Origin of the sequence: Corynebacterium sp. MSK073 (genome assembly GCF_030232085.1) — a bacterium.
GTDB lineage: Bacteria > Actinomycetota > Actinomycetes > Mycobacteriales > Mycobacteriaceae > Corynebacterium.
In genome coordinates this window covers 1-57,671 of the sequence record NZ_JASPIY010000002.1, presented here as the reverse complement: position 1 = coordinate 57,671, position 57,671 = coordinate 1, and the positions used below count along the sequence as shown (strand labels likewise).

The 57,671-nt window shown below is 58.7% G+C and carries 43 protein-coding genes, 1 tRNA gene and 4 pseudogenes (1 of these 48 running past the window's edge); 30 read left to right on the top strand and 18 right to left on the bottom strand.

The window, feature by feature from the left end:
• Nucleotides 1-329, bottom strand: the 5' portion of a protein-coding gene (locus tag QP970_RS01540; RefSeq protein ID WP_200288567.1) for a DUF6230 family protein. Its footprint begins 250 nt before the window's first position; 329 of the gene's 579 nt are visible here — the first part of the coding sequence; it begins with the start codon at nt 327-329; its stop codon lies off the left edge, out of view.
• A gap of 410 nt (nt 330-739) precedes the next feature.
• Here QP970_RS01540 and QP970_RS01535 point away from each other — a divergent pair, with 410 nt between their 5' ends.
• The 9 genes from QP970_RS01535 to QP970_RS01495 all read left to right on the top strand — a co-directional run bounded on the left by QP970_RS01535 (nt 740) and on the right by QP970_RS01495 (nt 13,068).
• Nucleotides 740-1,816, top strand: a complete 1,077-nt coding sequence (locus QP970_RS01535) for an oxygenase MpaB family protein (protein WP_239269260.1) — start codon at nt 740-742, stop codon at nt 1,814-1,816.
• A 78-nt stretch (nt 1,817-1,894) separates the two neighbouring features.
• Nucleotides 1,895-3,481 carry a succinic semialdehyde dehydrogenase gene (locus QP970_RS01530; RefSeq protein WP_239269261.1) on the top strand — a complete coding sequence of 529 codons (1,587 nt, stop codon included), beginning with the start codon at nt 1,895-1,897 and terminating at the stop codon, nt 3,479-3,481.
• Nucleotides 3,482-3,648: 167 nt separating this feature from the next.
• Nucleotides 3,649-4,455: an NAD(P)-binding protein gene (locus QP970_RS01525; RefSeq protein WP_239269262.1), complete on the top strand. Its 807-nt coding sequence runs from the start codon at nt 3,649-3,651 to the stop codon at nt 4,453-4,455.
• Nucleotides 4,455-5,354 (top strand): oxygenase MpaB family protein, encoded by a 900-nt coding sequence (locus QP970_RS01520; protein ID WP_239269263.1) that lies wholly within the window; start codon nt 4,455-4,457, stop codon nt 5,352-5,354. The genes QP970_RS01525 and QP970_RS01520 overlap by 1 nt, the downstream gene beginning before the upstream one ends.
• A 106-nt stretch (nt 5,355-5,460) precedes the next feature.
• Nucleotides 5,461-8,331: a (Fe-S)-binding protein gene (locus QP970_RS01515; RefSeq protein ID WP_284771652.1), complete on the top strand. Its 2,871-nt coding sequence runs from the start codon at nt 5,461-5,463 to the stop codon at nt 8,329-8,331.
• Nucleotides 8,332-8,365: 34 nt separating this feature from the next.
• Nucleotides 8,366-9,673 (top strand): cation:proton antiporter, encoded by a 1,308-nt coding sequence (locus QP970_RS01510; RefSeq protein WP_284771651.1) that lies wholly within the window; start codon nt 8,366-8,368, stop codon nt 9,671-9,673.
• A gap of 75 nt (nt 9,674-9,748) precedes the next feature.
• Complete coding sequence (locus QP970_RS01505) at nt 9,749-10,399, top strand: DUF1707 SHOCT-like domain-containing protein (protein ID WP_239275409.1); 651 nt, start codon at nt 9,749-9,751, stop codon at nt 10,397-10,399.
• 55 nt (nt 10,400-10,454) lie between these two features.
• A complete protein-coding gene (locus tag QP970_RS01500) occupies nt 10,455-11,684 on the top strand; it encodes a pyridoxal phosphate-dependent aminotransferase (RefSeq protein WP_239275407.1) in 1,230 nt (409 codons plus the stop codon).
• Between the two features lie 256 nt (nt 11,685-11,940).
• Nucleotides 11,941-13,068: a YibE/F family protein gene (locus tag QP970_RS01495; RefSeq protein ID WP_239269341.1), complete on the top strand. Its 1,128-nt coding sequence runs from the start codon at nt 11,941-11,943 to the stop codon at nt 13,066-13,068.
• Here the strand turns inward: QP970_RS01495 and QP970_RS01490 are convergent.
• The gene (locus tag QP970_RS01490; protein WP_239269268.1) at nt 13,065-14,381 is read right to left on the bottom strand and encodes a UDP-glucose dehydrogenase family protein; all 1,317 of its coding nucleotides are present in this window, start codon (nt 14,379-14,381) and stop codon (nt 13,065-13,067) included. The two genes, QP970_RS01495 and QP970_RS01490, sit on opposite strands and share 4 nt — an antisense overlap.
• Before the next feature lie 42 nt (nt 14,382-14,423).
• Nucleotides 14,424-14,993, bottom strand: a complete 570-nt coding sequence (gene dcd / locus QP970_RS01485; protein WP_023018083.1) for a dCTP deaminase — start codon at nt 14,991-14,993, stop codon at nt 14,424-14,426.
• 63 nt (nt 14,994-15,056) lie between these two features.
• Between dcd and QP970_RS01480 the strand changes: the two genes are divergently transcribed.
• Nucleotides 15,057-15,130 (top strand) — tRNA-Gly (locus QP970_RS01480).
• Nucleotides 15,131-15,226: 96 nt separating this feature from the next.
• Here the strand turns inward: QP970_RS01480 and QP970_RS01475 are convergent.
• Nucleotides 15,227-15,900 (bottom strand): annotated as a pseudogene (locus tag QP970_RS01475) (integrase core domain-containing protein); the annotation flags it as partial.
• A gap of 19 nt (nt 15,901-15,919) precedes the next feature.
• On the opposite strand from QP970_RS01475, the pseudogene QP970_RS11685 reads away from it, so the two are divergent.
• From QP970_RS11685 to QP970_RS01460, 5 genes and pseudogenes are all read left to right on the top strand, one after another.
• Nucleotides 15,920-16,277: pseudogene (locus QP970_RS11685) on the top strand (transposase).
• Between the two features lie 77 nt (nt 16,278-16,354).
• Complete coding sequence (locus QP970_RS01470) at nt 16,355-17,179, top strand: IS3 family transposase (RefSeq protein WP_349883461.1); 825 nt, start codon at nt 16,355-16,357, stop codon at nt 17,177-17,179.
• Nucleotides 17,180-17,351: 172 nt separating this feature from the next.
• Nucleotides 17,352-17,714 (top strand): primase C-terminal domain-containing protein, encoded by a 363-nt coding sequence (locus QP970_RS01465; RefSeq protein WP_023024206.1) that lies wholly within the window; start codon nt 17,352-17,354, stop codon nt 17,712-17,714.
• A 70-nt stretch (nt 17,715-17,784) separates the two neighbouring features.
• Nucleotides 17,785-17,928 (top strand): helix-turn-helix domain-containing protein, encoded by a 144-nt coding sequence (locus QP970_RS11680; RefSeq protein ID WP_156904645.1) that lies wholly within the window; start codon nt 17,785-17,787, stop codon nt 17,926-17,928.
• 250 nt (nt 17,929-18,178) lie between these two features.
• On the top strand, nt 18,179-18,859 hold the full coding sequence (locus QP970_RS01460; RefSeq protein WP_023024208.1) for a hypothetical protein: 681 nt from the start codon (nt 18,179-18,181) through the stop codon (nt 18,857-18,859).
• 590 nt (nt 18,860-19,449) lie between these two features.
• On the opposite strand, the gene QP970_RS01455 is transcribed toward QP970_RS01460, so the two are convergent.
• From QP970_RS01455 to QP970_RS01440, 4 genes are all read right to left on the bottom strand, one after another.
• The gene (locus QP970_RS01455) at nt 19,450-19,899 is read right to left on the bottom strand and encodes a hypothetical protein (protein WP_023024210.1); all 450 of its coding nucleotides are present in this window, start codon (nt 19,897-19,899) and stop codon (nt 19,450-19,452) included.
• Nucleotides 19,900-20,262: 363 nt separating this feature from the next.
• Nucleotides 20,263-20,706 (bottom strand): alpha-amylase inhibitor, encoded by a 444-nt coding sequence (locus tag QP970_RS01450; protein ID WP_239269270.1) that lies wholly within the window; start codon nt 20,704-20,706, stop codon nt 20,263-20,265.
• Between the two features lie 1,104 nt (nt 20,707-21,810).
• Complete coding sequence (locus tag QP970_RS01445; protein WP_239269271.1) at nt 21,811-23,499, bottom strand: VanW family protein; 1,689 nt, start codon at nt 23,497-23,499, stop codon at nt 21,811-21,813.
• 34 nt (nt 23,500-23,533) lie between these two features.
• Entirely contained in the window at nt 23,534-24,661 is a 1,128-nt protein-coding gene (locus QP970_RS01440) for a glycoside hydrolase family 3 N-terminal domain-containing protein (RefSeq protein ID WP_284849690.1), read from the bottom strand.
• Nucleotides 24,662-24,719: 58 nt separating this feature from the next.
• Here QP970_RS01440 and QP970_RS01435 point away from each other — a divergent pair, with 58 nt between their 5' ends.
• The 3 genes from QP970_RS01435 to QP970_RS01425 are packed head-to-tail and all read left to right on the top strand — an operon-like array spanning nt 24,720 to nt 28,637.
• On the top strand, nt 24,720-25,226 hold the full coding sequence (locus QP970_RS01435) for a universal stress protein (RefSeq protein WP_239269273.1): 507 nt from the start codon (nt 24,720-24,722) through the stop codon (nt 25,224-25,226).
• Between the two features lie 22 nt (nt 25,227-25,248).
• Nucleotides 25,249-25,446 (top strand): DUF2613 domain-containing protein, encoded by a 198-nt coding sequence (locus QP970_RS01430; protein WP_023024221.1) that lies wholly within the window; start codon nt 25,249-25,251, stop codon nt 25,444-25,446.
• A gap of 14 nt (nt 25,447-25,460) precedes the next feature.
• Nucleotides 25,461-28,637, top strand: coding sequence for an alpha-(1->3)-arabinofuranosyltransferase domain-containing protein (locus tag QP970_RS01425; RefSeq protein ID WP_284772127.1), 3,177 nt, complete (start codon nt 25,461-25,463; stop codon nt 28,635-28,637).
• Here QP970_RS01425 and QP970_RS01420 read toward each other — a convergent pair.
• On the bottom strand, nt 28,531-29,676 hold the full coding sequence (locus QP970_RS01420; RefSeq protein ID WP_023024225.1) for an acyltransferase family protein: 1,146 nt from the start codon (nt 29,674-29,676) through the stop codon (nt 28,531-28,533). The genes QP970_RS01425 and QP970_RS01420 overlap by 107 nt on opposite strands.
• Before the next feature lie 50 nt (nt 29,677-29,726).
• On the opposite strand from QP970_RS01420, the gene QP970_RS01415 reads away from it, so the two are divergent.
• Entirely contained in the window at nt 29,727-30,917 is a 1,191-nt protein-coding gene (locus tag QP970_RS01415) for a PorA family protein (protein WP_239269275.1), read from the top strand.
• Nucleotides 30,898-32,379, top strand: coding sequence for an MmpA family trehalose lipid delivery protein (locus QP970_RS01410; RefSeq protein ID WP_239269276.1), 1,482 nt, complete (start codon nt 30,898-30,900; stop codon nt 32,377-32,379). Before QP970_RS01415 ends, QP970_RS01410 begins: the two co-directional genes overlap by 20 nt.
• Here the strand turns inward: QP970_RS01410 and QP970_RS01405 are convergent.
• Entirely contained in the window at nt 32,273-33,382 is a 1,110-nt protein-coding gene (locus QP970_RS01405) for a glycosyltransferase family 4 protein (RefSeq protein WP_239269277.1), read from the bottom strand. The genes QP970_RS01410 and QP970_RS01405 overlap by 107 nt on opposite strands.
• Before the next feature lie 24 nt (nt 33,383-33,406).
• On the opposite strand from QP970_RS01405, the gene QP970_RS01400 reads away from it, so the two are divergent.
• The 3 genes and pseudogenes from QP970_RS01400 to QP970_RS01390 all read left to right on the top strand — a co-directional run.
• Entirely contained in the window at nt 33,407-34,153 is a 747-nt protein-coding gene (locus QP970_RS01400) for a class I SAM-dependent methyltransferase (RefSeq protein WP_239269278.1), read from the top strand.
• 46 nt (nt 34,154-34,199) lie between these two features.
• On the top strand, nt 34,200-34,901 hold the full coding sequence (locus QP970_RS01395) for a CPBP family intramembrane glutamic endopeptidase (RefSeq protein ID WP_239275401.1): 702 nt from the start codon (nt 34,200-34,202) through the stop codon (nt 34,899-34,901).
• Nucleotides 34,902-35,011: 110 nt separating this feature from the next.
• A pseudogene (locus QP970_RS01390) lies at nt 35,012-35,254 on the top strand (ribbon-helix-helix domain-containing protein); the annotation flags it as partial.
• A gap of 456 nt (nt 35,255-35,710) precedes the next feature.
• On the opposite strand, the gene QP970_RS01380 reads toward QP970_RS01390, so the two are convergent.
• Entirely contained in the window at nt 35,711-37,537 is a 1,827-nt protein-coding gene (locus tag QP970_RS01380; protein ID WP_239269280.1) for a phosphoenolpyruvate carboxykinase (GTP), read from the bottom strand.
• Nucleotides 37,538-37,899: 362 nt separating this feature from the next.
• Between QP970_RS01380 and trmB the strand changes: the two genes are divergently transcribed.
• The 6 genes from trmB to lipS1 all read left to right on the top strand — a co-directional run bounded on the left by trmB (nt 37,900) and on the right by lipS1 (nt 44,434).
• Entirely contained in the window at nt 37,900-38,676 is a 777-nt protein-coding gene (gene trmB / locus QP970_RS01375; RefSeq protein ID WP_284869399.1) for a tRNA (guanosine(46)-N7)-methyltransferase TrmB, read from the top strand.
• A complete protein-coding gene (locus tag QP970_RS01370; RefSeq protein WP_005285198.1) occupies nt 38,677-39,270 on the top strand; it encodes an NYN domain-containing protein in 594 nt (197 codons plus the stop codon).
• A gap of 14 nt (nt 39,271-39,284) precedes the next feature.
• Entirely contained in the window at nt 39,285-41,438 is a 2,154-nt protein-coding gene (locus QP970_RS01365) for an MMPL family transporter (protein ID WP_284772121.1), read from the top strand.
• Nucleotides 41,439-42,467, top strand: a complete 1,029-nt coding sequence (locus tag QP970_RS01360) for a lysylphosphatidylglycerol synthase transmembrane domain-containing protein (protein ID WP_284772120.1) — start codon at nt 41,439-41,441, stop codon at nt 42,465-42,467.
• A complete protein-coding gene (locus QP970_RS01355) occupies nt 42,464-42,802 on the top strand; it encodes a DUF3054 domain-containing protein (protein ID WP_284772119.1) in 339 nt (112 codons plus the stop codon). Before QP970_RS01360 ends, QP970_RS01355 begins: the two co-directional genes overlap by 4 nt.
• Before the next feature lie 237 nt (nt 42,803-43,039).
• On the top strand, nt 43,040-44,434 hold the full coding sequence (lipS1, locus tag QP970_RS01350) for a triacylglycerol lipase LipS1 (RefSeq protein ID WP_239269286.1): 1,395 nt from the start codon (nt 43,040-43,042) through the stop codon (nt 44,432-44,434).
• A gap of 254 nt (nt 44,435-44,688) precedes the next feature.
• Here lipS1 and QP970_RS01345 read toward each other — a convergent pair whose 3' ends face one another.
• The 6 genes from QP970_RS01345 to QP970_RS01320 form a co-directional block, all read right to left on the bottom strand.
• A complete protein-coding gene (locus QP970_RS01345; protein WP_239269287.1) occupies nt 44,689-46,245 on the bottom strand; it encodes an acyl-CoA carboxylase subunit beta in 1,557 nt (518 codons plus the stop codon).
• Nucleotides 46,220-50,980, bottom strand: a complete 4,761-nt coding sequence (locus tag QP970_RS01340) for a type I polyketide synthase (protein ID WP_284869398.1) — start codon at nt 50,978-50,980, stop codon at nt 46,220-46,222. Before QP970_RS01340 ends, QP970_RS01345 begins: the two co-directional genes overlap by 26 nt.
• A 90-nt stretch (nt 50,981-51,070) precedes the next feature.
• Nucleotides 51,071-52,816: a FadD32-like long-chain-fatty-acid--AMP ligase gene (locus QP970_RS01335; RefSeq protein WP_239269289.1), complete on the bottom strand. Its 1,746-nt coding sequence runs from the start codon at nt 52,814-52,816 to the stop codon at nt 51,071-51,073.
• Nucleotides 52,817-52,875: 59 nt separating this feature from the next.
• Nucleotides 52,876-53,796, bottom strand: coding sequence for a cutinase family protein (locus QP970_RS01330; RefSeq protein WP_239269290.1), 921 nt, complete (start codon nt 53,794-53,796; stop codon nt 52,876-52,878).
• 33 nt (nt 53,797-53,829) lie between these two features.
• The gene (locus QP970_RS01325; RefSeq protein WP_239269291.1) at nt 53,830-54,345 is read right to left on the bottom strand and encodes a DUF732 domain-containing protein; all 516 of its coding nucleotides are present in this window, start codon (nt 54,343-54,345) and stop codon (nt 53,830-53,832) included.
• 2 nt (nt 54,346-54,347) lie between these two features.
• Nucleotides 54,348-56,297 (bottom strand): alpha/beta hydrolase-fold protein, encoded by a 1,950-nt coding sequence (locus QP970_RS01320; protein ID WP_239269292.1) that lies wholly within the window; start codon nt 56,295-56,297, stop codon nt 54,348-54,350.
• A 307-nt stretch (nt 56,298-56,604) separates the two neighbouring features.
• On the opposite strand from QP970_RS01320, the gene QP970_RS01315 reads away from it, so the two are divergent.
• Nucleotides 56,605-57,384, top strand: coding sequence for a GDSL-type esterase/lipase family protein (locus tag QP970_RS01315; protein WP_284869397.1), 780 nt, complete (start codon nt 56,605-56,607; stop codon nt 57,382-57,384).
• 41 nt (nt 57,385-57,425) lie between these two features.
• Here the strand turns inward: QP970_RS01315 and QP970_RS01310 are convergent.
• Nucleotides 57,426-57,671, bottom strand: a pseudogene (locus tag QP970_RS01310) (integrase core domain-containing protein); the annotation flags it as partial.

Sequence of the window (57,671 nt, the reverse complement as noted above, 5' to 3'; positions counted from 1 at the left end):
CTGTCATCACCATTCGCACGGAGGGCGAAGGTGGTCTCGCCAATCCCTGGGACATCAGGAAGATTGGCAGACAGGCACAAGTTGGAAGCCACGGCGTGCTCAAACTTCAAGCGCGCGGCCGGGATGGTTTCCTCTCCCATCTTGTCCCTATCAACGAAGATCGACAATCCTTCGCCCTCTAGGTGGCTCATGTTCACCTTAAAGAAGGTTCCTGAAAGTGCGATATTAGCGGTCAAGCCACCTTGGGCTACCGCAAAACCTGTTACACCAAAAGCCGCAAGCCCGGCAGCCAGTGCGGTTGCAAACTTTGGAATACTAATCCTGCCCATGAAGGAACCTTTCTGTGGAATTGAAAAGGCGGGGTAGCAGCCTGTTTTAGCGGCATCCCCCGTCTACGGTGAATTTTCAGCCCACTCTTTACCGCGGCCAGAGGTACACAAGCCGACGATGAGTATTGGACCTACGCAATCCACTGATTAAATGAGCTTGAACACACGTTAACACTACCTGAGACACGTCACACAAATAGGGGTGCAATTAAATACGCCCGCAACAGTGTAGCCCAGGTCATATGTTTAATGAAGATTATCGCACCCCCTGCCGTTGTCAACTTCCGATCCCCCACTAAACCCGCAGCGCACATCGTTGCACCCCCAAATTTGTGCGCCATGTAATAGGTGCGCACCGGTGTGTGTTACGCTACACAACCATCAGATTTTATCGACTAAGGAGGGTCGAATTGTCCAACTCACTGAAACCCGAAAATGCACAGGCAAACGAAGAAAATACCCACATTGATTCCTCTCAGTCCGGAGCAGAAGAAGTAAACGCTCAGGACAAGAAGGAAGAAAAGCGCGAACTGCGCCGCGCTCCTTTGGGCCCGGATTCCCTGTTGTGGAAGTGGGGCTCGGATAACCGCCTGCAGCTGCTGCGCGGTTACACCGGCATTTTGCAGAATATGCACCCTGCGATTGGTCAGTCCCTTTTGGACCACTCGAAGTTCTTCGACGAACCTTTCGCCCGTCTGCAGCGCTCTACGCCGCAGATTATTCAGTCCATCTACGATGATGGGGACATCGGTGAGCGTATCCGCGACTACCACGTCACCATTAAGGGCACGCTGCAAAATGGCGAGCGTTACCACTCCCTGAACCCAGAGACCTACTACTGGGCACACGCTACCTTCGTCTACCGCGTTATCTACGCCCAAGATCTCTTCGGTACTCCGTTCACCAAGGAAGAGCGCGACCAGATCGTTCGCGAGGGCGTGACTTGGTGGGACAAGTACGGCATGTCTGAGCGTCCGGTCATTGATAACTACGATGACTTGATCAAGTACATGGATGACATGGCAGACACCGTGCTCGAGCGCAACCAGACCGTTGACTTCGCACTGCGCACCGCACGCGTAGAGCCGGTCAAGGCTCCGGAAGGCGTTCCAGAGGCCGTATGGAAGGTTATCTGGAAGCCCATTATGCGCAGCGCCATCTGGTTGACTGTGGCTACCCTGCCGCAGAAGTACCGCGACATCTTGGATCTGAAGTGGACCAAGCGCGACCAAAAGCGCTTCGACCGCATCGCCAAGTCCGTTCGCTTCATCATGGACCACCTCCCAGAGGACAAGCGCTACATGGAGCCTGGTCGTTCCTTGATGATCAAGAACGGCATGATTGAGGGCAAGTACAAGGAGCCGAAGAAGATCCAAGGCTACAACGCCGCCCAGGCTAAGGACTCTGCTGCCACCGCGGAATCTACCGACAAGCCGGATTCCGATGATGCAGTAGCCGCACGCCGTGCTGCCGGCTGCCCGTTCTAAAACACACCGGCTTCCCAATTGTTCGTGAGCTTTTTAGCTCACGAACCTTTTCATTGATCTTTCTGGAGCGTGCATTACATGTCTTTACCACGCCGTCTACAAGAACGGCCCTTGCCACAGCATTTACTGACTGAGCTACAACATCTCACCACTAACTACTCCACTGGTTCGCTGGATAAAGGCGAGCACCAAGCGGTCCATTCCCCCCTATTCGAAGAAAAATTAGGATGGGTTGGAGTAGGTTCCGAAGAAGACGTAGATGAGGCTTTCCGCCGTTCGCGTCAGGCCCAAAAGGCCTGGGCCGACACCGACGTTAAGCAGCGCGTAAAGGTAATGAAGCGCTTCCACCACCTCGTGGCTAAACACCGCGAGCTGCTGGCGGATTTCATCCAACTGGAAACCGGCAAGGACCGCACGGCCGCTTTTGATGAGGTACTCGATGTACTAAATAACGCGCGTTATTACTCAAATAATGCGCCAAAGCTACTGGCCACTCAGAAGCAGCCGGGCGCATTTCCGCTCATCACCAAAACTCACTTGCAGCGAGTTCCTAAGGGCGTTGTGGGGCAAATCAGCCCGTGGAACTACCCATTAGCATTGGGCATTTCCGATGCCGTTGCGGCACTACTTGCCGGCAATGGCGTTGTGGCCAAGCCCGACGGATCCACCCCATTTTCTAACCTGATTTCCCTCTACCTCTTGAAGGAAGCAGGACTGCCGAAGGATCTGCTGCAGATCGTCACCGGCTCCGGCCGAGTTGTCGGCTCCGCCATCTCCGAACGCTGCGATTACCTGATGTTTACCGGTTCCACCAAGACCGGCAAGATTTTGGGCACCACCGTAGGCGAGCGCCTCGTTGGATACTCCGCAGAACTGGGCGGCAAGAACCCAATGATCATCGCGCCGGATGCGGACATCGACAAGCATATTGACACCATCGCTACCGCCTGCTTTTCCAATTCAGGCCAGCTGTGCGTGTCGATTGAACGCATCTACGTGCCCGATGCCATCTTCGATCAATTCATTACCGCATTCCGCCGGGCAACCGAATCCATCAAACTTGGTTCCGGTTTGAACTGGGACTACACGATGGGTTCACTCATCGGCCAAAACCAATTGGATGTGGTGCAGCACTTCGTCGATGATGCGGTAGAAAAGGGTGCCACCGTTATTACCGGCGGCAAGCCCCGCCCGGATATCGGCCCCTACCACTTTGAGCCCACGGTTCTCACTGATTTGGGTGAAGGCACCGAGCTTGCAGAGCAAGAGGTCTTTGGCCCCGTGGTGTACGTGCAACGCGTGCGCGATGTTGAAGAGGCCATCGAGCAGGCAAATAAATTGCCCTACGGCCTGAACTCCTCTGTATTCGGCCAACCCGAAACCGCGCAGGGCATCGCCGAGAAAATCGATGCTGGCAGCGTGACCATCAATGATGGCTACGCCTCCACGTGGGCCTCGATTTCCACCCCGCTGGGTGGCGTCAAGGAGTCCGGCGTTGGCCGCCGCCATGGCCACGAGGGGCTGACCAAATATACGGAAGCGAAGAATATTTCCTCGCAAAGGATCATGCCGATGCGCGGGCCAAGTTGGCTTCCCAATAAGTATTACGGCACCCTGCTGAGCTCCGCGTTGCGCTTAGGAAAGGCCTTGCGCTTCCTCCCCTAAGCACTGCGCAGCATAACCAGCCAGCTTTTAAATCCAGTAATCCACTTCACAATTGTTGGGGATATGTGTACTATCACAACATATCCACAAATTGTGTTCTCTCTGAGTACATAAATTGCCAATACACAGCGGCCGGTAAGTGCCCTGTGAAACTCGAAAGGAACAGTATGTTCAAGCCATATCGCCGACCGACCGTCGCAGTCGTCGGTGCCGGAGTAGCCGGATGCGCCGCGGCTTCTGAATGCGCATTCTCTGGATTCGACACCGTTCTTTTTGAACAAGAACCACACATCGGCGGTCACTTCAATTCCGCTGATGCCACCGAGGTCTCCCGGAAGTACCACTTCCGCACCCCGTACCTCCGCCTCACGAAAACTGACGGCTCGCCAGCTTCTGTAGTACGCCACCTTGAAGAGGCTGTTGCTGCCAGTGGCGCCGAGTTCCGCGGTTCCACCGCCGTTACTGGTGCCGAATTCGACCGCGCAGAAGGCAAATGGGAAATCTCCTACCTCGGTGATTCCGGTCAGGAAACCCAAGCTTTCGATGTGTTGATTCGCGCCACCGGCGAGGAATCCCCGTGGATTTCCGTTCCGGGACGGTCAAAGGCCAGCGTCGATGACATGTACCTGCACCACGGTGTAGAGGTATTTGGGCTGCCTAATGCCCTCTTTGTTGACGGCCCTACCCCGCGCGACTCTTACCTCAAGCGTCGCCCACTGGCTGTCATCGAAGCCCGCGCCGATCACTGCCGCCGTTACGTCCGCCAGCTAGAGATTCGTGGACCAGGAGAACTAACCGTCAAGCACGATAAGTGGTTGGTTCAGCCCGGTACCGTACGCGGAATCCGCGAAGTGCTCGCAGGGTTCGATGCACCGGCCCACGATTTCAAGCGAGCATCCAACTACGCCCCTGAGTCCGCCTCGTCCGAACGCCAGAATCAACAAAAGTCCGCTACTGCCCTTAAGGAGGCATAATGACTACTCTGAGCAATCCTGAAAGCACTGTAAACGACAAGCACGCCCAACCTGCAGATAACAACACCGATAACCTGCCTGAGCTGGGTCCAGATTCCATCCTGTGGCAACGCTTTGGTGACTGGCGCTCCGCATTCGTCGCACTGTCTGCTGGTCTTTTGCAGATTGCCCAGCGTGACGTCAGCCGGTCCTTGGTGCAGCACTCGAACGTTTTCGATAACGAGGTTGCACGCTTGGTTCGCTCCGCCTTCCCGATCATCCGCACGATCTATGAAGGCCCTGAAGTTGGCGTCATGATTCGTGACTTCCACAAGGACATCAAGGGCACCCACCCAGATGGAAGCCGCTACCACCCGCTGAACCCGGATGTGTACTACTGGGCACACGCCACCTTCGCTGCAATGCCGTACCAGCTGGCCGGCAACTTCATGGATCCTCTGACCCCAGAGGAGCGCGAGCAGCTCTTCCAGGAGACCCGTACCTGGTACACCTTCTACGAGGTTGCAGAGCCCGACGATGCGCCAAAGACGTACGCTGAGTTTGAAGAGTACGTAGACAACATGATCGATACCCTCGATATCAGCGAAACCATCGAGCGCTCCCGCATCATCAACGGCCTTACCCTCGACACCCCAGATCCCAAGGTGCCCAACTGGCTGTGGAAGCCCATTGCACCTTACGCATCTCGTCTGCTGTTGTGGGTTGCTATCGGCATGATTCCGGACAAGCTGCGCAACAAGCTTGGCTGGGAGTGGACCAAGAAGGATGAGCGCAAGCTCAAGATCTTCTCCCGTGCCGTCCGTGGAGTCTTCTCCGTCCTCCCGCGTAAGGCACGTATGGTTCCTATCGCTACCCGCGCCTTTGAGAAGGCGGAAGCTGAAGGCGGCTTCCACTACTAAGGCCAATATCCCTTCACTCATAGTTACTGAATACTGACTCCCACGATGACGCCTTGAGGCTTTAAGGTAGATAACAACGTGGAGCATCAGTAGTGAAGGAGCACGAATGACAACCGTGTCCGGTTGGATTGCTATAGCCACATCGATTCCGGTGTGGCTATACTTTTTCGCCCGCATAGGCGCGCTCATTAAGTTCATCCGCTCGGGCGGACCAACCCAACTAGAGCGCACCAATAGCCCTCTAAAACGCCTCGGGCGCGTGCTGGTAGAGGTCTTCGGCCACACCCACTTCAAGGGAAAGCCATTGGTCAATGCCGCTCACTGGGCGGTCATGGTGGGCTTTTTATTCGGCATCCTGGTGTGGTTTGAGGCCTATATCCAAACCTTCGCCCCGGATAAAGGGTGGCCTGGCTTAAGCACCTGGCCGGTGTATCACTTTGTAGAAGAAATACTCGGCATCGGCACGTTGCTGGGCATCTGCTTCCTCATCGGAGTGCGCCTGAAACTAGGCGATACCGAGCGCGGCAGCCGCTTTTTCAACTCCCAAACGGCGGCGGCCCGGTGGGTAGAGGCCATTGTATTCATCGAGGGCCTCAGCATGCTCTTGGTCAAAGCTTCCAAGATCGCGGCCTTTGGTGGCGGTTCCGCAGTCGCGGATTTCTTGACCGTTCACTTAGCTAAGGCACTGCCTGAGTCCCCGGCACTGGTCAGCTTCTTCGCCTTGGTCAAGCTGCTATCCGGGCTCCTCTTCATCTTCTTTATTGCCCGCAATTTCCAGTGGGGTGTCATGTGGCACCGCTTCATGGCGTTTTTCAATATCTTTTTCCAGCGCAATACCTCTGGGGATAAGGCGCTTAAATCCCTGCCCACCCCGGACTTGGAAGAAGACATCACCCCTGGCAGCTGGAAGTTGCTGCTGGATTCAACCGCGTGCACTGAATGCGGCCGCTGCCAAGAGCTGTGCCCGGCTTGGAATACCGATAAGCCGCTCAGCCCCAAAAAGGTCATGATGGACTTGCGCCAAGGTGCGCTAGATAATTACAGCCCGCACGAGGGCCTCGATGTGCTCTCGATGGCTGGTGTCATCGACGATGACGTCCTGTGGTCCTGCACCAACTGCGGGGCCTGCGTGGATCAATGCCCCACTGATATCGAGCACATCGACCATATTGCAGACCTGCGCCGCTTCAAGGTCTTGGCGGAATCCGATTTCCCCTCAGAGCTCACCGGCCTATTTAAGAACATGGAAACCAAGGGCAACCCCTGGGGCCGCAATAATTCCGAGCGCCGCGCTTGGATTGATGAGGCGCGTGCCGATGGCATCGAGGTACCCATCATTGGCGAGGACGCCGCGGATTTCTCCGATATGGAATACCTCCTCTGGGTCGGCTGCGCCGGTGCCTATGATGACAATGGTCGCCGCACCACCCGCGCCGTCGTGGATCTTCTCCACACCGCCGGCGTGAAATTCGGTGTGCTTTCTACCGGCGAGACCTGCACCGGCGATCCCGCTCGCCGCGCCGGCAATGAGTTCTTGTTCCAAATGATGGCGCAACAAAACGTGGAAACCCTCAACAACGCTTTTGAGGGCGTGCCGGAAGGCCAGCGGAAAATCATCACGACCTGCCCGCACTGCTTTAATACCATCCGCAATGAGTACCCGGACTTCGACGGGCATTTCGATGTCTTCCACCACACGCAGCTACTCAACCGACTAGTACGCGAGAAGCTGCTGCAGCCGGTTCCGCGCACCCCAGAAAACCGCAAGCCCATCACCTATCACGATCCGTGCTTCTTGGGCCGGCACAATAAGGTCTTCGATCCCCCGCGCGAGCTTCTCGAGGCCACCGGCGTAGAACTGCGCGAGATGGACAAGTCCCGCAATGAGGCCTTTTGCTGCGGCGCCGGCGGCGCGCGCATGTTCATGGAAGAAAAGTTGGGTTCTCGCATCAATGAGTTCCGCACGGAGCAGGCACTAGAGACCGGCGCCGAGGAAATCGCCACTGGCTGCCCATTCTGCAATGTCATGATGACCGGCGGCGTGAAGTCTTTGGCCGCCGAGTCCACCCCCACCACCCAGGTCAACGACGTGGCCACCATGCTGCGCAATTCCATTTCCCTGGATGACAAGGGCACCCTTCCAGAGCCTCTCCCCAAGGCGTTCTTGGCCACCCCAGTGCGCCACCGTGCGGCCTCAGCTACCACCACCGCTGAATCCCCCAAGGCACCCACGCCTGCCGATGCCCCCTCCTCCAGCAATACCCCCACCGCTGCCACTCCACCTGCTACACCCTCCGCGCCTTCTGCTCCTTCGGCATCGGCAGCTCCAGCCGCGCCTTCGGCACCGGCGGCCCCCAAGGCTCCTTCGGCACCCAACGCACCCAGCTCACCGAGCGCGCCGCAATCCACTAATGCACCGTCGGCGCCTACTCCACCTTCTGCACCGAGTGCCCCCTCCGCGCCCAGCGCGCCAGCCCCACCGGGTGCTCCCACGCCGCCAAAGGCTCCTAAGGCCCCTGCGGCTCCGGGTTCTTCTTCGGCACCTAGCGTCCCGGCGGCGCCGAAGGCTCCGGCAGCACCAAGTGCCCCGGCAGCTCCAGGTGCCCCGACTCCGCCGGCTGCTCCAAATGCGAAAGCACCCGCGGCACCCCAACCGCCTAGGGCCCCGCAGCCACCCGCTGCATCGCAAGCACCAGCTGTGCCGGAACCACCTGCAGCTCCACAGCCGCCAAAGGCTCCACAAGCTGCCCAGGCACCACAGACTCCAGCAGCGCCAAAGCCACCGCAGGCTGACAAGAAACCCGAGGCAGCTGCGCCGCCAGCCCCGCCGGCTCCGCCGGCATCGTCCGCGCCATCCGCGCCATCCACTCCGCCTGCACCACCGGCGCCATCGGCAAGCGCGGAGGCTCCCAAGGCCCCCAAGCCACCGGAACCGCCGAAGCCACCCACACCGCCGAAGGACACGAATACCGAGTAGGCATGTGCAGGGGTGAGTGCGTACGCTGTGATCCATGCATTTAGATGTGGGATGGGCTGCGGATACTGTTGTTCTCGCAGCGGGTGCGACGGAAAACACCACTAGCCTCGTTTCCTTTGCCTGGATCATGCTCGCGGCGCTACTGGCGCCCATAGTGTCGTTCATGTTGGGCAACCGGCTGCCGGCCGTTGCCCTTCTGATCATCTTTGGCATGGTCATCGGCCCATCGCTTTTGGATGTAGCGCATGAGGATGCCGGCATCAGCATGCTGAAAGAGCTGGGCGTTGGTGCGCTGTTCTTGCTCGCAGGTTTTGAGATCGAGATTTCTACGCTCAAGACCAAAGAGGCGGGAACCGCGCTGTCCACCTGGCTTATCTGCCTCGTGGCTTGTGGCGTCGGTGCGTACTTCTTGGTCGATAATGTCCCAGGTGCCATCGTGGTGGCGCTGGCGCTAACGTCCACGGCGCTGGGCACGCTCCAGCCCATGCTGAAACAGGACCGTGTGCTCGAGACCAAAGTGGGCAAATCGGTCATGATTCACGGCGCTATTGGTGAGGTCGCACCCATTACCGCGATGGCGCTGCTGCTGAGCACGCGCTCCACGTGGACCACGCTGCTGATTATGCTCGCGTTCATCGGCATCGCCGTGGCCGTCGCCATCATGCCGGCTGCCATTGCCACGACGATTCCGTGGGTTAAAGCGGCGTTTATCTCCGGTGCGGGGTCTACCAACCAGACCATTCTGCGCCTTATCATCCTGATCCTTGCCACCCTCATGGCCGTCACGGCGGTCTTTGAGCTCGACATCGTGCTGGGCGCCTTCGCCGCCGGCATCATCTTGAACCGCATCATTCCGGATGAATTCCATCGACGGCTAGAACACCGCCTCGATGTGGTCTTTCACTCCATGCTCATCCCGGTCTTCTTCGTGGTCTCCGGCATGACGATTAACTGGGATACCATCGCTAATAACCCGGGGAAGGTACTGGGCATCCCGGCGCTTATTCTCGTCACCCGCGGCCTGCCGGTATTCCTGCGCGAAAATGTGGGCCACACCGGCTCCGAAATTGAAACGGTGCGCGAACGCCTCCAGGTCAGCCTGTACACGGCGACCGGCCTGCCGATCATCGTAGCCGTGACGTCGCTGGCCGTTAATTCGGAATTGATGAAGCAAGAAACCGCATCCATCTTCGTCGCCGGTGGCGCATTGACCGTTGCCATCTTCCCGTTCTTGGCCAACCTGGTGGGAAGGAAGAACTCCAAGACGGTTGATGAATCCGATCCAAAGAAAAAATCGGATTCTAACGAGGACGACAAAGAAGATGAGTCGCAAGAGCTCTAGCCTGTGTACCCCGCACTAGAAGCTATGCCCTGCCACCGTGGCAGGGCATATTCTTTTTGAATCAGGTTGTCTATTATGGTGGCTGTGACTAATAGCTACGGATCCTCCCCCTATGACCGGACACTGCGTCTATCTGATTCAGAGCGCAACGATGCCCTGACGGATCTAGCCCGCGCAGTGGGCGAAGGCCGCTTATCTATGACCGAGTTTGAGGAGCGCTCCGATAGCGTCATGCAGGCCGTCACCCACAAGGACTTGGCGCCAATTTTCAGTGATATCCCTGCGACCGGATCGCAAGAGGCAAAAATCTACTCCCAGGGCGATGTGGAGCGCGCCTTTAATGCCGCGAAAAAGCCCCGCATCGCTACCGCGCTGACCAGCTCGGTGGTTCTGCTCGCGGCATCGCCTACTCTTGTCATGCTCAGCGCCACCATGAATAGCCCCTGGTTGCTAGCGGGCGGTGCCGTAGCCGCAGCGCTCATTCCCATCGTGTGGATCCTCTTGTACGTGGCCAAGGTGGGCCCGCAATCGTGGCATGCCCCCTCGGTGCGGCAGATTGAGCGCCAACAACAGCGCGAAATCCGTGCACTGACGGCACACGAGCGGGCGCACCAAAAAGAATTAGAGAAGAAAATGTGGGCCGAGCGCCGCCAGCAGGCCGGTGAAATTACTGGTCAAGCTATGGAAATGGCGAAGAAGCAAATCAGCAAGTGGAATAAAAAATAGCACTGAGTTGCGCTGCAATCCTTCTTAGCGCTGTGAAAGATGGCACAATATGGCCATGACTTCTCCCACACCCCGCATCTTTGACCAGTCCGAAAAATTAAAGGGCATCGCTTACGATATTCGCGGTGAGGTCTCAGCGGAAGCGGAGAGAATGGAGCTGGACGGCCACACCATCCTCAAGCTCAATACCGGCAACCCCGCCGTCTTTGGCTTCGATGCACCCGATGTCATCATGCGCGATATGATCAGCGCCTTGCCCACCTCCCAGGGCTATTCCACCTCTAAAGGCATTACCTCGGCCCGGAGGTCCATCGTCACGCGCTATGAGCTCGAGGACTTCCCGCATTTTGATATCAACGATGTCTTCTTGGGCAATGGCGTATCAGAACTTATCACCATGACCACCCAGGCGCTGCTCAATAATGGCGATGAGATCCTTATCCCGGCGCCCGATTACCCACTGTGGACGGCGGCAACCTCGCTGGCCGGTGGCACCCCGGTGCACTACCTGTGCGATGAGGAAGACGAGTGGAACCCGTCCATCGAGGATATTAGGTCCAAGGTCACCGAAAAGACCAAGGCCATTGTGGTCATCAACCCCAATAACCCAACGGGTGCGGTGTATTCGCGCGAGGTCCTGCAGCAGATCGTGGACATCGCCAGGGAGCACAACCTGCTGATTTTGGCCGATGAGATTTATGACCGCATCCTTTATGACGATGCGAAGCATATCTCCATCGCCTCGCTGGCCCCCGATCTTTTGACCTTTACCTTTAATGGCCTATCCAAGGCCTACCGCGTCTGTGGTTACCGCGCAGGCTGGATGGTTATTACGGGCCCGAAGCATAATGCGCACGGGCTTATCGAGGGCCTCGAATTGCTGGCAGGTACCCGCCTGTGCCCGAATGTCCCCGCCCAACACGCCATCCAGGTGGCGCTGGGCGGGCGCCAATCCATCTACGAGCTCACCGGGGCTGGGGGACGATTGCTGCGCCAGCGCGATATCGCCTACGACAAGATCAATGAGATTCCGGGTGTTTCCGCGGTAAAGCCCAAGGGCGCGCTGTACCTCTTCCCGCGCCTGGATCCCAATGTCTATGAGATTCACGATGATTCCAAACTCATGTTGGACATCCTCAAGGCGGAAAAGATCCTCATGGTCCAAGGCACCGGCTTCAACTGGCCGCACCCGGATCACTTCCGCGTGGTCACGCTGCCTTGGGCCTCCCAATTAGAAAACGCCATCGAACGCTTGGGCAATTTCTTAGTAAGCTACCGCCAATAGCACCCCAGCAGACGATTGGTAATTGCAGTAATAATCGTTGACAATACATCGTATGGGACGACATTCCTCGGTTTCTAATTCGACGACGGGCGCCGCTTCGCGGCATCGGCAAGCGCAGGGTCGATCGGAGTCCAGCGGGCACGCGCAGGGCCGGTCGAGGTTACAACGCCTAAAGCCACGTCAGTTGGCGCACTCGGTATCCGGTCACCCGTGGCGCATTGGGCTAGTAACCGCCATCGGTGCGGCCCTTATCGCCATGCTGGTCGGCCTCGTCCTGCTCTGGCCCACTAGTGCTGCCTCTGAGCATACCTCGGAGGAGTTCGAGTCCACCTACGCGTTGAACCACCCGCAGGTGGAAGGCACCGTGGAGAAGACCGATCATTCGGCGTGCCAATCGGAGCAGACCGGCTTGGCCTTTGATACCCCGCCGCTTATTCCGGAAAAGGAAGAAGTGGACTGTGACCGGGCGCTGGTGAAGATCACCTCCGGCGAGGACGAGGGAAAGATGACCCAATTGGTCACCTACGGCAACGCGGGCGACCCAGAATTGCAGCCGGGCGATGACATCGTGCTATCCAAGGCCACCGATCCTGCCGGGGCAGTATCGTATGCCTTTGCCGATTATCAGCGCAGCCATAGCCTCCTGCTCTGGGGAGTGGTCATCGCGATCGTCATCATTGCTTTCGCGGCGTGGCATGGGGTGCGCGCGATCATCGGCTTGGGGTTGAGCCTTGGTATCGTCTTCAGCTTCCTCATCCCAGCGCTCATTGCGGGCACCAATCCCCTGTGGGTGGCCCTCGCCGCCTGTACCGCCATCATTCTCCTTGCCGTGCCGCTTGTCCACGGCGTGAATTGGAAATCCGCTTCTGCGGTCGGCGGTTCACTGACGGCGCTCGCCATCGCCGCGTTTTTGGCTTGGGCGGCCATCGATAGTTCGCAGCTGCAAGGCTTTAGCTCCGAAGATAACCTCAAGCTGCTGCTATATATGCCCAATGTCTCCATCCTGGGCGTGCTGCTGTGCGGTTTCGTCGTGGGTGCGTTGGGCAGCCTTGCCGATGTCGCCATCGCCCAAGCCTCCACCATCACCGAGCTGCATGAATCCGACCCCGCTGCCACACCGCTAGAGCTTTTCTTATCCGCCATGAGGGTCGGCCGCGACCACATTGCCTCGATGGTCTATACCCTCATTTTGACCTATACCGGCGCCGCATTACCCCTGCTCCTGCTCATCACCGCCGCTGAACGCCCCGCGGGGCAAATACTTAGCAGCGATCTCGTCGCCACCGAACTCCTGCGCTCCGGCGTCGGCGCCATGGCACTGACCCTCGCAGTCCCAATTACCACGCTGATTGCCGCGTTTACGGTCCCGTCACGCCGCCGTTAAAGCGTGCGCCCCAGCGCCTGTATCTTCCAGCCGGCGTTGGACCAGGCCGCAACGTCCAGCACATTGCGGCCATCGATAATGCGCTTATTATCTACCAGCTCGCCGGCCTCGTTCGGGTCCAGTTCCTTAAACTGCTCCCACTCGGTAGCCAGGATGACAAGTTCCGCCTCCCGCAAGGCGGTTTCCGTGTCGGCGGCATAGTCCAAGGTGGGAAAAACCTTCTTGGCGTTTTCCATGCCCTCTGGGTCATAGACGGTGACCGCCGCACCCGCCAAGGACAAGGATCCAGCCACCGAGAGCGCCGGCGAATCCCGCACATCATCCGAGTTCGGCTTAAAGGCACAGCCCAGCACGGTGACGCGGTGGCCCAATAGCGAGCCATTGAAGGCTTCTTTAGACATATCCACCATGCGGTCGCGCCGGCGCATATTAATCGCATCCACCTCGCGCAGGAAGGTCAGCGCTTGATCAGCGCCGAGCTCACCGGCGCGCGCCATAAAGGCGCGGATATCCTTGGGCAGGCATCCACCGCCAAAGCCCAGGCCCGCGCCGAGAAACTTGCGACCAATGCGCTTGTCTATGCCAATGGCATCCGCCAACGCCACCACGTCCGCCCCCGCGATCTCACAAATCTCGGAAACTGCATTGATGAAAGAAATCTTGGTCGCCAAAAAAGCGTTGGCGGATACTTTTACCAGCTCCGCGGTCTGCAGATCGGTCGCGATGAAGGGCGTGTCCTGCGCTAGCGGCTGCGCGTAGATCTCGCGGGCAAGCTCTTCCGCGCGGGATTCTGATTCGCGGGTGCCAATGACAATGCGGTCCGGGGTAATGGTGTCGTGCACCGCATAACCTTCGCGCAAAAATTCTGGATTCCACGCGATTTCCATGCGAGTTCCCTCGGGCGCTAAACCGTCCGCAAGTTCTTGGAGTTCCGCCGCCGTACCTACCGGAACGGTGGATTTGCCAAAGATGACGTGCTCCCCGCGCAGCTTGGGCACCAAGTCCGTGATAACGGCCTTAACGTAGGTCATATCCGCTGCATAAGAACCGCGGCGCTGCGGGGTTCCCACGCCGAGAAAGTGCACGTTGGCAAACTGCGCGGCCTCGTCATAATCCGTGCTAAACCCTAAGCGCCCAGCATCAATATTGCGCTCGAGCACCTCCGGCAGCCCCGGCTCAAAAAAGGGAACCTTGCCCGATTGCAAGACGGAGATTTTATCCTCGTCTACATCGACGCCTAATACTTCATGCCCCAATTCCGCCATGCAGGCGGCGTGGGTAGCACCCAGGTAACCGGTGCCAATAACAGTCATCCGCATAAAACCTCATCCTAGAGATTTTATGTAAATACCAGATTAATCCCTGCGGAAGTTCAGGTAAGACTTTGATGGCGTTGGGCCGCGCTGACCTTGATATTTCGATCCCAAGGCACCCGTGCCATAGGGGCTTTCCGCCGGCGAGGTCATCTTAAAGATGGCCAGCTGGCCCACTTTCATCCCCGGCCATAGCGCAATGGGCAGGTTCGCGGTATTGGAAAGCTCCAGGGTGATATGCCCGGAAAAGCCGGGATCGATAAAGCCCGCGGTGGAGTGGGTTAAAAGGCCCAGCCGTCCCAGCGAGGATTTACCCTCCAAACGCCCGGCAAGGTCAGCCGGGAGGGTGAATTTCTCCAACGTGGCACCAAGAACAAACTCGCCGGGGTGAAGAATAAAGGATTGATCCTCTTCTACTTCCACCAAGGTGGTAAGCTCCGGCATCTCCTCTTTGGGGTCAATGTGCGTATAGCGGGAGTTATTGAATACGCGGAAGTACTTATCCAAGCGCACGTCAACGGAAGAAGGCTGGATAAGCTCACTATCAAAGGGCTCGATGCCCAGCTCTCCGGAATCAATGGCGGAACGAATATCACGATCTGAAAGAAGCACGGACCCGATTCTACTCAATCGCCTACCCAAGGTGTATAGTAGGGAAAGCGCATTTAGCGCAGCGCCGACGTAGTTTAATGGTAGAACTGCAGCTTCCCAAGCTGCTGGCGCGGGTTCGATTCCCGTCGTCGGCTCCACTGTCATGAGTCGCGACATGCTTGACGGGTGAGTCGCGACATCGTTGACAAACCGGCATCTCAGTTTCTTTTTGTTCTGGGATGCCGGTTTTGTTGTTATTTGGGGTCTAGGGGTGGGTCTCCTTGTTTCCAGTAGGGCTTTTGGTAGTTGCGGCTGGTGTCGATGTAGTGTTCGGTGATGACTTCGCCGGTTTCGGCTAGTGATGTGATGACGTGGTTGTCGGCGATGACCATGAGGATTTTCTTTCTCTTCCATTTGCGGCCGATGCCTAGGTGGAAGAGTTTGCCGGCGTAGCGCACGGTGGTTTTGCCGTTGTCCCAGACGACGTCGTTTCTTGTGCGCCATTCTTGTGTCGGGTTGTGGGCTGGGTTGGCTTTGGTGCCGGTGGTGTAGGCCTGGTGTGGGGTGCGTCGGCCTAGGGCTTTGTGGGGGCGTGTGGTGTTGTAGTAGTCGCGGAATTCATTGAGGAGTGTCTGCAGTTCAGCGACGGCTTTAGCGGGTGGTCGGGCGTTGATCGATTTTTGAGTGTTTGGTGGAAGCGCTCGATTTTTCCTTGAGTTTGGGGATGGCCTGGACGACCATTTTTCTGTTGGATGCGGTGGTGGTTGAGGGTTTTCTCGAATGCGTTGCGGCCTCCTTTTCGACCTGTGAGTCGTGCCGTAAAGACCAGTCCGTTGTCGGTGAGTGTGGATGCGGGTGGCCCGTAGGTGTCGATGAGGTGTTGGAGCGTTTCTGCGACTGCAGTGCCTGTAAACGCGTGCTGTGAAGTGTCCCAGGTTTTGTTCCGTTTGAGTAGATGGGAAAATCTGGAACATGCCAAGAAAATTTGACCAGGATGCCAAGGACCGCGTCGTTCGCTTGGTGGAGGATCGCATCCTGGCAGAAAACATGTCGAAGCAGGCTGCGTGCCAGGCAGTAGCTCCAAAGTTGGGGGTTTCATGGCACACGGCTCGTCAATGGACCCAGCAAGCCCGCCGTTCGGGAAACATCCCAGAACCTGTGTGTGAAGATTTGGCCGCCGAAAACGCGAGGCTGCGCCGTGAAAATCACCAGCTACGCGACACTAATGAGCTGCTGAAGGCTGCCTCAGCTTTTTCGCCTCATGACTCGACCCGAAACGTCGGAAATGATCCGGTTCATCGATGAATACCGGAATTATTTCTCTGTCGAGTTCATTTGTAAGACGTTGAAAAATAACCGGGCTGGTGGGTTTATCACCCCGCGTGGTTATCGCCAGTCCAAAGCCCGAGGGGTTAAGTGCTCGTCGCCTTCGTGATGCTGTTCTAGTTGAACGCATTAGTGCTGTTCATCGGGATAATTACGGTGCTTACGGTGTGCGGAAAATGTGGCATGCGCTTCGCCGTGAAGGAATCGATATCGGGCGTGAACAAACCGCCCGACTGATGCGCCTGGCCGGTGTTTCTGGCAAAGGCACAGGCGGATCACCAATCACAACCCGAAAAGCTAACGTGCCTGATCTGCGCCCGGACTTGGTTGAGCGTGAGTTCAAAGCTCAGGGCCCGAATAAGCTGTGGGTGGCCGACATTACGTATGTGCGCACGAAGAAAGGCTTTGTCTACGCCGCGTTTGTCACCGACGTCTACTCCCGACGGATCGTCGGGTGGGCGTTATCAGATTCGATGCGGACCGAAGCACTGCCACTGCAAGCTCTTAACCAGGCGATCGTGTGTGCTGAGGAAACAACAGGTCTCATTCACCATTCGGATCACGGCTCACAGTATGTCAGCGTGGTCTACAACGAGCGACTTGCCCAGCACGGCATTATCGCTTCCACCGGGACTGTTGGTGATTCCTATGACAATGCTCTGGCTGAAAACGTTAATGGTTCCTACAAGAACGAGTTGATTCATACCCGCAGGTGGGATGATGTTGTCGAGGTAGAAATCGCGACGTTCGAGTGGGTGTCATGGTGGAACGAGACAAGGCTCCACCAAAGCTTGGGATACCGAACCCCGGTCGAGGTCGAAACCGAGTTTTGGAAGCAGAACCCGCCACAGGCAATAATAGAAATCAAGGCAAATGCCTAGGAACAAAACCCGGGGCACTTCAGGCCGCTCAGAACGACCACGGCACCTTATGGGGAGAACACGACCTCACCTACAGCCTCCATTAACTAGCGCAAGCCCCTTGATAGCCTGGGAGCACTGCCCCCTCTAGAACGACCCTCGACCACGGGAAAGCTCCGGTTTTGGACGCAATGTGGATATCTTCGACCGTACTCGCCGCTGGGCCTTTAGGGCGAACAAACGCAATTGGACAGACGGCATCAACGTCTGGGTTGAAGTTGTCCACGCACACGCCATCGCCGCCAACCTCAACCTAGAAAAAGAACACCGCGACCCCCTCCCCGAAAAAGAAATCCACCGCCTCGCCCCCAGCATCGCCCACTGGGTATGGACACGATTCAATCCCGAACAATTGTCCGCCATCCGAGCAGCACGCGGAAAATCAGGCGAAAAAAGGTCCCAACAACGCAACGAAACAGCAAGTGAGGTACCGAATGGTCAAGCCAGATGCACCCCGAAGGCTAGGCGTACGATCTCCAAGGCTCACCGCACGTGAAGCTGCCCTAAAAATCGGTCGTCCTCCCCACACCATTCGCCGCTAGACATCGGAACTTCGTAAGGCGTTTATCGGACGTGCGCACGAAAAACGCGATAAAATCCGGGTGCTCCACAACCAAGGGCTATCTATGCGTGCGATCGCTAAAGGAGTCGGCTGCTCTGTCGGGACCGTGCATCGTTATGTGCACATGAAAGACCAGGCGCGTGCATGATCCACATCCTGGCCTCCGTCTATGCAATAGGCACGTGCAGCTCACCTTGCTAAGCAAGCATGACTCACTACCTAAGCACCTAGGTTTTCAGTAGAGACACCCTCCGCGCATGTCACGCCCGCAGAAATGTAACAAATTAGAAACAATCCTATGAAAACTATTGAACTTAATGTAAAATGTAAAGACATTTTACTTTCTAAATATACGAAGGACATTTCATGAAAAAAGTTGTTCATTAATTCTCTCTAGCATGCTTGCAATTTCCTCAATTATCTCTCCCCCTGCAATTACAGAAGAGCAAGAGGTGGAAAGCTTGGATAACCCTATCGATGGGTCTATCGAGCGGGAGTATAGGAACGTGTTTCTTCAGAATGGAATCACCGACAAGTCAATTCAAGATCGCCTAATTGGGAAAATTGAGAATGGTGAATTAATTGACGCAGATAATCCAGAATCGGAACCTATACGCAGTGAAGAAACTGAGGAGTACGGTCGAGTAACGAAGAAGAATATATACCAGGATGGTTCCGTTAGTACGGTAGAAATGGGACCTAGTAGGTACGCTACTAGAGGAACCGGGATTTCCAATTGCCGAAGCTACGATCATTTGAACTGGGTTCGACACGATAACTGCCGAGTTGTGTACAACGGCATCGCTTTCTCGTACTCATTCTATGCAGATTATTCAACGGCAAAGAGTGGGAAAGTAAACGCTACGATTAGGAATATGCATAGCCCGATAATTCATAGAGCCATTGGCCACACTACAAGTTCGCCCTCCCTTGAAATAACCCAACAATGGCAGAACCGAAATATATCTCCAGCCTCAGCTAGAATGTCTTTCCAGGCAACTGCAGTGAAGGTTTTATGGACAACGACGCTATCTCTAACCCTTGAGGTTTCCGGAGGCCGCGCTCAAGCGTTATCTTGATGCAACTATGATGGTATATGATATTATATTTTCTATATTTGCCGTAGCATTACTAGTGGCCTTGACACTATTCCTGATAAAAGCGGTGTCCTTTATAAAAGGGGTACGGCAAGACATAAAAGACATAAAAGGAGAAGTTACTGGCAAGGGGAATTCTTCCAATAAATTCCAGGATTTAGATATTGAGTGATAACTGTATTTCACAGGTAATATAGTTACCGCTCCTAGTGGTGAACGTTCAAGACCTGCACCACTGTTGAGTCGGAGTTTTAGGTGTTGAACTTTACTGTCTGCGTGCTAGTGCTCGCGTCACCTTTTCTCCTGCCCTCATGCATACCGGGAATCAGCCGACGATTAAAGGCAGGAGTCTCCGATGTGCTGACTCCAGACGGTGTGGTGCTTCACGCTTCGTTGTCTTTCGCCCAATTTACTAGCTCTCTGGTGCGATTTTAGCCCCCTCCGGCCACCAACCGCTGCCCACACAGTGTCGAGCAGTCCTTTAGCTTCGTAGATCGCATCCAAGTGCCCACCAAACAGGGGTCAAGCACGATAGAGAGTTATAATGATACTTCTCCACCCGGTGACAGGTTCTATTGAATAATGCAGTTTGACGATTCTTTTCCGCTTTCACTCATCCAGATTAATCGAGTACGACTAGGAAAAGTTGAGGGAAAATCATCTTCGGCATCTAGCTCTAGCTTTGCAGCAATTTGCATTACTGGGTCTTTTTTATCATCTTCCTCTTTTTCTGGTACCTCAACGATGGTCGTGAAAATGAAAACGGAGTAATTTTCTTTCTCTGAGTCCGACAACTCTTCTCCAAATCCGACAATTTCATCAATAAGGAGACTAAATATCGGCTCGGTCTGGCCTAAGAGGTAAGCTTGTTCGGATGCTAAAAGAACCTTATGAGACTGTCTTACACGTTCTACTGCTTCCTGATATTTCTCTTTCGCTTTGGGCAGAGATTCGAATGGACAGACGAATTTCGTTATATAGCACCAAATGTGGACGCTTGGATTTAAACTTTTATTTAGCATATATTTCTATATTATCTTGGAGTCCAGTTAGTGCTATAAGCACCGTTTTGCCTGTATTGGCCAATTGTCTTACAGTGTCTCTTAGCATGATTGTCACCGAATCTGGAAACGAAGTTATTTGCTTCTTTTTCAGCCTTTTCTGGATCATTTTTATGGTTTCCGATGACGAAACCAACAACTGGGTTACCTGTTGTATTCTGATGGACTTGGCACTTCACCGTATACATCCCTCTATTATTCTTAGTCCGTGGGTCGTCTGGACCCAGCCCATATGCTAGGGGAGCTAAACAACTCAGTGCGACTAGAATGGATAAGATTCCAGCGTGATTTTTACAACTCTTTTCATAGTTCAGCAGCCCTCAGTTAGCAAAGGAAAACGCCATCGATTCGGCCTGTGGCAACGCCAATATTAGTACGTGTCCCTGGTTGAATTGATTTGCATTGAGTGTCGAGCCCGAAGGCTAGCACTACTTTTACTCGTTGTGGGTCGCTTCCTCCACAATTGTTATAAACTTGGACGAATCCCTTTTCTGCTCGCGCTACAATGCAATTTGGTGCTGGAACAGCAGCCATAGTTGTTAGGGTAGCTTCGGTACTGCGAACTTCGGACCCTGCGAAGAGAACTTCGGCAACTTCACCTTTGGCAAATCTTGCGCTTTGACCCGGTTCTAGTTCGGCAACTTTTAATTGGTTGGTTGATAGATTGAAAGTGGGCGTTTCGGTAGCAGTTGCAGTCGCAGTGGTAGCTGTAGAAGTAGCAATGAAGCCCGCGGTGATTATCGCTACTTTCCTAAGAAATAAAGACATTATTCTCCAACCCTGATAGCTTACTTTTCCAGAAACTTATTCGATCGCCTGAGAGCCGTCAAGAGGTTGTTCAGATTTAAATCTTAGCCAACCATTATTAGGGGCGTGCGCATTCCAAGAGTGCTGATGCATTACTGAGGTTGAGTCGTTGCTGCCATTCTGCATAAGACCAGGTTGCTGAAGCGTAAACGGACCGCCTCAGCGTAAAGTTTCTCAGGTATCGTTCCGTTTCAGTAGATGGGGAAATCTGGAACATGCCAAGGAAATTTGATCAGGATGCCAAGGAACGTCCGGTCCGTCTCGTGGAAGATCGCATCTCGGCGGAAAATACGTCGATGCACCCCGCGTGCCAGGCAGCAGCCCCAAAGTTGGGGTTTCATGGCATACGGCCCGTCTTTGGACTTAACCCTGCCCGCAGTGCCGGGGACATACCAGAGTCCAAACCTGAAGATTTGGCTGCCGAAAACGCAATGCTAGACCGTGTAAATCACCAGCTACACGAAACTAATGAACTTCTGAAGGCTGCCCGAGTTTTTCGCGTCATAACTCGACCCAAAATGTGGGAAATGATCCGATTCATCGATAACTATCGAGATCTTTTCCTAGTCGAATGCATGTGCACCGGCGTTATAAAATAACCGGGCTGGTCAATCGTTTTTATTGTCTCGCATGATTATCGCCAATCCACAGGCCACAACCCGAGGACTTTAGCGATCCTTACCGTCGCGACTGCGTGCAAGTTGAACACAGGAGTACTCTTCACCGTGATAACGACGGCCTCTTTGGCGCCGGCTAACATCCTAATCAAACCCCGAACTTCATACCGAGCCGGAGGCATAAACGTCTACACCACTACACGGGACTTGACCGTCCATATTAACGCAGTGCCCACGGTGGCACCGGTGAAAGATGAGCATGATGTGGTTGTCCCCCACGAAAAACATGACCTTCAACCCCCTGCGAGGCAAGACGGATGACTAACGAGTCTGGCTCCCGCAGCATGGCACTACACCCGCTGCGGGAGCCTTTGTCGTACTCACGCTGGGTTGTGCGCGCTGCATGGCCGCCGAGATTGGGCCAGCGGCAACGCACTTTGCTTACTGGCTAACCACACCGCACGATGGGTTGTGGATCGTAGACCGTGGTCTTGGTCTCGCGGGAAAGCTCCTTGCCGCTGAGATCCTTGATGATGCGGGTATCGGACGTCGTAAAGCCCGGGGCACCGGATGATGGCGAACAGTCGCTGCCTGGCACGGACCTCGGTTGTGGCTCGGTCTTGGCCCAACGGCCGTTATTGATGGATTCCACCTCTACCGTCTTGGTGCCTTTCAAGCGGACGGTGATCTCACCGCCGCCAAAATTAGTCTCGATCTGCACTGGGGTATTGAAAGTATTGGTAAATTGCAGGTCAATGGCGCCCTCGTACACGGTAGCCTCGCGGCCGGCCGGGTAGCGGGAAATGTAGTACGAGTGCGGGGTGTGCGCGGTATCCTGCATGCCCGCGAAGTACGCGGCGTTATACAGCGTGGTGGCGAACTGGGAGATGCCACCGCCCACGGCGGTACCGGAATGGCCGTCGATGATGATGCCGGATTCCACATAGCCCTGCGCGGTGCCGCGGGGGCCGGTATAGCCGTTGAGGGAGAAGGTCTCACCTGGGTTCACCACGGCACCGTTGACCTCTTGGGCCACCAGCTGAATATTGCGCCCGGAGGCAGAAGAGAATCCACCGGTGGAGAACTCGCCCACGGTATCGTTAAACGTCGCGTTTTCGGCGTCCTCGGTGGTGAACTCGGCTGGGTCTGGCTTGTAGGTTGCGTCCCACTCGCGGTCATCGCCAGTCACACGCTTATCAAAGCCCTCCATGGTCGGCTTCCAGTCAATAATCTCGCCGTCCTGGGAGGGCGTGACCTGCTTGGAGCCACCAGCGAATTTCACTTTGGCGTTCACGCCAGGCACATCGGCGCCATCGGTGCGCTCTTGCAGCAATTGCTGCGCGCGGTTGCTATCAACCACTAGGTGCAGCCGACCATCCTTTTTCTCAATGCTGGTGAACTGGGAAATCTCCGGCTTATTCAGCGTTGCGGTGACGTTATTTTTCGCCTTCAAGGTCAGCGGATTATCCAGGGCCTTGGCGGCGTCACCGGTACGCATCTTTTCAATGGCCTCGTCATTAATGGCCGGCTCAATTTCTTCCGGCTCCACCTGCACGCCAGCCTTATCGAGCCAATTCGCTGCCACCGCATCGTGCAATTCGGTGCCTTCTACGGTCTGCCCCAACGTGGGATCGGTGACCTTGAGCTGACCATCATTAAGCTCCAGCATGCCATCGACCGGATCGGTAGAAAGCTCGTCTTTGACGCGGTCAAGGGTGGGCTGCAGCTTGCCATCATCCACATCGGTTTCAACCGGGATGTCTTCTGTAGAGCGAAAGAAACTAACCAACCGGGTAATGGGGTTGAGGGAAGGCTCCTCGATGCCATCGACGGCGGCCTGGTTATCCAGCGCCAGGCCGGATTCGGCAGGGGTAAATTCGGACTGCAGATCTCCTGCGGTCACGGTCACGGGCTGGGTCTCAACGCCCTTGAGCTCGTCCTCGAGCTTGGCCACGGCGGCGGTGCGCTCCATGGCGGAGATATCCACGCCGCCGACGGAGACGCTGCGCGGGATCTTGTCCTGGTTTGCTATGACATCCCAGGCATAAGCGATGCCCGCAATGAGGACGAAGCCAACGATCACGCCAAGCGTGATAAGCCAGCCCTTTGCACCGTTTTTTCCTTCTGCCTTCTTCACGCCTTAAAGGTTAACGGGTAAAGGGGCGTTTTTCCTAGTCGCTGTCCCCATCGTGTACGTGGCGGGCGGCATCGCCGAGGCGCTCAGGGGCCAGCCTGCCCTCATCCACGGCGCCCACGACGGCATCGATCACCGCATTAATATCGGCCTCGGTGGACCACAGGGGCATGTCGGCGCCGGCGGCGAGGGAGGTAATCACGGCATCGGCAAGCGGCAGCGAATCCGAAATCGCCGCCATGCCGCCAATGTCATCGGTATAGATGGTGCCGTCATACTGTAAGGTCTCGCGGGCAAGGCCGTAAGCTTCCGGCAGGATGGAGGCAGGAGTCTGGCCATCGCCCAGGCCCGGGACCGCGAGGTGGCCCATCATCAGCGCCGCATTCGGTGCTGCGGACATGGCATTCCGAAAGGGAATGAACTCATGGTTCTCAAGCTCTTCTAGCGGCGGGGTAATGGCCTCCGCCAGGTGGGTATCGCCCGAGGCACGGCCGTGGCCCGGGAAGTGCTTGAATACGGCCTTAACCCCGGCGGCATCCAGCCCGCGGGCGAAGGCGGCGCCGTATTCGCCGGCCTGCGCGGGGTCGGTGGAAAAGGCGCGGTCGCCCACAACCTCGAGGCCATCGCCATCGACATCGAGCACCGGCGCGAAGTCCACGTTGATGCCGTAGTCCATGAGCCGCTTGCCGATGTCCCCCGCCAGCTGTTCCACCTGCTCCGGCGAGTTGTCCGCCGCCATCTGCTGCGCGGAGGGGTATTCGCCCAAGATTTCAGAAAAACGCTGCACGCGCCCGCCCTCAAAATCGATGGCGACCTCGAAATCGCGGCCTAGTTCCGCGCGCAGGGCGTTAATATTGCGGCCCTCTTCTTCTAGCAAACCAGGATCCGCCCAGCTGGGGATGAAGATGCCTCCCACCCCGGCCTCCAGCTTGGCCTTGGCGTCCTCATAGCTGGTTGCCGGCGGCATGAGCACCGAAGCTGCGGTGGCGCGAATATCCTCCGGCGCCGGCGCTGGTGCCGCCTCGGTGGCGGGCGCGAAGGTATCGGGTGATGAGGACGCGGGAGCGGCAGATTCGTGCGACTTGTCCTCGTCCGAGGCGGAATTAGAGCAGGCGCTCAGCACCGCCACGAGGCCCAAACTGACAATGATGCGGGAATATGTCATGCCTTCCAGTGTGCAGGATTCCTCGCGAACTGTCCTAGGCGGTGGGTAGACTAGTGACATGAGTAACGGCAAAACAATGTTAATTGCCTATGATGGCACCGAACGCGCCGACCGCGCCCTGGAGTACGCCGCCCAGCTTTTGCGCCCCTCCACGGTGGAAATCCTCACCGCGTGGGAGCCGGTGGCCCGCCAAACCGCGCGCGCCGTCAGCCGCACAGGCATGCACCAGTCCACCGTGTCCCCCGATAGCGTGGAAGACGATCCGGCTTACGAAGAAGCGCTGAAGATCTGCCGCCAGGGCACCCAATTGGCCGAAAGCCTTGGTTTGGCCGGCCGCGCGCATCTCGTGGAATCCGCCACCACCATCTCTTCGGCCATCGTGGATGCCGCGCACGAGCTCGACGTGGATGTCATCGTCACCGGCACCCGCGCGCTCACCGGCTTTCGCGCCTGGTGGACCAACTCCACGGCGGACCAGATCGTGCGCAACGCGGGCCTGCCCGTCTTTATCGTCCCGCAAGAAAACGACGAAGACGCGGATGACGACGATCCGGAATACTTCTAAGTAGCTGCTAATATCTTTAGCCATGGCTCTGGAATCCGATTCTTTAAACAAGCGCACCCTCGGCCCCGCCGTGGGTAGCGCTGTTGTGGGCATCGCCCTGGGCATTATCACCATCATCGGCATCGCCCAGTTCTCCGGCAGCGATACCGTGCCGGAAGGCAATGCGGTCTCCGCCGATGATGCGGTGCTGGGCGGGCCTGAATACGGTTCCCGCAATTAGATGGGCGCACCGGCGTGCATGACCGGACCGATCAGCTCCCCCGCGGCCCACATAGCGGTTCCTATGTACACCGCTACCGCGCACTAGCCCGCGCCCTGCGCCACCGCTGCGCGCGCCTTGCCCGGCCCTACCCGCTCGGCATTATTGCCTTGGCGCTCATCCTCGCGGTACAACCGTGGGGGCTGACCGCCGCCGATACCAAACACGATCTGGCCGCGAACCCGCGCCACTTCCTGCGCGGCGCGCTCGATGCCTATACCGATATCTTTACCCTGGGGCAGCTGCAGAACCAGGCCTACGGTTACCTCTTCCCGCAAGGCCCCTTTTTTGTTTTAACCGAGCCCCTGCCGGATTGGATAGCCCAACGCCTGTGGTGGCTGCTGGTCTTAAGCGTGGGCTTTAGTGGCTTTTACAAGCTGGCCACCCGGATAGGCCTGCGCGGCCGGTGGATCTGGGTAGCGGCGATGCTCTATGCGCTCTCCCCGCGCTCGCTGTCCACGCTAACGGCCATTTCTTCTGAAACCTGGCCCGTCATGCTCGCCCCGTGGGTCATCCTGCCCTTCCTGCGGGAAAAACTCACCTGGCGCGATGCTACCGCCGCCACGATTCCCGTGGCGCTGATGGGCGCGGTCAATGCCACCGCCACGCTCGCGGCGTGCACCCCGGCGCTTGTCATCGTGGTCTACCGCCGCGCCTTCAAGCCCGGCGCGGCCTGGCTGCTTGGCTGCCTGTGCGTATCCGCGTGGTGGATTGGCCCGCTTTTAATCTTGGGCCGCTACGCCCCACCGTTTACGGAATTTATCGAATCCTCCCACGTGACCACCCGGTGGCTGAACCTGCCGGAAATCCTGCGCGGAACAACGAGCTGGTCACCCTTTGCGGATGCCGAGCGCGTCGCCGGCAACGAGCTCGCGACCTCTGCCTTCTTTGTCCTTATCACCATGGCCGTGGCCGCGATAGGCATTTATGGACTGTGCCGGCTGCCCCGCGTGTGGTCCATCATGCTGATTACTGGCGTGGCGATTTTGGGCTGCCAGGCGGCGTGGTACCTCGATGCGCTCGATGGGGTGCTAGCACCCCTGCGCAACCTGCACAAATTCGATCCGTTGGTGCGCATCCCGCTGCTGTTGGGCTTTGCCCGCGCCTGCCAGCGCCTGCCGCTGCCCACTGGCCTGCGCCCCACCAAGAAGCAGACCGTGGGCGCGCTGGTGCTGCTCGTGTGCATCAGCGCCCTCTCCCCAGCCTGGTCGCAGCGGCTGCTGCCCCTAGGCGCCTACGACGAGGTGCCGGACTATTGGCACGAGGCCACGGATTATATCAACGAGCACGCGGAAAATACTCGTACTTTGATCTATCCCGAGGCCTCCTTTGCCCGCCAAGAGTGGGGTTGGACCCGCGATGAGCCGGCGCAGCCGCTTCTTAATGTTCCCTGGGCCGTCCGCGATGCCATCCCCCTTGTTCCCCCGGAGGCCATCCGTGGCCTCGACGGGGTGATGGCAGCGCTGAAGGAGGATCCGGCCAGCGGCGTGCGCGCCTTGCAGCGCTTGGGCATCGGCGCGGTGATGGTGCGCCACGATCTCTTTGCCGCCGATAATGACACCTTGAGCAGTAAATTTGGCGGTGACGTGCATACTTTTGACGAGGTCGATGTGATCATGCTCGAGCAGCATTCCATGGCTTTGACCTCAGCCGATCCCGTCCGCGTGGCCGGTGGCGGCGAGGCGCTGGCCTTCCTCGATGCCCACAATGGCCCCGCCGCCCGCGAGCTGGTGGACGATGATGCCGATATCGTCACCGATACCCCCACTCTTGTGGATCGCAATTACGGCACGCTCCACGGCGCCGCCTCGGCGCCGCTATCCACAGACGATCCCAGCCACGTTTATAACCGCCTGCGTGATTATCCCTCCGCCGGCCCGCTGACCACGGTGGAGACCCACGGCGGCGATGTGGAGGTCTCTTCTTCTGCCGCCGACGCCACCGCCTTTGGCGGCGCCCAACCGGAAAAGTCCGCCACCGCCGCCGTCGATGGGGAAAATTCCACCGCCTGGTGGCCCGCGCCCGGCGACGATGAAGGCTGGATCGAGCTGCGCGGTGACTTCAGCCAACCGCGCCTCAAACTCATGGCCACCAGCTCCACCACGGTCACGGTGCGCTCGGGTGGTGCTGCAGTAGAGGTGGATCTCCAGCCCTTCCGCTCCAAGACGGTGCGCGTGCCCGGCGGGGATTCCCAGGCAATCCGCGTGGAACTATCCCACCGCACCGGCATCGCGGAACTGGAGGTAGAAGGCCACCCCATCGAGCGCGTGGTCACCGTGCCAGATACCTCGCCGGATGTGCACCAATTCTTCTTCCAGCAGATGGTGCACGATACCGGGGTGCTCATCCGCGATGTCACCGTGCCGCGCCGCATGGAGGTCACCGTGGATTCCACCAAGCCGGTACTCATCGATTCCCACCGGTACTCCCCCGGCAGCACCCTAACCCTCGAGCCCGGCGTCCACCGCGTACGTACCACCGGCGCATGGGTGTCCATGACGGAAAAGGGCTGGTCCCCGCCAGACGATTATCGCCTCACCGATTTTTCCATCGCTGCTGCAGAAGAGGAGCGCCTGCTCATTACCGGGCGCGCCTTCAATAAGGGCCTGCGCGGATTTATCGGCGATACCGAGCTCACCCCATACGAGATCGATGCCGCCACCCAGGCGTTTATCGTCCCCGCGGGCACCACTGGGGAATTCCGCATGACCTTTAAGGCGCAGCCTGCCTACCGCGCCGCCCTGCTCTTTGGCGGCGCACTCGGCCTGGCCACGCTGGGGTTCTGCCTGCTTTTCGCCGCGCGCCGCAGCCCGCAGCCCACCTGGCACCCGGATCCTGGCGGCATGGCCTCTGCGATGTACTCGCTAGCCTGCCTGGCACTGGTGGGCTGGCCGGCAGTACTTGCGGGCATGGCCGCCTGGCTCATCGTGCGCTGGACCACCATTCCGCGGGCTTATTTTGCCAGCGGCGTGGTAGCGGCGGCCGGGACCATCCTTGCCCGAGCTCCATGGACCTCAGGGGCCTATGCCGGCGATTCCGTGCTGCTTATGTGCTTATGTGCCGCGGGGCTGGCCTGCCTTTTCGCCGTCGACGGCCCCGGCCCCGGACCCGGCCACGGCCCATCAGAAGGTCGCGGCCCGGGCGCTCGATAAGCGTATAGCTCGCCGCAGAAACCACAACGGTCCCCACCACCGTGACGGCAAGGATCACCCAAAAATCCAGCGGTTTCCCGCTAAACAGCGCCACCCCGGTTAACGGGAAGGCCACGGCGAGCACCGCCACGTGCCACAAGAAAATGGAATAGGACCACGCGCCCAGCGCCTGCATGAGCGGCGAGGTAAGCCACGAGGTTCCACGTGGAACCAAGGCCACCGGCACCACCACGCACGCCGCGAATACCGCCCCAGCGATGATGCGGCGGGCAAATTCCGCCGGCTCCGGATGCACCAGCCCGGCCGGCCCAAACCAATCCCGGCTCGCCACCCACAGCACGAGCCCCGCCAGCACAACCCAGGCCCAGCGCACCCGCAGAATCCGCGCCGTGCGCTTGCCGATGCCCCTTTCTTCCACCTCCGCCGCCAGCATGCCCACCGCGAACCACGAGGCATAAGCCGGCGGCCAGATTTGCGAGTTGACCTGGTCCTCGCCGTAGTCCGCGACAAAGGGGATAAATCCCCACCCCCAGCTCAGCACGGCGCCGCCGGCGATAACGGCCATGCGCCAGCGCTGCGGCAGGCTGCCAAGGGCCCACACCAGAAGCGGTAGGACCAGATAAAAGAAGAACTCCACGCAGAGGGACCAGAGGTGGGTAAGGCCCGGGGCAAGGCCATCGACCACATAGATCTGCGTGGAGGTCAGGTTGGCGAGGATCTGGGTGGGGGTGATGGAGTGGGCATCGGGAAGCAGCAGCAAAACCGATACCACGCAGGCGTAATAGGCCGGTGCCAAGCGCGCGATGCGGGAGTGGGCATAGCCGCGCGCCGTGTGCAGCCCCCGCCGGCGCCACAATAAAAAGGCGCTGAGGGCGAAAAAGACGGCGACGAAGAAATCGAAACGCCCGGCAAATCCCCACCCGGTGCCGGTTTGGAAGGATACGTGGGTGACAATGATCCCTAGTGCTGCAACCGCGCGTAGGCCGTCTAGCTCCGGCAGGTGCTGGGGTAGTCTTTTCACAGATGCCTGCGTGCGCACGCTTGCTCCTTTACCCCGGAAACCTGAAACTGATTGGATATAGTACTGCAATGAGCCGCTACCTTTGGCCACGCTCGCCACGGACGTGGGTTGTCATTGCCGCAATCATTTTCCTCCTCATTGGTACCCTCGCCCCGACCCTCTACAATAACCGGACCCGCCCGCTGGGCTTGGATCAAGATTTTTCCACCTCGAGCGGACCCACCGATGCGGTATGGATGGACGTGCGCGCCCTCATGGACGGTGAAGCCCCCGCTACCGCATCCGGCGATGACCCGCGCTGCGCCGACAAATCCGCCCCGATGTGGTGCTACCAGCACCACGGGCCGCTGACCTTGGAGCGCACCATTACCACCGGCGAGGTCGCCGATGATGACACCATCGCCACCACCGATTCCGTCACCAGCCTGCTTGCTGGAAAAGCTGGGGACTCCCAAGAGGAAATCGCCACCATCGATCAGCACTCCGTGCTTAACCGCGAATCCACGTTCCCGGTAGCCGATCCTGTCAATAAATGGGTCCTCGCCTTGCCCGAGTTCAACGCCGATCTGACCCGGGAGGACTTCGAGCGAGACGGCCTTACCTATTTCTTCCCCTCCGGCACGGAGCAGCGCTCCTACGCATTTTTTGATCTCCTGGCCCAGGAATCCACGCCGATGGACTTTACCGGCGACTCAAAAGTAGATGGCATCCCCATCTACTCCTATCACCAGGACGTACAGCCGCTGCCGCTGAAGAACACTTTTAGCAATATCAGCGCGGATTTGGGCAGCACCACTCAAACGGACGAGCTGAAAACGGGCGATTTCCAGTTGAAGGGTCCCGCCAGCCGTTTTTATGACTCCCACTCGCGCGAGCTTTTGGACTTGGATGCGGATGCCGCCGTCATCGTCGAGCCCTTTTATACCGTGGGCCGCGATATTTCGGTCGAACCCACCACCGGTACCATCGTGGATGTCCGGGAAAACGTCAAGGTCTTTTTCGCCACCGATATCCAGCAGGCGGGAACCCTCATCGCGGAGGATGACACAGAGGATCGCTCTGTGCTGGCAGCGGATTTCCGGTGGTCAGAGGATACCCGTGCGGAGCGCCTCGCTGAGGTCCGCCCGGTAATCTACGCCATCCGAGGGCTTATGGCCGTTGGCTGGCTGGGCAAGGCCATCGGTGTTTCCCTGCTCATTTTCGCCGCCTACCAGTACATGCGCCGCCACCGTGACGCCCATGATGCCGCACACGCCTAGGCGCGTCCTCCTCGGGCTGTGGGGAATTATTCTCGTGGCCGCGGTGTGCTGGCCCTTCGCGCTGCCCGGCGAGTTCCTCTGGCGCGATATGGTGCTCTTAAACGATCCAGGGCTTACCCCATCCGCGCTGGGCGGGGGAAGCCTGCCTGCCCGCAACGCACCCCAAGATGGGTTTTTAGCCTTACTCGGCGGCGCGTGGGCCGCCCGGGTGCTCATCTTTGCCGCCGCCGGGGCCGCCGCGCTCACCGCGGCGGTGTGGTCTCGCACCACGATAGCGGCGCTGGCCGCGATGACCATCGCGGTGGCCAACCCCTTTGTCATCGAACGCCTCTTACAAGGTCAATGGTCCCTGGCCATTGTCGCTTGGCTGCTCCCGGTCATCGCCTGGGCGGGGCGCCGCCACAGCTGGCTGGCGTTGATCGCCATGTGGGGGGCGTCCCTTACCCCCACCGGTGGGCTATTGGCTGTGGTCACCGCCCTTTTTACCTGCCGGAAGCGGGTCTCCCTGGCGGGCTGCCTCTTGTGGCTGCCGTGGCTGGTTCCAGGCCTTTTCCAACCCAGCGTGCCCGGCGATGCCGCAGCCGCCGTCGCGGCCTTTTCCCCGCGGGCAGAAGAACACGTGGGCACGGTGGGCGCGCTTTTACGCCTCGGCGGAATCTGGAATGGCGAAGCGGCCGTGGGCTTAGCCGTATTCGGGCTCTTCGTCGCAGTTCTCGCGCTGGCGGGTGCGCACCGCGTCCCGGCGCGCTTGACCATCCTGGCCGCCCTAGGACTCGGCGGGGCGCTGGCGTGTTGGCTACTGCCCAGCATGCTGGAATGGGCCATCGATAACGTTCCGGGGGCGGGACTCTTGCGCGATAGCCACAAACTCACGATGCTCGCGCTGCCGCTATACGTTGCCTCCATCGGTGCGCTGCCACAGATTCCAGCCGCGCTGGCGCTAGTGGCCGCCACGATTCAGGTTCTGCCTGCCCCGTCCCGCCTTGCCGTGCTTTCTCCCCGCGATACCGGGGTGGATGAGCAGCTGGTGCACGATATCGACGGCCGCCTGGCATTCTTTCCGGAGCGGCCCAATTTGGTGGAGATTCCCACGGGAAATAGCGGTGCGCATACGGAAGACACCCCGGGAGTCGCGGTCGATCCCTATTCCAAGGCCGTGCCCATGGTGGAATCCGGCGAGCTCAGCGTGGACGGTGAGGTCATCGATCAGGCCTCGCCGCAGTACCGCGCGGCGCTGCGCGCCTGGCAGGACCAAGATATGGCAGGCCTTGCGGAACTTGGCGTGGGCGTCGTGGTGGTTGATGGCGCCATCGCCGCAGAGACCAACGCCCCGCGCCCCGAGCTGCCGTGGGCGCTTACCGCCCTGTGGATGACCGCCCCGCTACTAAGCCTTGGAGCAATTGCGCAAAGGCAGCGCCGGTCTTGTCCCACGAAAAGCGCGCGGCAAACTCCCGGGCATTAGTCCCTAGGCGCCGGCGCAGCTCTGCGTTCTCCAATAACTCTTGGGTGGCCGCCACGAAATCGCCCTCTTCTTCTACAAGGATCCCGGTCTCGCCATCGATTACGCTATCGCGCAGGCCAAACGCATAACCTACCGTGGGAACCCCATGTTGGGCGGCCTCCATGACGGCAAGGCCCCAACCCTCTTTGTGGGAGGGCATGAGGTGGGCATCGGCACGCGCGAGCAAGGCGTGCTTATAGTCTTCCGTCACCTGGCCGCGAAAACGCACGCGATCCGTCACGCCGAGCTTTTCGGCATAATCGCGCAGGTTCGACTCCCACCAGCCCGAGCCAATCACATCCAAAACCGCGCCCGGCGTGCGCGCCACCGTATCCATGGCGTGCTCGATCTGCTTGTGTGGGACTAGCCGCGAGAGTGTCACCAGGTGCTTATCCGCCTCGCGCTCGAGGGAAGGCACGTGCGCCGGAATGGGGTCTAGGCCATTGGCGATGATCCGCGCGCCGTCAATGCCGAGCGCCTCCAAATCCTCGCGCGAGGCCTGCGAGACCGTGACGTAGGTCGAATCCCGATATACCCGCGGTGCCACGCGCGATTCCAAGAACCAGCCCAGCCGCCCGAGCACCGGACCGGCCACGGGCCATTGCTCGCGGTGGCAATGGTGGGTAAGAAGCACCGTCGGCGCGCCGTAAATCAACCGCGCGAAGAAGGGAATGCCGTTTTGGGTATCGATGACCACGTCAATACCGCGCAGATCCCCCAAGCCCAATCTCCCGGCCGCGATGGCCGCCCACGCGCGCGGGTACACGCCAAACTTGGCACCGCCGCGGCTATAGCGCACGCCATCACGGACCTCCCGGCGCGCCGCATTCATGTGCTTAGAGGTGCGAAAGACCACCTCGTGGCCCTGCGCCGCTAGGTACTCCCCCACGCGTTCGAGGTAACGCTCGGAGCCACCGCCCTGCGGGTGGGTGGAATCGCGCCAGCATAGTAAAAGAATTTTCATCGTGGGGTATTAGCCTAGTGGTTTATGAAACACACCCGCGACATGGCCACGCTCTCCCGCTCCTGGGCGCTGCTGCGCTCTTTCCGCTTCGAGCAAACCCGCCCCGATATTTTCTACGGCGGCCTGGCAGAAGATACGGCCAGGCTGGTGGAAAACTTGGGCCGCGATTTGGGCGTGCCGCTTGCCGATGCCCTCGTGCTCGACGTAGGCGGCGGCCCCGGCTATTTTGCCGCCGCCTTCGCGGACCGCGGCGCGTCCTACGTTGGCCTTGAGCCCGATGCCGGGGAAATGTCGGCGGCCAATATCCACCTCAGCAATTCCGTGCGCGGCGATGGCACGCGCCTGCCCTTCGCGGACGATTCCTTCGATGTGGTCTATTCCTCTAACGTCGCCGAACATATCCCCTGCCCGTGGGATATGGGTAAAGAAATGTTGCGCGTTACCCGCCCCGGCGGCCTGTGCATCATGAGCTATACCGTCTGGCTCGGCCCCTTCGGCGGCCACGAAACCGGGCTGTGGGAGCACTACGTCGGCGGTGCATTCGCCCGCGACCGCTATACCCGCCGCAATGGGCACCCGCCCAAGAATGTCTTTGGCACCTCACTATTTAATGTCCCCTGCTCCGCAGGCCTCACCTGGGCCGAGTCCACCGGCGCGCTAAAGCTCGCCTTTCCGCGCTACCATCCCAGCTGGGCGTGGTGGCTGACTAAGGTTCCTGGCCTGCGCGAATTCGCCGTGTCCAACCTGACGTTGGTACTGCAGCCGGACTAGGCCGCGCCACAGCTCGCACCGAGGTTGTCCTACTATACTGCCCAGCATGCCGGACCAACTACAGCGCTCACAGCTCTCCCCCACCGTTCGCGCAGCTCACCTGGGGTGGGCCGTGGCCAGCGTCGTCGCCACATTTGCCGGTGCGGCACTCATTGGCATCGCCTGTGGCCTCATTACAAAGAGCGGTTCCTGGGTCGCCTTTGGCATCGCCGTCGGCGGTGCCTTCTTCGGCTTGGGAACGGTCTGGTACGGATTTTCCCGCCGCTTGGGCTGGTCGTGGCGCGATGCCGGGTTTGTGAAAGCCGAGCATTCCTTATGGCACCTGCTGTGGTGGATTCCCCTCGCCATCCTGGGCTCTGGTGCGGCCACGGGTGCCGTCAATGCACTCCTGGGCAGCGAACCAGCCGGCAATAACCTTTCCGCCGGACTAAAGATCAGCCCCGCCGCCACCATCATGGTGGTACTCAGCACCGCGCTTGTCATTCCCCTCGTAGAAGAGGTGGCCTTTCGCCGCGTCCTATTGGATTGGCTGCAAAATTCCATGCCCACCTGGGCAGCAGCGCTTATCACCGTCGCTGTCTTCGCCCTCGCACACGGCATCCCCGCAGTAATGCTCTACATCGCATTCTTTGGCACCTTTTTGGTGCTAGCACGCCTCTGGTTCAAGACACTTACCGCTCCCCTGTGCATTCACATTGCAAATAACACGGTCGTAGCAATCACGGCCCTAGCGGGACTATCGGGCTAAGGAGTCCCTGCGCAGCGGGAGAAAGAAGCGCTAGTTCAGTAGCCGAGGTAGGACCTAAACTCACAACGCTTCATATCGACAGCGCACAATTTTCGTTATACGATATTTTCATGCCTGTGAACATCACTCAAGACCAACTCGACAATTGGGTTTCCGAAGCAGAAGAAGGCTACGACCCAGAAATGTTGAAAAAGCGCGGACGTGGACGCCCCGGTCGCGGAGCAGAGCCTGCTCAGGTCGTCGCTGTACGCCTGACTACCGATGAACTTAGCGCCCTAGATCGCCTAGCTACGGAAAAGAATCTCACCCGATCTGAGCTTGTCCGCCAAGCAATCAACGCCCTCACGGCGGCACGAGAACAGCCAAATCCGCCACAAAGCACGGTATCGCAGAAACCGACGGAATCCATGCAGCTTCCTATCCACTGTGGATAGAGCCTCTTGACGATGACCCTAACCAATGGCGAGAACTCCGTTTCGGTTTTGATACACACGCTCGACTACTGGACACCGTCGTCGTTGTTGCCTCCGACGGGGACGAACTATTAATCCATGTAATGAAAGCTCGCCCACACTACAGCAAGCTCCTCGAATAACGACGTTCCAGTCCTCACCGGTTGGGGCACTCGCCGAGGGGCCCTGTTGGACCCGTGACCAATCCTAGAGACGATTTATTCCCACTTTCGTAGTGCAGGAATCGTTCCGAGGCCTAAACCACAGAATGTGTTGTTTAACCCCAACAAAGATCTAACCCCAGAGCTTTACGCTGCTGGGGTTAGCTTTATGCGGGATTTACCGCGGATGAACGCGTTAGGAAGCGGCGTCCTCCACGCGCTTCTTCAGGGCGCGGAATTGGTTCCACACTTCCTCAGGCACGCGGGAGCCCAAGAAGTTCAGGTACTCGGCGTTGTCTTGCATATCGCCTTGCCATTCCTTCGGGTCAACGTCAAGGGCGGCGCGAACGTCGTCGATATCGAAGTCAAGGCCTTCCAAGTCGATGTCCTCGGCGCGGGCAGTACGGCCGACCACCGTGTCCTCGGCCTCCACGTTGCCTTCGATGCGGTCGATGATCCACTTAAGAACGCGGGAGTTCTCGCCAAAGCCTGGCCACAGGAAGCGGCCGTCGTCGCCGCGGCGGAACCAGTTAACCAGGAAGACCTCTGGCATGCGGTCGCCGCCCTTTTTACCCATGTCAATCCAGTGCTGCAGGTAGTCACCGGCGTTGTAGCCCATGAACGGCAGCATGGCCATCGGGTCGTGGCGCAGCGCGCCTACTTCGCCCTCTGCCGCTGCGGTCTGGCCGGAGGACAGCAGTGCACCGATCATGGTGCCGTGGTTCCAGTCGAAGGACTGGGTGACCAGCGGAACCGTGGTCTTGCGGCGGCCGCCGAAGAGGATGGCATCGATTTTGACGCCCTTCCAGTCGTCGTATTCCGGCGCGGCGGTGGGGCACTGGGAAATCGGTACGCAGTAGCGGGAGTTCGGGTGGGCGGCCTTGGTGGACGATGCCGGCGTCCAGTCCTCACCGGTCCAAGAGATGAGGTGTTCTGGTGCCTCCTCGGTCATATCCTCCCACCAGACGTCGCCGTCATCGGTAAGCGCAACGTTGGTGAACAAGGTATTGCCCGGCTTCATGGTATCCATGGCGATCGGGTTGGAGTCGTAGTTGGTGCCAGGGGCAACGCCGAAGAATCCGTTTTCCGGGTTCACAGCGTAAAGGCCGTCCTCGCGCAGGTGCAGCCAGGCGATGTCATCGCCCACGACCTCGGCCTTCCAGCCCGGAATGGTGGGGGTGATCATGGCCAGGTTGGTCTTACCGCACTGGGATGGGAATGCGGCGGCGACGTGGTAGTTCTTTCCTTCAGGGTTCGTCAGCTTCAGGATGAGCATGTGCTCAGCCATCCAGCCTTCTTCCTTGGCCATGACGGACGCGATGCGCAGCGCGTAGCACTTCTTGGCCAGGATGGCGTTGCCGCCGTAGCCGGAACCGTAGGACCAAATCTCCTTGGTCTCTGGGAACTGGGTGATGTACTTATTGTCGTTGCATGGCCAAGCAACGTCCTCTTCGCCTGGCTGCAGCGGGGCGCCGACGGAGTGGAGGGCGTGGACGAAATCGCCGTCCGTACCGATCTTGTCCAGTGCTTCTGCGCCCATGCGGGTCATGATGCGCATGGACAAGACCACATAAGCGGAATCGGTCAGCTGCACGCCAAGCTTGGGCTCTGGATCGCTAATCGGGCCCATGCAGAAAGGAACGACGTACATGGTCCGGCCCTTCATGGATCCACGGAAGGCCTCCGTCATTTCTTCCTTCATGGCCTTTGGCGGTGCCCAGTTATTGGTTGGGCCCGCATCTTTTTCCTTCGAGGTGCAGATGAAGGTGCGGGATTCCACGCGGGCAACGTCCGCAGGGTTGGACCGCGCCAAGTAGGAATTCGGGCGCTTTTCCTCATTGAGCTTGATGAGGGTGCCTTTATCGACCAGCTCTGCGGCGAGGCGGTCAGCCTCTTCCTGTGAGCCATCCACAAAAGCCACCTCGTCCGGCTGGAAAAGCTCAATGCTTTCATTAATCCAATCGATCAGTTCTTGATTGTCTGTAGGCAGCTCTCCAACGAGGCCCTGAATGGTGGCGGTCATGAAAAATTCTCCTCTGGATAGGATGTGAAAATCGGGGCATATCACGGCCCAACTTTGCCTTCCGCCTCCAGATTAACCGGCAAAGACAAAATATTGGTCACATTAAGTGTCATTTTTCCCACTCCGGTTATATCCACCGCCGTGAGCGGACATTTACCGAGCACACTGTGGATAATTGTGATATCAAGCGTGATTTTCTCCACACCATTTCGGGGGTATTAAAGCTTCCTATTTACCCATTCTATGCCACAAAGAACCACCCCCGCAGAATCCACCAGTTATCCTCCCTCCCCCATACGGTGGGGAAAATACCCGGCGCGGCATATTGCTTGCCATGCCTGGACAGGGAAAAATAGGGCGCAATGAATAGCACGGATAATTCTCAAAACACCCCTGCCGGAGAAATGCCGCCGGGCCGCCCGCCGCAAACGGACTTCAATGCGGTCTTTGATAATGACGTGGACTACCCGCGCCTGGGCAATGTCACCTTCCGCCGCGGCAAGCTCACGGATAACCAGCACCAGCTTTTTGAGCAACGCTGGCCCGAGCTGGGCCGCGTCTTAAGCGATGAGCTTATCGATGTCGATGAGTGGTTCGGCCGCACCGGCGCCAAGACCATCGTGGAAATCGGCTCCGGCACCGGTACCTCCACCGCGGCCATGGCGCCGCTGGAGCAAGACACCAATATCATCGCGGTAGAGCTCTATAAGCCCGGTTTGGCCAAGCTCATGGGGCAGGTGGAGCGCGAGGGCATCGATAATATCCGCATGATCCGTGGTGATGGCGTGGAGGTCATGGTGCGTATGATTGCCCCGGAATCCCTCGACGGCATCCGCGTCTTCTTCCCGGACCCCTGGCCCAAGGCGCGCCACCACAAGCGCCGCATCATCCAATCTGGCACGCTCAACCTCTTTGCCTCCCGGTTGAAGAAGGGTGGCGTCCTGCACGTTGCGACCGATCACGCCGGTTATGCCGAATGGATAGATGAGCTCGTACACGTCGAGCCCAGCCTGGAGTACAAGGGCTGGCCGTGGCCGGATTGCCCGCAATTGGTGGATCGCCAGATCATCACCAAGTTTGAGGGCAAGGGCCTAGATAAAGAACACATCATTACTGAATACCTGTGGGAGAAGAAGTAAATGAGCACCTATCTACTGGTGTGGGACGCACCCAATATGGATATGGGGCTCGGCTCGCTGCTCGGCGGGCGCCCCACCGCGGCGCACCGCCCGCGTTTTGATGCCATCGGCCGGTGGCTGGTCTACCGCGCGGTGGATGTCGATGCGGATCCGCAGGCCGCAGTATTTACCAATGTCTCCCCCGGCGGCGCCGATGTGATTCGCCCGTGGGTGGAGGCCATCCGCAACGTGGGCTTTGGTGTCTTTGCCAAGCCGAAGATCCACGAGGATGATGACGTGGATCCGGATATGATCGACCACATTGAAAAACTGCGCGATGATCTCGCCGGCGTCGTGGTGGCCTCTGCCGATGGTCAGAACTTTCAGCCCTTGTTAGAAGAGCTCATTGATGAGGGCCTGCCTGTTACCGTCCTGGGTTTCCACGAACATGCCTCTTGGGCCGTGGGCCACCCCGAGATCGAGTTCGTTGACTTAGAAGATATTGACGGCGTCTTTCGCGAGCCGCTGCCGCGCGTCAACCTGGATAACCTGCCTGAAGGTGGTGCATGGCTCCAGCCATTCCGCCCGCTGGCTGCGCTACTGAATAATAGCTAGGAGGCTTACCCCACATGTTTGAAAAATGGGGACGATTTTCCTACGCGCACCGTAAGGTCATTCCCATCGTCATCCTCGGTGCCATCCTTGCCCTCTTCGTAGGCTTTGGAACCCAGCTCGAGGAACGCATGAGCCAGGAGGGCTGGGAGGACCCGAATGCGGCATCGACAAGCGCGGCGCAAATCGAACAAGAAACGTTCGGCCGCGATAATTCCGGCGACGTGATTTTGCTCTTTAGCTCGCCCGATGAGAACTTCGATGCCGCCAAGGAGCACTTGGCGCAGCTCAAAGAGGAGTACCCGGATCAGATTGACTCTGTCACCAGCTATTTCGATAGCAAGAATCCCAACCTGGTCAATGATGATCACTCGCTGGCCTTTGCTGCCATTGGGCTCAAGGGCGATGATGAACAAACCCTGAAGGATTTCCGCGCCATCGAGGGCGCGCTGACGGATACCTCCGCGCCGGTCAAGGTTGCCGGCGCCACGGCCGTGGCGGACGCCCTCGATGAAGGCATGGCAGAAGATATTGCGCGCGCGGAAAAGGCCGCGCTCCCGCTCGTTGGCCTGCTGCTTCTGGTGGTCTTTGGTTCCGTAGTGGCGGCGTTCATGCCGCTTATCGTCGGTGGCCTATCCATCCTGGGCTCGCTGGGCATTTTGGCCGTCCTGGCCGGTTTCCTGCAGGTCAACGTCTTTGCCCAGGCAGTGGTCACGCTGCTGGGGCTGGGCTTGGCCATCGATTACGGCCTATTTATGGTCTCCCGCTTCCGTGAGGAACTGGATAAGGGAAGTTCCACCAAGGATGCCGTGGCCACCACCACCGCCACCGCCGGGCAGACCGTGGTCTTTTCCGCGGCGATGGTCGCCGTCGCGCTCTCTGGGCTCTTCCTCTTCCCCCAGGCCTTCTTGAAGTCCGTTGCCTATGGCTCGATTTCCGCCGTCGGCCTGGCGGCCCTTTTGTCCGTCACCGTTTTGCCGGCCCTGTTTGGCATGCTCGGGCCCAAGATCGACCTGTGGTCGGTACGCCGCACCTCCCGCACGGCCCGCACCATTCAGGACACCTGGTGGTACAAGCTGCCGCGCTGGGCCATGCGCCGCGCCAAGGGCCTGACCCTGGCCATCTGTGGCCTGCTCATTGCGCTCGCACTGCCGATCATGAGCATCACCTTCGGCGGCATCAACGAAACCTACCTGCCGCCCAACCACGACACTCGCGTGGCGCAGGATACCTTCAACGACGAGTTCCCTGCCTTCCGCACCGAGCCGGTCAAGCTCGTGGTGGAAGGCGCCACCAACGAGCAGCTTGTCGATGTCGTCATGCAAGTCCGCGGCCTCGACGGCCTTACCGAGCCCATGGGTCCATCGACCGCCACCAAGGACGGGACTACTGTCCTTTCGGCTGGCATTAAGGACCGCGAGGACTACGCACAAATCGTCCACGAACTCGAGGACGTCAAAGCGCCCGAGGGCGTCAACCTGTATGTCGGCGGCACGCCAGCCATGGAGGTCGAGTCGCTCGATGCCCTCTTCCACAAGCTGCCGTGGATGGCGCTGTACGTCGTACTCGCCACCTTCATCCTCATGGCATTAGTCTTTGGCTCTTTCGTGCTGCCGATTAAGGCCATTGTCATGACGCTGTTGACCCTGGGCGCCACCCTGGGCATCCTCACGCTCATGTTCGTCATCGGCGTGGGCTCTGGCGCGCTGAACTTCTCGCCCGGCCCGCTGATGAGCCCCATTCTGGTGCTGATCATCGCCATCATTTATGGACTGTCCACCGACTACGAGGTCTTTTTGGTCTCCCGCATGGTGGAGGCGCGGCGGCGCGGCGATTCCACGGATGAGGCCATCGCCACAGGCACCGCGCATACCGGCGGCATCATCACAGCGGCGGCCCTGATTATGATCGTGGTGGCGGGCGCGTTCGGCTTCTCCGATATCGTGATGATGAAATACATCGCGTACGGCATGATTTTTGCGCTGCTTATCGATGCCACCATTGTCCGCATGCTCCTCGTACCCGCCGTTATGCACCTGCTGCGCGAGGATAACTGGTGGGCGCCTAGCTGGTTGCACCACTTGACCACTAGGCTTTCTGGTAGTACCACCCGCCGTGGGAAGACCATTCCCTTCAGTGAGTTAAAGCGGCGCCTTGAAGGAGATAAATAATTGAAAAATTGGCTGCAAGTTATCGCCTCGCTCGTCATCCTGGCCATCCTCATCTATGTCTTCCGCGATGAGCTGGACTTTTTAAGCGAAGGCTTCTCCCGGCTCTCCCACGCCGAACCAGGGCCGGTAACGCTCGTGGTCGTTGCCTCCATCCTCTCCGTCGTGGCCATGGGTGAGGTCATGCGCCTGCTCATCCGCGCCGGTGGCGTGGAGGTGGAGGCCACGGAAACCGCCGCGCTTACCTTTGCATCCAATTCGTGGTCCACCACCATGCCCGCAGGCCCCGCCTTTTCTGCCATTTTGACCTTCCACGTGCAGCGCACCTGGGGCGCCTCGGTGGTCCTGTGCGGCTGGTTCTTCGTGCTGTCATCGGCCATTTCCACCCTGTGGCTGGTGCTTATTGGGCTCGGCGGCGTGCTCTTCCTCAATGCCGATATGGCCCTGTGGTCCCTCATCGGCACATTGGCAGCGATGCTGGCGCTCTCCGGCGGGCTCTTCTGGCTAAGCAACCACCCCGAAACGCTCGAGCGCTGGGTAAAAAAGCAGCGGCTGATAAAGGGTTCCAAGCGCGAAGCACTGCTCGAGCACGTAGAGAGCCTCAAGGAAGTGCACCTCACCCGCCGGCAATTCGCCTGGGCGTCGTTCTACTCCTTGACCAACCGGCTCATTGACATGGTCGCGCTCTGGGGCTGCGTCTGGGCTGTGACCGGCCAGATGCCAACGACCGATTCGGCCGATAACACCACCACCATCGCCGGCGTCGCGCTGGCTTATCTCACCGCCAAGCTGGCCGGCTCCGCCCAGGTCACTCCGGCGGGTCTCGGCACGGTGGAAGCGGCGATCATCGCCACGCTCGTGGCCACGGGCATGACCGCAGTCGATGCCACCAGCACGGCGATCATCTACCGCCTTATCTCTTTTGCCTTCATCACCGCTATTGGCTGGGTCATTTACTTCTGGCACTATGCCCGCAAGGGCATTACCTACGCCGCGCTATCCCGTAAAGAAAAAGAAAAGGAAACCGTATGACTTCCACGCGTATCGCTCCGCTCATTGACATCATCGCCTTGATGATTTTCGCCATCGCCGCCCGCCTCGCCCACGGCGGATTGAGCTTTTCCAGCTGGGTCGATGCCTTCTGGCCTTGGGCGGTAGGCGCGCTCATCGGCTGGGCCATCATCCTCGCCACAAAGGTCCAGGGCAAGTGGAAAGAGGGCGTTGTAGTCTGGCTGTCTGCCATCATCGGCGGCATGGCCCTGTGGATCATGGTCAATGACCGCCTGCCACATTGGAGCTTCCTCATCGTTGCGACCGTGATGTCCGCCCTGTTCTTCTTTGGCTGGCGGCTATTTGCCCGTAAATAAATACGCCCAGCCCATGGGAAAGACGCTTTCCCTAGGGCACACATCAGTCAAATTCAATCATCAGTTTTTGGCTTTGCGCTGTCCACCTCGCCCCTTGTAGGGGTGATCGGCTCAAAATAACATTTCAACCTAATAGTACGGGAAAGCTTTTAGTGAATAATTGCCCGTATCCGAACACAGAATTTCAAAATCGGATACCGCTCAATTATCCCTACAAGAAGTTGAAAGGCTCCCGTAGTGAAAGCTGCAACCCGTAACTATCTAGCGCTTGTGGCCTCAGGGGTTCTCATCACTGCCGCTTCCCCTGTCGCCGGCGCTATCGATTCTGTCGAATCGGCTCCACCGATTGAAGAGAATTCAGAGCTTCCAGAATCCTCTTTTATTGACGAGGCACTTAAAAGCTCAGGACCCGCTGAAGATTCACAAGAGGCGGCATCAATGGCCGAAGAAGCCTCCAAACTCCCTCCCCTTTCATCAGGGCTGTTGGGTTCAGGTGACCATATTGGAGACCAATACACTGCTTTCTATCATGATCCGGTAGACCTCGATTCCTCGGAGCCAGGACAGCTCTTCCGATCAGAATCTGTGCGCAACCCCAAAAATCCACTTGGCATCAGCAACGTCGGCCCCTATAAGGCAGACCGCATACTCTATTCTTCCACCAACCGTTCTGGAGAAAAGATCCAAGTAAGCGGGATGGTCATTGAGCCCAAGGCCGAGTGGGGCGGAGAAGGCCCACGCCCTGTCGTAGCATTTGCGCCGGGAACCCAAGGTTTAGCGGACCGCTGTGCCGCATCTCGTAAAATTGCAGACGGGGTAGGAGACTACGAGCAGTTCTATTTCCATCAGTACCTTAAGAAGGGCTATGCCGTAGTACTCACCGACTACGAGGGCCTTGGCACCCCTGGCATGCACACGTACATGGATCGTGCATCCCAAGGCCATACGGTCCTCGATAGCATTCGAGCTGCGCAGCAACTGGATGGCTGGGACATTAACGAATCCAACCCAGTATTCATCAATGGCTATTCCCAAGGCGGAGGAGCCGCTGCCGCTGCCGCCGAGCTATATGACGACTATGCTCCGGAGCTCAACATCAAGCTTGCGACTATTGGTGCTGCCCCAACAGATCTAACGTTGTTGCCTTCTGCCCTCGATGGATCATTGTATTTCCTCTTCGAGGCGTATGCCCTTTTGGGACTAAGCAACTCCTATGGCGAGGATCTGTACTCGCATCTCAATGACAGGGGCACACGAAAGCTACAGGATGCGACGAATACCTGCACCATGGGGCTTCTTAAAACCGCCGACACTACCGTGGAGCGGATCAGCAACGATGGCAGGAACGTGCAGGACTTTATTGACAGCGAGCCTTTCAAATCGATACTGGCAGAGCAGCATATTGGCTACGATGCACCCGCTATTCCAGTCGTCATCACGCATGGCCGCGGTGACGACGTTATTCCGTTTTCTACCGCTGAAAAGCTCGTCGATGAATGGACTGAGCGCGGCACCGATGTCACTTTCATCCCCAATAACGCCCACACTCACCCGACCGGTACCATCCCGCACATCATCGAATCAGTAAAAGCGATCGACGCCACCCTACAGCACGAGAAGGGAAGCCAGTAAATACTTGCTCTCCCCCTACACCATGTAAAAAGGCTCCGAGGCAAACAAACCTCGAAGCCTTAAATATGTGCGAAATATTCTCAGCTTAGAACGGCACGTTGATTGGCACGCCCGCTGCGAACTGGTTGTACGCCCAGTAAGCGTAGCCAATGATCTCACCAATCAGGTCGAGAGCGTAGAGCAAATTAAACAAGGGATTCTCCTTCAGCTGTCACGAAACTCTTATTTAGGTATCGCGACGCCGTAGCACCGCGTTACATCGGCGCAATATTGTGCTTTTTGGGCAGGTCATGCGCCGACTTCGTAGCCAATTGCCGCAGCGCCTGGCGCAGGGCAATGCGCGATTGATTCGGCTGAATCATGGCATCGAGGTAGCCGCGTTCCGCCGCAACGTAGGGTGCCGTCATGGTCTCATCGTAGAAGTCCATGAACATCTTCTTGGTCATCTCGCGCTGCTCTGGGGTCTCGGCGGCCTCGAGCTGCTTGCCTGCGATCATGACCACGGCGGCGGCCGCGCCCATGACGGCGATCTGCGCGGTAGGCCACGCCAAGTTAATATCGCCGCTTAAGTTCTTCGACCCCATGACGGCATAGGCGCCGCCGTAGGCCTTGCGCACGATGAGCGAGACCTTCGGCACGGTCGCCTCCACGACCGCGAAGGCAAACTTCGCACCGCGGTGAATCAGGCCCACCTTCTCCTGCTCTACGCCCGGCAGGTAGCCAGGCGTATCGACGACGAAGACGAGCGGAACGTTATAGGCATCGCAGATGCGGATAAATCGCGCGCCCTTATCGGCGGCATCGGCATCGATGCAGCCGGCCAAGTGCATGGGGTTATTGGCCACAAAGCCCACCGTTTTGCCGTCGATGCGGCCAAAGGCGGTGATCATATTCGGCGCGAAGTTTTCTTGGATTTCGATGAGCTCATCGTCATCGCCAAGCTGGGTGAGCAAATCCATCATGTCGTAGCCGGCGTTGGTGTCATCCGGCATGAAGGAATCTAGATCCTCGTCTTCGATGATTTCGGCATCGGAAGGAGCGGGGAAGGTCGGCGACTCGTCAAAGCAGGTCAGCGGCAGGTGATCCAAAATATCGCGCACCATGTCAAAGGCGTCTTCCTCAGAATCCACCACGGCAGAGACGTTGCCGTTCAGCTCCTGCTGGCGGGCACCGCCGAGTTCAGCGGAGGTGACGTCTTCACCGGTAACCTCACGGATGACGTTGGGGCCGGTGACATACATTTCCGCTTCCTCATCCACAGCGATGACAAAGTCAGTGGTCACCGGCGCGTAGACCGCGCCACCGGCGGATTTACCCATCATGATGGAAATCTGCGGGCTGCGGCCAGAAAGCGGCAGCTGACGGCGGGCGATTTCGGAGTACATGGCCAGCGAGGTCACAGCGTCTTGGATGCGGGCGCCACCGGAATCTTGGATGCCGATGACCGGGCAGCCAATCTTGATGGCCATATCCATGATCTCGGTGACCTTCTTGCCAAAGGTCACGCCCACGGAACCGCCGTAGACCGTCTTATCGTGGGCATAAATGCACACAGGCCGGCCGGATACGCGGCCATAACCTGTAACCACACCATCGGAATAGATGGCCTCCGGGTCACCCGGGGTCTTGCCCAAGGAACCGGTTTCCACAAAGGAACCTTCATCCAAGAGCTCGTTGATGCGCTGGCGAGGGGTGGTACGGCCTGCCTCGTCGCGGCGTGTGCGGGAACGCTCGCTGCCTGGATCTTGCGCCTCTTCTAGGCGTTTGCGCAGGTCGGCGAGTTTCTCAGCGGTTGTTTGCTTGGCCGCCACGTATCTTCTCCTCGATCCAATCGTTCATATGCTTGCCCACGATGCCAATGGCTGGCTCGTCCGGCACTGCCAAGTGATCGCCGGGCAGCTGCACAATATCTAGATCCTTAACGATAACGCCCCAGCCGCCATCCGGATCAATCTCAGCGTAGCGCGGCTCCAGCTCGATCGCACCGTCATGCATCCGCTCGGAGCGGAAAAGCAGCACGGGAACGCTGACATCGGCCCAGCGGTGGAAATCGATCTTGGCCAAAATCTGGTTATCCACGAAGGACGCGCGCTGGTGCTCCAGGACGCCGGCGGATAGGCCGTGTTCGGAGGCATCCGTAGTGGCCAAGAATTCCGCCAGCATGGTCATCAAGGCATCCTCGCCCATGGTTTCCAGCATCTCGTACGGCGGCTCGAAGTCTAGGCCGTAGGTCGTCTTGGCAAAGGCAGCGTAGCGCTCCCACCGGGCGCGGGTTTCTTCCGGCGTATCCGGTGCCGGGTGGGAGGGCTGCGTGGTATCGAGCAAGGAAATGAAGGCGACCTCGGCGCTCTCTTCCCCGCGCTTGCTGCGCTCTGCCAGCTGGTAGGCCACCTCATAGGCCAAGGCGCCACCAAAGGACCAACCGCCAAGGACGACCTTGCGGCCGCGCGCAGAGCGAACGATATCCTCAATATAGGCTGCGGCGCGCTCCTCTAAGGAGCCTTCAATCCTTTCGACGCCGTAAACGGCGACATCCGCTGGCAGCCGCCGGGTCAGCGGCTGATAGACCACCGTGGTTCCACCGGCCGGGTGGAACATGAATACGGCTGGGCCATCGGCCTCGCGCAGGACGCGAATATTTCCCTCCACCTCGGTCTCAAGGCCCTCACGGACCAGGTCAGCCAAGGTTTCCAGTGCTTCGGCGTCGAGAACCTGCTGCGCGGTGACATCGATGTGGGCGCGCTCGCGCAAACGCTCGGCGATCTGTGCTGCCGCTTCCTCAGAGATCTCCGGAAGCGGCGAGGTCACGCCCGCCGGGGCCTTGCCGGTAATGCTTGCCCACGTGCCAAAGACCATGCGTTCAGAGGCATCGCGCGGGGCGACGCCCACGCCCTGCTCCGAGTCTTGGGTGGTCTCGTCTGCTGCGGGTGCCGCGGACTCGGTAGTCGACGCAGCATCGGCACTGTTCTCACTGTTATCAATGCGGCCGCCGGCAACGGCTTCCTCAACCATGGTGATGACGTCTGCCAAGGAGGCATCGCGAAGCGCCTGCACCTGCAGCGGTGGAATCTGGAAGTCATTTTCCACGCGGTTTTTAATGCGCATGCCCATCAGGGAATCGAGGCCCAGGTCAATCAGCGGCAGCTCGCGCGGCAGATCCGAGACGTCATATCCCATGGATTCGGACACGATAAGCGCCAGGCGGTCCTCGACGGTTTCTTGGCGCGGATCCCAGCGCACCGCGTCTACATTCGCGTCATCGGCAGTCGGCTCCGGGGCGGCGCTGCCCTCTGGCACCGCTGCGACCCCGGGGATCGCACCCGCGCCCAAGTCCAAGCCGGAGGCAAAACCTTCCGCCAAGAACTCCGTCCGGGTGTCCTGCACGCTGTAGACGGCGATGGACATGCCGCCGATGGACGTGGTGACCACGGTGGTTATTTCCCCGTACGGAGGGAGATCGCGGTGTTCCTCCGCGGCCACGATGTGCGCCCCAGGCTGCACCGCTTCTGCGGCGGCCTCCACGATGGCCAGCGTGGACGGGGCCTGATCCGCGTTGGTGGAAAAGGCCACCTTGCCCTCCGGCAGGTTCACGCGAGTACCGGGCAAGCCGGAAACCCCGGCCGAGGGCCGCGCGTTGGTCCAGAAGCGCTGGCGGTTGAACTGGGTATACGGCGCTTCTGCCTGCGCGCCCGAGCCCAATGCGGCGGCGAAATTCACCGGGGTTCCGGTTACGTAGAGCTTGCTCAATAGATCCAACAAGGACTCGGTGGGCTCCACCTTGCGCTTTAGGCTATACAGCAATTGCGCATCGGCCTTGCCCACGGCAAACGCGGTAGACATCAGCCCCATGAGCGCCACCGGGTTCGGCGAAATCTCCACCAACTGGGTGTGCCCTGCAGCAAAGGCCTGTTCCGTAGCGTCCTGCAGATACACCGGGTAGCGGGTCATGCGCAGCCAGTAATCCTCATCGTGGACGGTGGTGCCGGGGCGGTAGACCTCACCCTTATCCACGGAGGAAAAGAGGGTCGTATGCAGCGGGCGGGCCTCCATGCCGGCGATGGCAGCTTCGAGCTCGCCCAAGATCGGGTCGACGGCGGAGGTATGTCCCGCGGCCTTCACGTTGAGCGCGCGGGCAAATTTTCCTTCCCCGTCGAGTTTCTCCACCAGATCCAGCACCGCCTGGCGGGGACCGCCCACGGTGGTCATGCCGGGCCCGGTATAGACGGCTGGCTCGATGGCTGCATCGAGGGCGGCGATGTCCTCGGCGGATAGCTCGACGACGGCCATGGCTCCTTGCTCGGCCTCGCTTAGCGATGCCTCTCCCTCGCCCATCAAGCGCGCGCGGTGGCAGGCAATAATCATCGCATCCCGCGCGGAAATGCCACCTGCGGCATAGGCCGCGGCGATTTCACCCATGGACATGCCTATAACGCCCGCCGGGCGCACGCCGAAGGAGGCCAATAGGTCCGTCAGCGCGATCTGGATGGCGGTGATGGCAACCTGCGCCGTTTCCGTGTCATAGGTTTGGGAATCATCTTCAACGATGTCCAGGATGGACCAGCCCGACTCGAAATCCACGATGTCATCGAGTTCTTTCAGCCGCGCGCTAAACAGCGGCGACAGGGCGATCATGTCCTTCGCCATCTTGCGGTGCTGGGAACCAAAGCCGGAATACACGAAGACCGGACCTTGCACCTGCGGGGAATCCGCCGCGGCGATGCCGACAGACACCTTGCCCTCGGCCACCTGGCGCAGGCGCTTAATGGCCTCGTCAGTGGAGCTGGCCATGACAACGGCGCGCGAGCGCGAGTGGTTGCGGCGCGCGATCGTGCGCGCGACATCTGCTAGGTCTGGTTGTTCTGCCTCGAGGAAATCCGCGAGCAGGCCCGCCGCACGCGCGCGGCGGGAAGGTAAGAGGCCGGAGACCGGCAGCGCCACCGTGTCGGTGGATAGCTGCGGCTCGGTGGTACGCGGGGTGCCTTGGTAATCCGTCAAGACGACGTGGGCATTCGTGCCGCCAAAGCCAAAGCCCGATACGCCGGCCACCTTTTTCCCGGAGTATTCCGGCCACTCGCGCGGGTCTTCAACGACCTCGAGGCGCTCGGCCACGAAATCGATATAGCGGTTCGGACCAGCGTAATTGATATTCGCCGGGATAATATCGTGCCGCATGGCCTCGATGACTTTGATGAGGCCCACGACGCCCGCGGCGGATTCGGAGTGGCCAATATTGGTCTTGGCAGAGCCCAAGAGCACGGGCGATTCGATGCCGCGCCCAGCGCCCAGCACGCGGCCGAGCGCGCTGGCCTCGATGGGATCGCCCAAGATGGTGCCCGTACCGTGGGCCTCCACATAATCCACGTCCTCGGGCGCCACGCCCGCATCCGCGTAGGCGCGGCGCAGCACGTCTTCTTGCGCTTCTGGGTTAGGCGCAGTCAGGCCATTCGAGTGGCCATCAGAATTGACGGCAGAGCCCTTGAGGACGGCTAGGATTTCATCGCCATCATCCTCCGCGTCCTGTAGGCGCTTGAGCACCAGCACGCCGGCGGCATCGGCACGCACGATGCCATCGGCGTCATCAGAAAAAGCATGAATGGCGCTGGTAGGAGAGGTCACGCCGAGCTCCGAAAAGGCGGTGGAGGCGTGCGGGGCGGCCAAGATATTCACGCCACCCGCCAGCGCTACATCGGCCGCACCGGTGCGCAGATCCTTGATCGCATGATCGACTGCAACCAAGGAAGACGAGCAGGCCGTGTCCACATTGATGGACGGGCCGCGGAAATCCAGGGCATAGGAAATGCGGTTGGCAACGATTGCCGAGGAATTACCCGTGAGTGCATAAGGGTGCATCTCCGTGGGATCGGCGGTAATCAGCATGCCGTAATCATTATTGGTCGAGCCCATGTACACCCCCGTGTGCGTGCCGCGCAGCTCATTGGCGGGAAGGCCCGCGTTCTCCAGCGCGTGCCATACCAACTCAAGCAGGATGCGCTGCTGCGGATCCATGTTTGCGGCCTCCAGCGGCGATAGGCCGAAAAACTCCGCGTCAAAGGATGCAATATCGTCGATATAACCGCCGTCGGTATTGTGCTGCGCGATCTTCTCGCTCATTACCGGATCCGCGCTGTACTCAGACCACCGCCCCACCGGCAGCGGCCCTGTGCCCGCGCGCGATTCAGCGAGCATGGTCCAAAATTCCGGCACATCTTTAGCGCCTGGGAAACGTCCGGACAAGCCGATAACCGCAATATCAGTACCCTGTGCAGCGCGAGCTGTGCGCTGCACGCGCGGTGCATCGTCGTGCCGCCCCGCGGGCCCATTAAGCAAGCGATTGGCTAGAAGTTCAATCGTGGGGTACTCATACGCCACCGTCGCATCGAGCTGCGTGCCTAAAAGATTTTCTAATTCACCCGACAGCACTACGGCATCTCGAGAGGAAAGACCATAGTTTTCCAGGGGGGTGGAATCTAAAATCTCTGCGGCCGCTACGCCCGTGGCCTGGGATACCCAGTCACGCAGCCATGCACGAAGTTGCTCGATGGTCATAAACCGTCTTTCCTAGTGGGGTTAATAGAACGACAAATACCTATATCGCTCTATTTTGTCACCTTGTTAACTCAACGTCCGAATCCAGCTTTAGGCTTGGTAGTCCTTCTTTGCCACGCGGCGGGCAATCTTATGCGAGGAGGTGCGCTTAATTTCTCCTGGCGCCTTCCACACGATATCGCTCGGGGTAATGCCGTGATTCTTCGTCACGGCCGTGCGAATCGCCTCGCCGGCGGCAGCGTCGCCGGACGGATCCGCATCATCGGCGCGCTCCACCAAGAGAACCAAGGACTCTGAGTTTTCGCCCTCTACGGCAAAGGCGGCGACGGAATCTGGGCGCACGTGCGCCGATGCGTCCTGCACGGTGCCTTCAATATCTTGCGGGTAGTGATTGCGCCCGGCGATGACGATGAGATCCTTAAGCCGCCCGGTGATATACAGTTCGCCTTCGATGATGGTGGCGAGATCACCGGTGGCCATCCACCAATCATCCTCCGGCAGGCCATCCTGGATGCGCTCGTCCAGAGTATTGCGGAAGGTAGCCGCGGTTTCTTCCGGGCGGTTGAGGTAGCCCGTTGCCATATTTTGTCCATGCACCCAGATTTCACCGATGGTGCCCTCTGGGACCTCGGCCTTAGTTTCAGGATCCACGATGGCCAGGTGCTGGAACGAGACGCCCTGGCCATTCGAGGCAAAAGCAACCGTTGCAGCGGACTTTTCTTCAATAACAGCGTGCCCGTCCGCCAACTTTTCGCGGTTGAAATGGGAAATGACGGGGCGCTTTTCATCCTGTGCGGTAGCGACGATGAGGGTTGCCTCCGCCAAACCGTAGGACGGACGCAGCACCGAGCGGTCAACGCTAAAAGTGTCTAAGAACTTCTGTACCGCTGGTTCCGTCACCGGCTCAGAACCAATGAGGATGCCATCAACGTTGGAGAAATCCGCGTCCTTGCCGTAGCGCGCGGCCAATTCCAAGGCGAAATTGGGCACGGCGGTATAGGTATTCTTCTCTTTACCCGGCTGGCAGCTGATGCGCTCAACCCACCGGTTGGGGTGTTGGATGAAATCGCGCGGGGTCATCATGTCCAATTCGATGCCCAAAATAGTGGTGAATAGCGCCAAGATGATGCCCATATCGTGGTGCATCGGCAGCCACGAGACCACGCGCGGTGGGAACTGCAGGTTCACCGCCCGGAAGATCTGCAGCACATTCACCAAAATCGCGCGATTGCTCAGTTCTACACCAGCAGGGGTGCGCGTTGAACCAGAGGTGTACTGCAGGAAGGCGGTGGACTCCACGCCCGCGCCAGCGACCGGCTTCCACGACGCCGCCAAGGAATCAGGCAGCGCATTGATGGAGATGACGCGCGGGCGCTCCCGCTCGGTGGAGAAGTAGCTGCGCACCGCCGCGGCCGATACGCGATTGGTCAACACGATAGGGGGCTCGCAGTCAGCAAAGACCGCCTTGAGGTGATCCGCGTGCCCCGGCTCATTCGGATCATAGAGCGGAATCGGGGTCATTCCCGCATACATCGCACCTAAGAAACCAAAGAGGTATTCGGGAGAGTTGCCTGCCAGAATGGCCACGCGGGTTCCCGGTTCTGCAACCTGTTGTAGGCGCGCTGCCACCACTTTGATCCGGGTATTGACCTCCTGGCGGCTGAGCTCACGGGCGGTGTCTTCCTCACCGTATAGCCACTGGCGGATTACAACCTGCGAGGTATCCGTCTCTGCCTGGTAGAGGTTCTCGGCCAAGCCCGCCAAGGTGAGCTCTGCCGGGAGGGCTATATTGCCCTCGGTGTCAAAGAACTTCCCCATGAGTTGCTGTATATCCATCGATTCTCCTTTGGTAAATGGTTTTGTCTTAAAAAATATCGATGTTATAGCGCCTCACATTACACGGCGTCAATGACGCCGTGTGCCCAGTCCACAACCCACTGGTTCGCAGTAGTCCCATCAATCACGCCGTCGTTGCTGGCGTATTGCGCGTGCACCCCATTGGCCCCGATCAAATCCTTGGCGCGTTCCAAACCATTGCCCACGCCGGTGGGCGCATCACACACGGTGTCATTGGGGGCACAGATCTGGAAGGTTCTATCCGCGAGCTCTCCGAAGCCGTGCGGGCGCGCGCCGCGCATGGTAGCCCCAGGCACGATGGGCTGAACGAGGCCGGAGACGGGCTCCAAGGCAATCTCGGCACCAATTCCGCCGAGCTCGTGGCCCGGATTTTGGCCCACGCCGTTTTCACGCCGGCCATCTGCAATCAGCGCCACGCCCGCGATATTTTCTGCGGGGATTACACCTTCGCCACCGCCAATGTCATCGGCCACATCGCCGGCGATCACCGCACCTTGGGAAAAACCACTCAAAATGAACTTAGTCTGTGGGCAGCTATCATGCATGCCGCGCAGCTCTTCATTCATCTTCGCGGTGCCCTCATCACGGGAATCGTCGTAGCTCATTTCCTCCTGCGCATTGATATTTTTAAATTGCGCAGTATAAGGAAGGGTCCACACCTTTACATCATCCCCGTAAGCCTCCTGCAACGGCTGCGTAATAGACAGCATGAACGAGCGCGGATTAGCAGAAGGGTTGAGGGGATCATCGTCGGCAGCCGATTCCCAGGTACCTGGCGCGGAGATGAACTCCGCACTCGGGCACCAATCCGGCTGGGATTCCTCCGGTGGCTGCCCGGATTCTGGCCCCTCGGGGGAGCTAGGCCCCGCCGAGTCCGAGCTCGTGAGGTAATGCGCAGCCCCCGCGCCGATAACGACGAGGAGAGCGAGGACGGCAACGACGGTTATGATTTTTCGCATGAACTAGTTGTACCCGGAAAACCTCAAAGAAAGCTAGCAAAGAGCTGAACGTGCGTTGTCCTGGAGAAGCTTGGTGAGCTCCTCATAATCCATGTCAGAGCGTTGCTGTTCAATCAGTTGCCCAGCTACCGCAGGAATAGTGATGCCATTGTCACCGCAGGCCCCTTGACCGGCGCCGAGGAGCTGATCTTCTACCCCATCGACATTCACGCCGGCATCCTTCAACGAATCCAAGTACGCAGCCTCTTCCTTGGGCAGCTGCGCGGAGGGGATCTCTGAAATCTCGCGCGCACCGCGATCCTCTGGGGAGTTCGCTGAACGAGACCCATTCGTCGGCTCCGCGGATTCCTTGGATTCGGATGGCTCCTGCGAGGAGGAAGCGCTGCTGGATGCGGACTCGCTACTACTCGTGGTCGATTCTTCGGAGGTTTTTTCGCGCGACAGCGGCGCCACCGAGGTGTCATTGCCGGAGTCACTATCCACGGTGGCAGAGTCACACCCTGCCAATCCGAGGCATAAGACCGCTCCTACGAGGGCTAATTTACGCATGCTTACTTCTTTTCAGTCTGTACGCGGCCCATGACTTCACTGATCGTCCCGTGCTGGAACTCCTGCTTCAATCCACCAGCGGCGATTTCGGAGTAATCAGAAGTGGGCCAGCCAAACTCGCCTTGCTCCCAGCCCTTCTTACCCCATTCATCCATAATGGCGCCCTTCAAAATGTAGTGCGCGCCGGATTCTGGGGACCAGTAGATGGAGCCATGTTCAAACTCCTGGAAGAAGCCGCCCTCTACCTTCTTCTCACCGTCCGTGGGGAAGCCCAGTGGGGAGTCAGCGCCACCCATGTCCTTGTACTTTTTGCCAATGGCACCAAAGGAGACCTGGTTCTTGCCGTCCGGGTTGCGGGTCAGAATGCCACCTTGGAATTCCTGGACAAGGCCATCGCCCACCTTCTTTACCGGGCCGGTCGGGAACTTCAGATCGCCGCCTTCGTAGCCCTTCTCGCCCCACTTCTTGTACATGTCACCGGTAATTTCCCAGGCGCCGGTCTCTGGGCTCCAGTAAATGGAACCGTGTTCAAAACGCACGAGGCGTCCCTTGCCATCCATCGTCTTAGTTTCACCGGACTTAGGGAAGCCCAACCAGGAGGTGGGGCCACCGATTTCCGCATAGCGGGCGCCGATGCGGCCGTACAGGGCGTGCGCACCATTCTCCGGGGACCAGTACGCCGTACCGGTTTCGAAGTCTTGTGCCTTGCCCTTACCGGCAACATCATATTCGTTATTCAGGCAGGAACCGAGTATGCCTTCTTTGGTGGCCTTGGCGATATCGCCTTCGGTATTACAATCCGCACCGCGGTCAGCCTTGTCAAGGTCGAGGGCATCAGCAATGTGCGGCCATGCATTTTGCATCTCAAATTGCCAGTATTCCCAGCTGTGCACGCCGGAGGGCCGGAATTCCACTACTGGTTCCACATTGGCGCGCTTCGCGTAATCCACGAAGGTCTGGGTGGACATCCGAGAGATAACTTCCAGCCCCATGCCGGCCAGACTTGCCTGTCCCTTGGCCACCGAGTCTTCCTGGCCAAAGTCGTCCTTGCCGTTACCAGCAGAGACATAGACCTGCATGTCCTTGAGGTTTTCGATGCCCAGCTTCGGATCGTGGTCGATCCAATCCTGCGAGCCCGGCTCGCCCCACATCTTGCGGGAATCGTAGCCGCCAGCATCGCGCTGCGCAGCCATGATGGCCTGTGGCATGCCACGGGTAGTCATATCGAGGTAGCCGGAGAACGAACCCACGAAATCAAACAAGTGCGGGTTACGCTCCGCCAAGTTGACCGCTGCGGTACCGCCCATGGACAGCCCAGTCACCGCGCGCTTCTGGTTGGAGCGGTATTCATGATCCAAAATTGGGACCAATTCCTTGGTAAGGAAAGTCTCCCACTTGTAGTTCTTCCCTGCATCCGGCTGCTGCCAATCGGAGTAGAAGGAAGATTCGCCACCCACCGGCATGATGAGGTTGACGTTGCGATCCGCATACTGGTTGAGGATATTGGTCTCAATGGTCCAGCCGGACTCGTCATCGCGGGCGCGCAGGCCATCAAGTGCCCATACCTCTGGGAACTTCTTCTCCGGCTGCGAATACCAGTCGCGCGCGAGCTGGATCTGCACCTTCTGCTCGTGATCCGGCATGGCTGCGGACTGGATATAAACCATCAGGTGACGGTTGGACAGGTACTCCACACGGTTGATCTTTACGCCATCCGGCAGCCCCTCCACCTGTGGGTATTCGGTCTCCACTGGGGTACGGGCCGGCGGATCCTTAGGCGCAAAGTGATCAGACAGGCTGCTGCCGTTGCCTGGCTGAGCGGAGCTCATGTCACCAAGAGAGCTTTGGGCGGTGGCGTTGGGCAGCAGGGCAAGTCCAACGGCAATGGCGGTCGGCATGGCTGCTACCGCGAGCCCCTTACGGACCTTGCCCGGGGAAGTGTTTTTGCGCATAGGTAAACGTCCTTGAAGATTTACCGCGGCCGCATTCCGAAGGTTCCCCTCCTCCGGACTGCTACCTGCGGCGTGAGCTGTCTATTGTGCGCTTAAGTTTAAGTTGAACTTGAAGCTTTGGAAAGGCTGACACGCCGTGCAAAGTTATATCACCATTTATCTCGATGCAGAGGCTGTCCCCCGGAATCACCCAATAAGCAATCTCCCAGCTTAACTACAGACTGGACTCTCACCAAGAAACCACTAAGATAACCACAGCATGCACAAAGGTGCACCCTGTAAACATCCCCTACCCAAGGCGAAAGATATGAAAAACATAAAGACCAAAATCACCGCCGGACTCATCGCCCTCACCACAAGCCTCACCATGGCCCAGACTGCAAATGCGGACCAAGGCAAGGAAATGGTCACCTTCGGCGATTCCTTCACCGCCAACGGCGGCGCACCAGGAGACCGAGGAGCAACCTCCCCATACAAGCGCCCCTTCCACCCCTGCTTCAACGACAAGCACAACTGGGCGCACCAAACCGCCAACAACCTCGACCACAACCTCGCCGACTACTCCTGCAACGGAACCAGCGTCTGGGTCAACCAACACGTCGACGACGCCATCAAACAAGGCAACATCGGCCACGACACCAAAGAAGTAGTATTCATGTACGGCGGCCTCCAACAAGGCACCTACTTCGACGCCCTAGCCAACGCCACCCTCCCCGACGTTCCCAAAGCCTCCACCTACCGCGGACTACTAGACTTCCAATTCAACAAAATCCGCAAAGCCGCACCCAACGCCCGCATCACCATGGTCAACTACGTCCCAATGACCGTCAACGACACCCTGTGCGTAGTCAACCACGACCAGCTGCAGCTCCCAGTAACTATCCCGGGCGCAACAACCGCAGAAGACGAATTCAACCGCGAAATCGGACGCGCAGCACACGACCTCGGAGTCAACTTCATCAACCTCCACGACCAAGCAAAGACCCACGACCCCTGCCAACCAGACACCAACCAACGATGGGCCACACTCGTGCAGATGGGGTTGCCCGCAAATCGTGGACACGTAGTGGAGCTACCTAGTGGTTAGGCAGCGATTTCTTTTCTGCTGGTGGTTAGGCTGGTGTGGTTTTCGAAATCGACAGGGCTGACCATCCCAAGGGCGGAGTGCCGGCGCCGACGGTTGTAGACTACTTCAATCCAGTAGGCAACGGCCTGACGCGCAGCATCGCGGGTTGGCCAGCGCTTCCGGTCGTAGAACTCGGTCTTAAGCGTCGACCAGAACGACTCAGCCATCGCATTATCGAAACACACCCCAGTACGCCCCACAGACTGAGCAACCCCTAGGTTGCGGCACACCTCCCAGAGCTGCTCGCT

What these genes read in the sequence shown, in the direction of transcription:
- QP970_RS01530 (WP_239269261.1), top strand. Translation starts at nt 1,895, where the DNA reads ATGTCTTTACCACGCCGTCTACAAGAACGGCCCTTGCCACAGCATTTA.
- QP970_RS01525 (WP_239269262.1), top strand. Translation starts at nt 3,649, where the DNA reads ATGTTCAAGCCATATCGCCGACCGACCGTCGCAGTCGTCGGTGCCGGA.
- QP970_RS01520 (WP_239269263.1), top strand. Translation starts at nt 4,455, where the DNA reads ATGACTACTCTGAGCAATCCTGAAAGCACTGTAAACGACAAGCACGCC.
- QP970_RS01515 (WP_284771652.1), top strand. Translation starts at nt 5,461, where the DNA reads ATGACAACCGTGTCCGGTTGGATTGCTATAGCCACATCGATTCCGGTG.
- QP970_RS01510 (WP_284771651.1), top strand. Translation starts at nt 8,366, where the DNA reads ATGCATTTAGATGTGGGATGGGCTGCGGATACTGTTGTTCTCGCAGCG.
- QP970_RS01505 (WP_239275409.1), top strand. Translation starts at nt 9,749, where the DNA reads ATGGTGGCTGTGACTAATAGCTACGGATCCTCCCCCTATGACCGGACA.
- QP970_RS01500 (WP_239275407.1), top strand. Translation starts at nt 10,455, where the DNA reads ATGACTTCTCCCACACCCCGCATCTTTGACCAGTCCGAAAAATTAAAG.
- QP970_RS01495 (WP_239269341.1), top strand. Translation starts at nt 11,941, where the DNA reads ATGCTGGTCGGCCTCGTCCTGCTCTGGCCCACTAGTGCTGCCTCTGAG.
- QP970_RS01490 (WP_239269268.1), bottom strand. Translation starts at nt 14,381, where the DNA reads ATGACTGTTATTGGCACCGGTTACCTGGGTGCTACCCACGCCGCCTGC.
- QP970_RS01460 (WP_023024208.1), top strand. Translation starts at nt 18,179, where the DNA reads ATGCTTGCAATTTCCTCAATTATCTCTCCCCCTGCAATTACAGAAGAG.
- QP970_RS01455 (WP_023024210.1), bottom strand. Translation starts at nt 19,899, where the DNA reads ATGCTAAATAAAAGTTTAAATCCAAGCGTCCACATTTGGTGCTATATA.
- QP970_RS01450 (WP_239269270.1), bottom strand. Translation starts at nt 20,706, where the DNA reads ATGTCTTTATTTCTTAGGAAAGTAGCGATAATCACCGCGGGCTTCATT.
- QP970_RS01440 (WP_284849690.1), bottom strand. Translation starts at nt 24,661, where the DNA reads ATGACATATTCCCGCATCATTGTCAGTTTGGGCCTCGTGGCGGTGCTG.
- QP970_RS01435 (WP_239269273.1), top strand. Translation starts at nt 24,720, where the DNA reads ATGAGTAACGGCAAAACAATGTTAATTGCCTATGATGGCACCGAACGC.
- QP970_RS01430 (WP_023024221.1), top strand. Translation starts at nt 25,249, where the DNA reads ATGGCTCTGGAATCCGATTCTTTAAACAAGCGCACCCTCGGCCCCGCC.
- QP970_RS01415 (WP_239269275.1), top strand. Translation starts at nt 29,727, where the DNA reads ATGAGCCGCTACCTTTGGCCACGCTCGCCACGGACGTGGGTTGTCATT.
- QP970_RS01410 (WP_239269276.1), top strand. Translation starts at nt 30,898, where the DNA reads ATGATGCCGCACACGCCTAGGCGCGTCCTCCTCGGGCTGTGGGGAATT.
- QP970_RS01405 (WP_239269277.1), bottom strand. Translation starts at nt 33,382, where the DNA reads ATGAAAATTCTTTTACTATGCTGGCGCGATTCCACCCACCCGCAGGGC.
- QP970_RS01400 (WP_239269278.1), top strand. Translation starts at nt 33,407, where the DNA reads ATGAAACACACCCGCGACATGGCCACGCTCTCCCGCTCCTGGGCGCTG.
- QP970_RS01395 (WP_239275401.1), top strand. Translation starts at nt 34,200, where the DNA reads ATGCCGGACCAACTACAGCGCTCACAGCTCTCCCCCACCGTTCGCGCA.
- QP970_RS01380 (WP_239269280.1), bottom strand. Translation starts at nt 37,537, where the DNA reads ATGACCGCCACCATTCAGGGCCTCGTTGGAGAGCTGCCTACAGACAAT.
- trmB (WP_284869399.1), top strand. Translation starts at nt 37,900, where the DNA reads ATGAATAGCACGGATAATTCTCAAAACACCCCTGCCGGAGAAATGCCG.
- QP970_RS01370 (WP_005285198.1), top strand. Translation starts at nt 38,677, where the DNA reads ATGAGCACCTATCTACTGGTGTGGGACGCACCCAATATGGATATGGGG.
- QP970_RS01365 (WP_284772121.1), top strand. Translation starts at nt 39,285, where the DNA reads ATGTTTGAAAAATGGGGACGATTTTCCTACGCGCACCGTAAGGTCATT.
- QP970_RS01355 (WP_284772119.1), top strand. Translation starts at nt 42,464, where the DNA reads ATGACTTCCACGCGTATCGCTCCGCTCATTGACATCATCGCCTTGATG.
- QP970_RS01340 (WP_284869398.1), bottom strand. Translation starts at nt 50,980, where the DNA reads ATGACCATCGAGCAACTTCGTGCATGGCTGCGTGACTGGGTATCCCAG.
- QP970_RS01335 (WP_239269289.1), bottom strand. Translation starts at nt 52,816, where the DNA reads ATGGATATACAGCAACTCATGGGGAAGTTCTTTGACACCGAGGGCAAT.
- QP970_RS01330 (WP_239269290.1), bottom strand. Translation starts at nt 53,796, where the DNA reads ATGCGAAAAATCATAACCGTCGTTGCCGTCCTCGCTCTCCTCGTCGTT.
- QP970_RS01325 (WP_239269291.1), bottom strand. Translation starts at nt 54,345, where the DNA reads ATGCGTAAATTAGCCCTCGTAGGAGCGGTCTTATGCCTCGGATTGGCA.
- QP970_RS01320 (WP_239269292.1), bottom strand. Translation starts at nt 56,297, where the DNA reads ATGCGCAAAAACACTTCCCCGGGCAAGGTCCGTAAGGGGCTCGCGGTA.
- QP970_RS01315 (WP_284869397.1), top strand. Translation starts at nt 56,605, where the DNA reads ATGAAAAACATAAAGACCAAAATCACCGCCGGACTCATCGCCCTCACC.